We start from the raw sequence: 55,367 nt of genomic DNA on the forward strand, positions 1-55,367 counted from the left end.
TCGCAACGCGCTACGAGCGCCGAACACTCCACTTTACTGGCGTCATCTACCTCGCTGCGATCCTGATCTGGCTACGATGAATGTCGATCGGTCCTAGGGTTCGGGCGGAGGCGGACTGCCTAGCGACATGCCGGCTTCGCACCTCAACTTGGTGGAGGCTCATCTCTTGCTGCTACGTTTCGCCCTGACCTATTAGGGCGCGCAGACGTAGAAGATTCGCTCTCCCTTCTCGTCGACCAATTGCCAGGGCTCCAGCGGGATGCCCGCTGGCGAACCCGCCCATTTGCCAGGCATTTTCTGCGGCTTCGTGGGAGGGTTTGGCTGCAGTTCGATTTCGACGTACTTTGTGCCTTCATCAGGGAAGATTTGGCGTACATTTGACACAGGCCGCCATCTTCGACCTACACCATGCGCCAACAATCTCCTGTTTTGTACCTGCTGCTGGGCCGGTCTTCAAATTGCTCAAAATTTTATCGTCCCCGCCGGATACCAGACTGATTCGAAGATTGCTGTCGCGATTCCAGCTTTCGGCGAGTTGGCCAATGGGCTGGGCGGAAAAAATCTACGCCGTCTACCAACGCGACTGGGCGCTTCTGGCACTCGAGCCAGACTTTCAACGCTTCTTGTGAAGCTTGGCTTCTCTTTACGTTCGGATCAAACTTGACCTTTATGCCTTCTGTCGTGATATCGAAATCAACGCCGACCGTAGCTTCGGTCGGAAGCAGTGAATTGCAAGCGTTTGGTGCAGGTGGTGGAGGCATCATCCACCAAACCGCAAATGCAGCAGCAGGACCAGCAGAAAGACTATCTGCACCCTTGCCTTAATCATTCCCCGCACCTCGGTTTAAGCCGGTACGGTGACCAGCTGGTCTTGAACATGACCCAAGCGCTGTCCGTGAAAACCTCGATGCACCCCGGCAGGATTCGTCCTCTGAGCCCAGCCGGGAATCTTTCCACTTCGACAGACGGGGGCGGGTTTTGTCGCAGATTTTCGTCCGATGAGGCAGATGAGAGAAGAGCCGGATCAAAGGCTTGGGCCAGGCGCTCAGCAATCTCACCGGAGCGCAGCGCCTCGGCGAGGCTTCTAACTGTGTTGGTGAGTTCATCGGCATTCGGCTGTGCAGACAACGCGACCGTTAGATAAACGAGCAAAGTGTCAGCGAGACGCTGAGGATTCCCAGCCACCGCTTGCAGTGCATTTACCGCCTGGAGTTCTGGGTTGGGGAAACTGACAGCACTTACGCCCGTCTGCTCCACCAGTTGCGCAGCGCGGTTCTCGCGCCCAAAGAAAACGTTGAGTCTATTGTGCACGAACCGTTCGATTCTGACGCCGAGCAACTGCTATTCCCTTCGCCCCTTGCCGGCACATTCGGGCAATTGCACTGATTTGCACTGAACGACGGATAAGGCCATACGATCAGCGCAGCTGCCAGGAATATTGGCAGACGGACTAGTGTGCGTGCTATGTTTCCCTCCCCAAGGATTTTCAATTATATCTTGCGCCGCTAATAAACGCAATCTTAACAAGAGCTGCCGCTGGTGGTTCCGTCATTCAGACGCTCTTGGAGTCGCCGCCTCACTTGATACGGACCAAGTATCGACAGTGTTTTAATACGCCTTTCGATTACAGTTTGATTAGTATCTCTATTTTTCTGATCGTTATTATACTATTACTTTAGAATGAGTTATGCCGCCATTGAGCCGTTTCCCTCGCGTACGCGCGTATATGGAGTGACAAAATCCGACCGGTCGCGGCGGTCGGAGCCGCACAACGAGAGGCGGGCACAGCCGATGTTTCTTCGAAACTGGATCAATCTCGGTCGGAAGCACTGGAAAGAGCACCTGGCCAATATGTATCGAGAACTGAAGAAGGCCGTGATGCTGGAACAGGCACTCGCGGAAGCTGCGGAGCTGACGTATCAGGCGGCGGGTCGAATCGAGCAGCAGAGCGTGCAGCCAGCGTGGCAGCAGGTTAGGGAGATATACTTGCTCCTGCCACCCGAGGCTTCGCAGAAGACGGACGAGAGCAGGTAGGCCTAGGCGCCTTCATTTCGGCCCTGGATGGGTCGATCAACTGTGGCGAAATTACGCGCGATGTCGCTGCAGTCAACAGGCGGCAGCCTGGAAAGATCGGGTTGCAGCAGTTGGCCTGAGACATATCGAGCAGCGCCACCAGTTGGCTGCTTCCGGACGGCCTTCACATTTCAGTCAAATTGGAGGCAATGTCGGAGACAAATTCCTCGACTGAGCCGTACCCTGCTGCACGAATTTCAGCACCGTCGCCCTGCGTCAACGACCGCGTCAAGTTCATCCAGTTGGGCTCGGGAGCGACGAAGCGGGTGTTTTCTGCTCCGTAAACGCCGCGTTCCGGCACGGATACATGCGCAACAAACGTAGGGAAGGGCTTTGGGAGGGCCGGGCCCAGCCAATCAATCTGCTCCAGCGAGCAGACCCCGTTTGCTGAACCGCCTCAAAAACGCTGGTGAGGCAGCCACTATCCCGTCGGGCCAAAGCCGTGCCGACAATGTAAGCGCTCGCCTTCACAACGTCCAATCCTCGGCCTGCGCAGCAGCTGCCCCAATCTCATTGTGAGCCTGCGGTCAAGTGTTGATGAGCCGCGATCAAGCCGTTCCGTTCGCGCGCGTATATGGAGTGACAAAATTGCGGCGCTTCAGCTTCCAGCCAGGTGCACAAGGACTGTCGCCTTGTAGGTACTAGCGTACGCGTGCCTCAGGGTCTTCCTCAACGGGCGCGATCGATTTGCCGCCGATTTCTTTGAGGAACAAACCGAGAGCGCAATCCTTGTCGACGTCGACCTTCACATTTCCTGGGGCGCGCCAATTCTCCGGCTTACGGTTGCGCAACCAAATCTCGCACGCCTTCACGTCCGGCGGGTAGTGCTCCATTGTCTCGAAACGGTGGACCTGCCCGTCCACGACAATGATCTTCTCCGTGTCGATCGTGTAGCCGACTGCGCGTTTATAGAGGCTTTCCTCGACACGTTTGTCGGCCAAGTCCTTGCCCATATCCAAAGCTTGACGAAACTCGGGGTAATTCAGCTTCCACCGGTGAATCGTTCTGATGTTCGCGTCAAAGGCCTGGGCGATCTCGAGGTCAGTGGCGCCCAACTCGCTCAGCGTCTTCGCTACGGCGACATTTCGGCAATCCCAAAGCGCTGGCCGGCCAGTGCCGCGACCGCGGCCGAGGGCGTCGGCGAAATCAGGATGCTCCGACTTCCACGCTTCCAGCGTGCGAACCGTGATGCCCATGGCTTCTGCGATTTCGTCGTCGGTGGGGCGAGAGGCGGAGAGCAATCTGGCGAGGCGAACGAAATGCGGTTGCCACCCAACGAACTCCGACACCTGACTCTTTGCCGCTGGCGACCTCGCTGGCTTTCGCCCGGTGCCTGGCTTAGCTGTCGCTTTCTTCGCCATCAGGCTGCCTCCTCTTGTCCGGAATTGTAGGAGGCAAGTTCTGCCTCGCGCTTGCGGCGGTAGGCCAATTGCTCGGGGTCGCGCTGACCTTCGACCGTGCCACTTCGATCTTGGTCGTATCGAAGTCGGCCGCTGCAGGCGCCCAAACTTCGTCAATGGCCCACAGGTGCACTGCGCAGATCGGCCAGCTGCGGCTTCTCGTTAGGCTGTTGAAAGTGTCGTGAGTGATCCCCTCAGCGATCCTGACATAGCCCTGCTCCGCAAGTTCCTGCGCCCTTTCCCGCTGCCTGACGCGCGGATCTCGGTACTCATGCGGCACCGGCAGAGTGAAATTCGCCGACTTCGAGCGCTCGCGCATCAGTGCATACTCTTTACGCACCATGTTTGCGAGCTCCGGCGGCCGCGGGCAATACGTGACTGGCTCAGGCCATAAGCCTTTGACAACCTTCGTGACGACCGACTGAACCCCCTGAAGCGGCAAACCTTCCAGCGCTACGAGGTAGAGGGCGAGGAGACTCTCAGGGTCTGTACCGCGAGGCATGGGTAGCGCGATGAATAACGGGCGCAGCACTGCTTCCCGACTCATGTTCGATCGTTCTTTGCTCATCGAAAAAGCTTGCTTTTGCATTCTGCTGTTCCAGTCGTTCGTCAATCACGTCCAAAATCGATCGTTCACGCTTCGACGTCGGTGGTGATCGCGGTTGCCGCCTGTTTTCGAGCCATTCGGGTTTTACCGAGAGCCATCCGGCAACGAGCATCTCGTCGGCCGCAGCATTTGGATCAGGGCAACGGGAAAGGTCTTTGGCCAGCATTTGGGCCGCACGTGCTGTCAGCGGCTTTCGAAGGCGCTGGCGATGAACGAGCACTGGCTCCGCATGGTCTTCGTCGAGGACCGCCAGCAATTCGGCTCGGGGCGTCGGCTTTGCGGGCGCGCGCTCCTCCGAACGATGTGAGGAGGGATTGGTGTCTGGTGGACTGGTGTCTTTTGTGTTTTGTTTTTGTTTCGGCGCACCGGCGTGCGGCGTTTCAGAAGCTGTTTCAGCGTTCTGATATTTGGCATAGTTAGAGATAGTTACGCATGTCTTTCCTGTTTCGGATGATGTTTCGATCATGTTCTGACTGGAAAGGAGCTCCAGAAACCGATGGACGCGCCGTGTAGACGCCCATCGCCATGCGACTTGCATTTCCCGGATGGCGATGAAGACGCTCCCTGCCTTCACCGTGACGACGCTGGCGCCAACGCGATGCACAGTGTCCTTCCAGGCGGCTCTGGAAATGAGCCACAGCCACGCCTCCCGCTCTGTGAAAGGCTCGGCGGCGAACACTTCGTGATCGAAGATGGAAGTCTGAACTCGTATCCAGCGGCTCATCGCATGCCCCTCCAGTCCGGAAGGTCGCAGGGCTCGGCAAAACGGAGAGACACTTTCCATCGCATGACCCAGCGTGGCCGCAGCGTAGCAACCCGGTACCGGATGTGGCCAAACCCGCTCTTTACGCCAGCCCGCGCTTGGCTCTGACGACTCCCACAAGGATCGATAGACAGGAGCGCGACAGTCATCGGACGTCTCCCAACAAGCCACGTTCGAACGCGATGAGGTCGCTCATCCGCCAACGTGTCGTACCAGGAGACAGTTCTACGGGCTTGGGAAACTGGGGGCGTTCCTTTGCCCACCGCCAGACGGTTTGCACGCTAACGGCAAAACGGCCTGCCACGTCGCGTACTGTCAGATAGCGTTCAGCCTCTTCAGAGGCCGGATTCGACGTGGCTCCGGCCCGCTTTGAGGGCGAGCCCAACCTTGTTCCAGAGGCACGCCCTGCCTCCGGACGCGGGAATCTGTCGGACGCGTCCCGCAGAGGCGTCACCGATGCCGCGCATGCTGCATCGTCGTGTGGTTTCCTGTAGGGAATTTTTGGGAGAAGTGAGTCTGTGCTTTCGCGAGACATGAGTCTTCCTCTCTCCGCCTACCGGCGGGGTTGAGAGCAAGCACTCATGCGCAAGCTGATATGAGCCGATGCTGAAGCGCATCGAATGGGGTGAGCTAAGTCGATTCGGGGGGCTCTGGCAATATGGGACCTGCGCTATTTTGCGTAAGCGCCGCTGGGCCGGCCTCGGCTAGGACGGCTTGCTCTACGCGCTCAACACCGCGCTGTTCGCGATCGGCTACCGGTCCGCTTCGAGCCTGACGGGAGAACGACATCGCTCGATGGGCCAATTGCGAGGATTTGATGGTAGCTCGAGCAATCGCCGAACGCTCGTCACACCTTCATTCACAAACATTAACCGAGCTGTGAGGCGGGCAGCCCGCCGTGGCAAATTCGACTACCCTAGGCAAGATCGCCACGAGAAATGGAAGCATCCCTTCGCCTCCCCTATTCCTCAAGGGTGGCGAACGAGCACGCACTATTGTCCGCTCAAATGAGCAGACTGCCACGGCATTCTCGTGATGGGCTAAATGATGGACCGTTAATGGCCGCTGACCAATATTACGGAAAAAACAATGACATAAGAGACAGATTGGCGGAGAGGGGGGGATTCGAACCCCCGATGGGCTTGCACCCATGCCGCATTTCGAGTGCGGTGCATTCAACCACTCTGCCACCTCTCCGCAGGTCTGGTTGGCGCTTGGTCAGCGCGGTCGGGTTCATAGCGGCAGATTTGCGCCCTGGCAAGGGGCCGTGAAAAGAATATCTTGCTTGGCCTCGCGTTTCGCCTTGACAGTTAGGAGCGATTCCCGTAATCCGCGCAATGAAGTGGTGTGGTCTGTCCGCACCGCGAAGGGTAAGAGTTTGTGCCCACCCACTGGTGGACGTCAAGGGTTCCGAGACGCTCCGCTCAATGCAACGACTGACAAAAAGACGGCCTTGCCTTTTCAGGTAAAGAGCCGGACCGAACATGAAAGGATAAAGAATGTTCGCAGTCATCAAGACCGGCGGTAAGCAGTACCGCGTGGCAGCCAACGACGTCATCACCATCGAAAAGCTGGAAGGCGTTGCAGGCGACAAGATTGAATTCACCGAGATCCTGATGGTCGGCGCCGGCGCCGATGCCACCATCGGTGCTCCGTTTGTCGAAGGTGCCGTTGTCAGCGCCGAAGTTGTGGAACAGGGCCGCGCCAGGAAGGTCATCGCCTTCAAGAAGCGCCGCCGCCAGAACTCCAAGCGTTCGCGCGGCCATCGCCAGCATCAGACGACCGTCCGCATCCTGGACATCGCTGCTGCCGGCGGCAAGGCGAAGAAGGCTTCGAAGAAGACCGAAGCCGCCGCTGAAGCCGCAAACTGAGTTCCGGGATCGAAGGTTTAAAGGAGAACACCAATGGCACACAAAAAAGCTGGCGGTTCGTCGCGCAACGGTCGCGATTCTGAGTCCAAGCGCCTTGGCGTGAAGAAGTTCGGCGGCGAAGCCGTCATCGCGGGCAACATCATCGTGCGCCAGCGCGGCACGAAGTGGCATGCGGGCGCCAATGTCGGCCTCGGCAAGGATCATACGATTTTTGCGCTTACGGCAGGCAACGTTGACTTCCGTACGAAGGCCAATGGCCGCGTGTACGTGTCTGTAATGCCGAAAGCGGAAGCAGCGGAATAAGCCGGTAGCGCTCTAAAACAGCCGGCGTCTCATCGACCCGGCTGACGCACCTGCAAGGTTCAAAGCCAGACTTCAAAGGGGAGATGGGGCGATACCCAACTCCCCTTTTCGCATGTCTGGAGGAAGAACCATGCAAACCGAGCTCTTGAGGGAAGACCAATCCCGGTCTCCCGAACAAAGGCTGAGGCCTCAGCGGTCAAGGACCGATTGCCCGATATTGTTATCGCCCCGGCTCGTTTTGCGCGCGCCCCACGAAGACGATATCGACGCCCTTGCCCATCTTGCCAACAACGCCAATATCGCCACCATGGTCTCGCGCATGCCGCACCCATACACCACGGCGGATGCGGCCGATTTCGTGCGACGCGCAAAAGCCGGCACGATTGGCAAGTGCGTCTACGCGATCACCAAGGCGGACAATGGCGCATTCTTGGGTTGCTGCGGAATCGAGCCGCATCCTGACGGCAAGACGGCCGAACTCGGCTACTGGCTCGGCGAGCCCTACTGGAACCAGGGCTACGCCACGGAAGCCGCGCAAGCGCTGACCGACATGGCCTTCCGCACCCGCGACATCGACCAGATCGATGCGCGCTGCCGGGTCATGAACATTGCCTCGCGGCGGGTCATCCAGAAGTGCGGCTTCCAGTTCCAGGGCTCCGGCATGGTCGACAGCCTGGCGCTCGGCGGCATGATGTCCGTCGAATGGTATCGGCTCGACCGCAAGACCTGGGTTTCGCTGAGAAGCTGGGGAGGCATGCGATGAACGCGCTCGTTCCCGAACGGTCGCGGGTCATCGTCCGCCCCGATCCCGGCCCCTCACCGGTCATCGAAACCAAGCGGCTCAGGCTCCGCCCGCACCGCCTTGGCGATGCGGAGGCGATCGCCCAGTCGCTCGGCGACTTCCAGGTCGCGCGCATGCTGGCGCGCGTCCCGGCGCCCTATGACCAACAGGATGCGCTCGACTGGTTGAACCGCCAGGCGGCCAACGTCCTGCCCGACTGGACGCTCGCCGTCACCACCGGCGACGATGTTCATATCGGCTGCGTCGGCATCGAGCTGAGAAACGGTCAGTGGCATGTCGGCTACTGGCTGAACCGCTTCTACTGGGGCAAGGGCCTGGCGAGCGAGGCCGTCCATGCCGCAGTCGAGCGCTTCTTCCGGCGCATGCCGGACACCGTGCTTCATTCGGGCGTCTTTGCCGACAATCCGGGCTCGCTGAGAGTCCAGGAGAAGCTCGGCTTCAAGATCACCGGCTGCAGCCAGATCTACGCGCTCGCCCGCAACGCGATGGTCGCGCATATCGAGACGCGGCTCACGGCGGCCGAGTTGCGTCGGCCGAACTGATGAAAAAACCCGCGAAGTATGAGCTTCGCGGGTCTTAAAACTATTGGAGCTCAATTCCGACGGGCAGGTGATCGGAGCCCGTCGCATCATAATCGGTCCAGGCGTCCTTCAGGCGAGGGACCAGGCCGGCACTGAGGAAGCAATAGTCGAGATGCATGCGCCGCTGACGATCGTCCGGATGAATCCAGCTATAGCTTTCCGGCGTCAGTCGGCCGATCTGGGCAAGCGCGTCGACCGGATTGGCGATGCGCAGCGAGCGCCCGTAAAAGGCGTCGCGCGTCCCGACCATCGCATTGTATTCGGGCGATTCCGGCACCATGTTGAAATCGCCCATCACGACGAAATCCTCTGGATGCGGCGGTTCGGCGAAGCCGAAATCGGAGGCACCCGAAATCGCGCCGCCTTCGAGCGGATAGTTGACGAGCCTTTGTTTCAGAAACTCGATCTGGCTGATGCGTTCGCCCGGAAGCACATGGTCGAGGTGGACGGAATAGACGCGCAAGGGTCCGGTCGGCGTCGCAATCAGCGCTTCCGTCGCACCGCGCTGCAGGTTCATCGGGCTGACCGTCCGCGTCCGTGGCAAGACGATCAGCCGTGTCGAAAGGATCGGCCAGCGCGACAGGATCATGTTGCCGAACTGGAAACGGCGGTTGACCGCGCGGCCGTTCTCGATTGCCGAGCCGACATCGATCTCGCAGGGCGCATGAAAGACAGAAAAGTAGCCTGGCAGCAGGTCTTCGAAAATCGAAACGAGGTCGGCATTGCCGTTGCGATGGAAGTTGCGCGTCACTTCCTGCAGAGCGATGATGTCGGCCTCGCGGAGAGAAGCGGCGATGCGCTCGGGGTCGAAACGGCCGTCGAGACCGATGCCGTATTGAATATTGTAGCTTGTAAACCGCACGATAGTCTTTGACCTCCAGGGTAACCGCCTATATCGATGGCGGCAAAACTAATGCATGTCGCGCAAAAGTGTGCAGCGGTTTTGCGATAACGACATGCGTGAAACCAATGGGCTAAAGCCTGGCGCGTTTTCACGCGACAGCCTTTAGCCGATACAGAAAACAGATGGCAGCCAGATGAAATTTCTCGACGAAGCAAAGGTCTATATCCGGTCCGGGGACGGCGGCGCAGGCGCGGTCTCCTTCCGTCGCGAGAAATTCATCGAGTTCGGCGGCCCGGATGGTGGCGACGGCGGCCGCGGCGGCGACGTCTGGGTCGAGGCCGTCAACGGTCTCAACACGCTGATCGACTTCCGCTACCAGCAGCACTTCAAGGCGAAGACCGGCACGCACGGCATGGGCCGCAACCGCACCGGCGCCGGCGGCGCCGACGTGACGCTGAAGGTGCCGGTCGGCACGCAGATCTTCGAGGAAGATAACGAGACGCTGATCGTCGACATGGTGGCCGAAGGCCAGCGTTATCGGCTCGCCGCCGGCGGCAATGGCGGCTTCGGCAACGCCCATTTCAAATCCTCCACCAACCAGGCGCCGAACTGGGCCAATCCGGGCCTCGAAGGCGAGGAAAAGACGATCTGGCTCCGGCTGAAGCTGATCGCGGATGCCGGCCTCGTCGGCCTGCCGAATGCCGGCAAGTCGACCTTTCTTGCCGCCTGCACCCGGGCCCGGCCGAAGATCGCCAACTATCCCTTCACAACGCTGCACCCCAACCTCGGCGTCGCGACCGTCGATGGCCAGGAGTTCATCCTTGCCGACATCCCGGGCCTGATCGAGGGCGCCCATGAGGGCGTCGGCATCGGCGACCGTTTCCTCGGCCATGTCGAGCGCACGCGCGTGCTCTTGCATCTCGTCTCGGCGCAGGAAGAAGATGTCGCCAAGGCCTACAAGACGGTGAAGCACGAGCTCGAGGCCTATGACGGCGGGCTGGAGGACAAGCCCGAAATCGTCGCGCTGGCGCAGATCGATGTGCTTGACGAGGACGAATTGAAGACCAAGGCCAAGGCGCTCGCCAAGGCCTGCGGCTCGCCGCCGCTATTGATTTCGGCGGTCACCAGCAAGGGCATGACCGAGGCGCTGCGGGCGCTTCGCAGCGTCATCGCCGCTGCCAAGGCCGGAGAAGAGAGCGCATAAGATGACAAAGACCCGCAAGCCGCTGCAAAAGTACCGCCGGGTCGTCATCAAGATCGGGTCGGCGCTGTTGGTCGATCGCAAATCCGGGCTGAAGAAGGCCTGGCTCGACGCCATGTGCGCCGACATCGCCGGATTGAAGGCAAAGGGCGTCGAGGTACTCGTCGTCTCTTCGGGCGCGATTGCGCTTGGGCGGACGGTGCTCGATCTTCCGGCCGGGGCGCTGAAGCTCGAGGAAAGTCAGGCGGCAGCGGCCGTCGGACAGATCGCCCTGGCGCGCGCCTGGTCGGAAAGCCTCTCGACCGGTCAGATCATTGCGGGCCAGGTCTTGCTGACGCTCGGCGATACGGAAGAGCGCCGCCGTTACCTCAATGCCCGGGCAACGATCAGCCAGTTGCTGAAGCTTGGCGCCGTGCCGATCATCAACGAGAACGATACGGTCGCCACCACCGAGATCCGCTACGGCGACAACGATCGGCTGGCCGCCCGGGTGGCGACGATGGTCGGCGCCGACCTGCTCGTGCTGCTCTCCGATATCGACGGCCTGTACACCGCCCCGCCGCATCTCGACCCCGACGCGCGCTTTCTCGAGACGATCGCCGAAATCACGCCGGAGATCGAGGCGATGGCCGGGGGTGCTGCCTCCGAGCTTTCGCGCGGCGGCATGCGCACCAAGATCGATGCCGGCAAGATCGCGACCACTGCCGGCTGCGCGATGATCATCGCCTCGGGCAAGCCGGAGCATCCGCTCGCCGCGATCGAATCCGGCGCGCGCTCCTCCTGGTTCGCGCCAGCCGGCTCGCCGGTGACGGCGCGCAAGACCTGGATCGCCGGGCAGCTTCTGCCGGCCGGCACGCTTACAATCGACGCCGGCGCCGAGACGGCGCTCCGCTCCGGCAAGAGCCTGCTGCCGGCCGGTGTCCGGCAGGTGACGGGCAGCTTCAGCCGTGGCGACACGATCGCGATCCTCGGCTCGTCGGGCCGCGAAATCGCCCGCGGCCTTGCCGGCTACGATGCCGACGAGGCGCGCCAGATCGCCGGCAAGAAATCGGCGGAGATCGCCGCGATCCTCGGCTATGCCGGCCGCGCGGCGATGGTGCACCGCGACGATCTGGTGATGACAGGCCCTGCCGGCGCGCGCCTGGACGATGGAAGAGACGAGAGGAAAGGCGAGCTTCATGCCTGACGCGGTCAATAACGGCGAGGACGTCAACAGCGTCATGCTGGAAATCGGCCGTCGCGCCAAGGCGGCAAGCCGGCCGCTCGCTGTTGCGAGTGCCGAGCGCAAGCACGCGGCCCTGATCGCCATGGCGGACGCCATCATCGGCAGGACGGACGAAATCCTTTCGGCCAATGCGGTCGATCTCGAAAACGCCGAAAAAACCGGTGTCGCCAAGGCCTTCATCGATCGTCTCACGCTCAACCGGGACCGCATCCGCGACATGGCCGACAGCATCCGCGCCATCGCCGCCTTCAAGGATCCGATCGGCGATGTAATTGCCGAATGGGACCGCCCCAATGGTCTGCATATCGAGCGCGTCCGCACGCCGCTCGGCGTGATCGGCGTGATCTACGAAAGCCGGCCCAACGTCACCGCGGACGCCGGCGCGCTATGCCTCAAGGCGGGCAATGCGGTGATCCTGCGCGGCGGCTCCGACAGCTTTCATTCGTCGCGGGCGATCCATGCCTGCCTGGTCGAGGGGCTGAAGGCCGCGGGCCTTCCGGAGCATGCAATCCAAATGGTGCCGGTCGCCGACCGCGCCGCCGTCGGCGCCATGCTCACCGGCCTCAACGGCGCGATCGACGTGATCGTGCCGCGCGGGGGGAAAAGCCTCGTCGCCCGCGTTCAGAACGAGGCGCGGGTGCCAGTCTTCGCGCATCTCGAAGGCCTCTGCCACATCTATGTCGATGCCTCTGCCGATCTCGACATGGCGAGGAAGATCGTCGTCAACGCCAAGATGCGCCGCACCGGTATTTGCGGCGCCGCCGAAACGTTGCTTATCGACCGCAGAGCGGCCGACCGGCTGGCAAAGCCGCTGCTTCGGGCGCTCGTTGACGCAGGCTGCGAAGTCAGGGTTGCGAACGAACTGGAAGCGCTGCTGCCGGGTCTGAAGCCCGCGACCAATGAGGATTGGGCGACCGAATATCTCGACGCGATCATTTCGGCGAAGCTGGTCGACGGCATTTCCGGCGCCATCGACCACATCAACACCTGGTCGTCGGCTCATACGGAAGCGGTCATCGCGGAAGATCCGGCCGTCGTGGAACGCTTCTTCTCGGAGATCGATTCCGCCATCCTCCTGCATAACGCCTCGACGCAGTTTGCCGACGGCGGCGAGTTCGGCATGGGCGGCGAGATCGGCATCGCCACCGGCAAGATGCATGCACGCGGACCCGTCGGCGTCGAGCAACTGACCTCGTTCAAGTACCGCGTGCGCGGCACGGGACAGGTGCGGTCCTGACGTGATCCCGCCTCGAGTGAACGCGCGCTATCTGCGCATGCCGCATGTCGAAAGCGGGATGACCGTCGGCCTCTTCGGCGGGTCGTTCAACCCGCCCCATGGCGGCCATCTCCTCGTCGCCGAAACGGCGTTGCGCAAGCTCGGCCTCGACCAGCTCTGGTGGATGGTGACGCCCGGCAACCCGCTGAAGAACCACGACGATCTCGCGCCGCTGGCGGACCGCATCGCACTCAGCGAGAAGGTCGCCTCCAATCCCCGCATCAAGGTCACGGCCTTTGAGAAGGCGCTCGGCCAGAGCTACACGGCGCGTACGCTCGAAATCGTGCGCGCACGCAACCGCGACGTCCGCTTCGTCTGGGTCATGGGGGCGGACAATCTCAAGAATTTCCACCGTTGGCAGAACTGGCGCAAGATAGTCTCGACCTTCCCGATCGCCGTTATCGACAGGCCGGGCTCGACGCTTGCCTATCTTTCCTCGCGCATGGCACGGACCTTCGACTATGCCCGCATCGACGAGGACGATGCTCTGGCGCTGGCCTTCCGCCGCGCGCCCGCATGGACATTCATTCACGGACCACGCTCGCCGCTCAGTTCCACGGCGCTTCGCTCTACAACGCCGCGCGTCTCGCCAGACGTGCAGAAATCGCTGTAGCTCTTCGAGTTGCTGCTGTTCTGATGCTTAAATCGGCTTCAGTTTAAGGGAACAAACCGTAGTGAAATCTGCGTGAATTCCCATGATTCATTTCTCGCGTCTTGAAACCCTCATGGTTTGATGCCTACATTTACGAACGGTTCGATCCTGATCATCGAATCGGAAGTGCCTGTTCTGTTCTTTTGGAAAGGAAAGACCCTGACAACAGTACACGCCAAGGGTTATGCGGCAACCGCGTACCCGCGCAGCACGGAACCAAGCGACGAAGCCGCTGTCCGTGCGCTTAACCTGGTCCTCGAAAGCCTAGAGGACTCGAAGGCAGAAAATATCGTCACCATCAACATTGCCGGAAAATCGGCGCTGGGAGACTTCATGGTCGTCGTCTCCGGGCGGTCGAACAGGCATGTGATGGCGATTGCCGACCACCTGATCACGGACCTGAAGGACGAAGGGTTTGGCAATTCCCGCGTCGAAGGCCTTGAAGGTGGCGACTGGGTGCTGATCGACACCGGCGATGTGATCGTTCACATCTTCCGGCCGGAGATCCGGGAGTTCTACAACATCGAAAAGATGTGGGCGGCCCCGGAAATCGAGGACGGTACCCTGCACTGAGACGCGCCGCCCGAGCCTGACCCACTACAGCGCCGCGCGTCCAATCGGACGCGCAAAGGACGCTGTAGCACTTTGGATTGCTGCATAATTTTGTCCTTAAATCGATCCCGATTTAAGGAATCAGGCAGCAGCCTCAGGACGGAGCGCCGGTGTCGAATGGAAATGCGGCTGTCATCGCCCGGCCGGGCTGATGGCAGCAAGAGTGGTTTTGCCAGTCGTTTCGCAAGATCGGTCTGGCACCGGTGGGGATGATCGGGTCGTGCGTATCGGACTTTTCGCAGTCGGCCGCCTGAAGGCGGGGCCGGAAAAGGACCTCGCGGGCCGTTATCTCGACCGCTTCGCCAAGGCGGGACCCGCGGTGGGGCTGGAGTTCGCCCGCGTCGTGGAAGTGAATGAGAGCCGCGCCGGAAACGCGGAGACGCGCAAGCGCGAAGAGGCCGCCCAGCTTGAAAAAGCGCTGGCTGACGGCAGCCTGCTCGTGCTGCTCGATGAACGCGGAAAGGCAATCGATTCAGAGGCCTTCGCCTCGCTAATCGGCTCATTCCGGGACAGCGGAAAGCGCGATCTGATGATCGCGATCGGCGGCGCCGATGGCCTGGACCCGGCGCTGCACGCGCGCGCTGACGCGATTCTCTGTCTTGGCAAGATGACCTGGCCGCACCAGCTCGTGCGCATCCTGATTGCCGAACAGCTTTACCGTGCCGTGACGATCCTTTCGGGCCATCCCTATCACCGCGCTTGATGAAACGCTTGCTTTTCACGGGCGCGATAACACGATTATGTGTTGGTTGGCCTGGCCAAATCAGATTAGGGTTTTCTTACCTATTTTTTAGAGAGACACATCGGGCCGGATGACGCGCCGAGAAAAAAGTGCCGATTTGAGATGGGCGGCGCGTCGGATTGGACGCGGTGCCGCGGCGTTGGCTGTTCTCCTGGGCGTAATCGCCCCCGCTGCTGCCCAGGACGGAACCGTCGCGGCTCCCGCCGGCACGCCGTCGAACGAACAGGGATCGCCAGACCCCGCCGCCGATCTGGCGCTGCGGCGCGACAGCACGCGCAGCGAGCTCGACGCGCTTTCCAAGACCATTACCCTGTCGCGCGAGCGCGCCGAAGCGCTTGAGCAGACGATCGCCGAGATCGACAAGAGCAATGAGGGGCTCCGCGCTGCGATCGTCGACTCGGCAAGCAAACGGCGTGGGCTCGAGCAGCAAATTGCCGACGGCGAGAAGAAGCTCAACGATCTGCGCGTCAAAGAGGACGTGGTGCGGCGGTCGCTCCGTGCCCGACGCGGCATACTTGCCGAAGTGCTTGCCGCCCTGCAGCGCATGGGGCGAAATCCGCCGCCGGCCATCCTCGTCACGCCGGAGGACGCACTCGCCTCCGTTCGCAGCGCAATCCTCCTTGGCGCCGTCGTGCCGGAGATGCGCGAGCAGACCGACAGTCTCGTCGCCGATCTGAAAGCCCTCGCCGACATTCGCAGCGGCATCGGAAAACAGCGCGAGGAATTGACGGCGGCGATGACGGCCAATCTCGAGGAAGAGCGTCGCATGTCGATGCTGGTCACCGAGAAGGAAAAGCTGCGGCAGCAGAATGCGAACGAACTTGCGGTCGAGCAGCGCAAGGCCCGGGAACTGGCCTCGCAGGCAACCAACCTCGAAGGATTGATTTCGTCGCTCGAGACCGAGATCTCCTCGGTGCGGGACGCGGCCGCGGCCGCTCGCGCCCAAGAAGAGGAGCGCCGGCGGATGAGCGAGGCCGAGCGCGAACAGGCCCGCGAAATCGCCCGCAACGCGGTGCCCGACAAAAACCGCATTGCGCCCGCATACGTATTTTCGGAGTTGCGGGAGAGGCTTGCCTATCCCGTCGCGGGGTCAATCCTGCGGCAGTTTGGCGATGCAGACGGCACCGGGCACTCGCTGCAGGGCATCATGCTGGAAACCAATGCAGGCGCGCTGGTGACAACGCCGGCGGATGGGTGGATCGTCTACGCCGGAAATTTCCGCAGCTACGGGCAGATGATCATTCTCAATCCCGGCGATGGGTACCATATCGTTCTGTCGGGAATGGAAAATGTCAGTGTCCGGCCGGGACAGTTCGTCGTGGCTGGGGAGCCCTTGGCGACGATGGGTGCAAAAAGAGTGGCGAGTGCGGCGGCCTTGGCGCTGGAAACTGACAGGCCGACGCTTTACATTGAATTCCGAAAAGACGGAAAACCGGTCGATTCCCGACCGTGGTGGTCCGCAGCAGAGGTTGGAAAGGCGCGAAATGATACGTAGAGCTTCACTTGTTCTGGTCGGGGCGCTGATGGGTGCGACGGCGATGGGCGTCGTCTACTCGGCTACCATTCCGGCCGTGGCAGCCAATTCGTCGACGTACCGCGAACTGGCGATTTTCGGCGACGTTTTCGAGCGCGTGCGGGCGCAGTATGTGACGCCCCCGCAGGATGACAAACTGATCGAGAATGCCATCAACGGCATGCTCGCCTCTCTCGACCCGCATTCGAGCTACATGAACTCGACGGACGCCGAGGATATGCGCACCCAGACGCGCGGCGAATTCGGCGGCCTCGGCATCGAAGTGACGATGGAAGACGATCTCGTCAAGGTGACGAGCCCGATCGACGACACGCCCGCTGCGCGCGCCGGCGTGCTTGCCGGCGACTTCATCTCGAAGATCGACGGCCAGGACGTTCGCGGGCTGAAGCTCGAGGAAGCTGTCGACAAGATGCGCGGCGCCGTCGGCACGCCGATCAAGCTCACCATCCTGCGCAAGGGCGCCGAAAAGCCGATCGAGCTGACGATCGTGCGCGACGTGATCGCGGTCCGTGCCGTGAAATACCGCACCGAAGGCGACGTCGGCTATCTGCGCGTCATCTCCTTCACCGAGAAGACCTTCGACGACCTGAAGAAGGGTATCGAGAAGGTCAAGGCGGACGTTCCGGCGGACAAGCTGAAGGGCTACGTGCTTGACCTGCGCCTCAATCCGGGCGGTCTGCTCGACCAGGCGATCAATGTTTCTGACGCCTTCCTCGAGCGCGGCGAGGTCGTGTCGACCCGCGGCCGCAACCCGGACGAGACCCGCCGCTTCAATGCGACGCCGGGTGATCTCACCGATGGCAAGCCGGTCATCGTGCTCGTCAACGGCGGCTCGGCATCGGCATCGGAAATCGTTGCCGGTGCGCTCCAGGATCTGAAGCGCGCCACGGTCCTCGGCACGAGGTCGTTCGGCAAGGGTTCGGTCCAGACGATCATTCCGCTTGGCGATGCCGGCGCGCTGCGCCTGACGACGGCGCTCTACTACACGCCCTCCGGCAAATCGATCCAGGGCACCGGCATCTCGCCGGACGTCAAGGTCGAGCAGCCGCTGCCGCCGGAGCTTCTGGGCAAGGTGGAAGCGCAGGGCGAATCCGACCTGCGCGGCCACATCAAGGGCCAGAACGAGGACGATGAGGGTTCCGGCTCGGTGGCCTATGTCCCGCCGGAAGCCAAGGACGATATTCAGCTCAATTACGCGCTCGATCTCTTGCGCGGCAAGAAGACGGATCCGTCCTTCCCGGCCAATCCGGAGCAGGCCGAGCTCAAGAAGTAAGCCAAGCAAGATCGAGAAATTCGTCAACATGGGCGCCGGGCTGTTCAACCCGGCGCCTTTATATTATGCAACGGTAATAGCCAGCGAGAATCTGATGATTCTTCGTGAGCGGCATTCCATCACCGGTAATTTCCTTCAGGTCGACCGAGGCTCCGTTTGGGAACTGATCTCAATGCCCCACTTGGCCAGAACCGGAAGGTGAGGCCCGCGCGTCGGCGCGACTTCCGCAGTTCCCTCGGCTATACACTGATCAGCCTCGGTGCAGCCACCGTCGTCGGCCTTTCCGCCTGGAGCGCCCTATCGCCCGACGGGCTCACCCATGCGCCCGAGGCGCCGGAACTCGCCTCGAAAGGCACAGCATCGGCTGGAGAGACACCCGCAACGGCTGGCAAGGCTGATGCCGCAGGAAGGCGGAAAAGTCCTCTTCGCCCGGACGGCGCACTTTCCGGCGCCCATGTCGAAGAGATGCTGACCAACGACGGGGCGACGGTCACGAAATACACGCCGCGATCGCGCGAAAGCGACGGCCCGGCATTCATCAATGTCGGCGCCGTTCGCGGCCAGGATCCGCGGATGGCGGCGCTGCCGAACGAGGACCTGCTGGAGGACAGCCCGCAGGGCCGACTGCCGATCACCGGTCCTGATGGGCTTAGGCCGATGGATCAGTATGCGCGCCCATGGTCCGGCGCGCGAGGCACCCGCATTGCGCTTGTCTTGGGCGGGCTCGGCCTCAGCCAGACCGGAACGCAGCGGGCGATCCGAGACCTGCCGCCGGAGGTGACGTTTGCCTTTGCCGCCGCCGGCAACAGCTTGCAGCGCTGGATGCAGGACGCGCGACGCGACGGCCATGAGATCCTGCTGCAGATTCCGATGGAGCCATTCGACTATCCCGACAATGATCCGGGCCCGCACGCGCTCCGCGTTTCATTGAGCGCCACGAAGAACCTCGCCGAACTGCACCGGAGCATGGGCCAGATCACCAACTATACCGGCATCATGAACTATCTCGGCGGACGCTTCCTCTCCGACGCCGATGCGCTGGAGCCGGTGATGCGCGACCTCGGCAAGCGCGGCTTGCTCTTTCTCGACGACGGCACATCGGCGCAATCGCTCTCGGGCACTTTGGCCGGCGCCTTCGACGTTCCGCATGGTTTTGCCGATGTCATCGTCGACAGCGAACTCAGCCGCGGCGCGATCCTGCGCAAGCTCGACGAACTGGAGCGCGTCGCAAGGCGCAATGGCACGGCGATCGGCGTCGCCTCCGTCTTCGAGGAAAGCGTGGCGGCAATCTCCGAATGGATGCAGGAGGCCGGCGGACGCGGCATCGAATTCGTCGGCGTTTCGGCGCTCGTCAAGGATCCGCAACAAAAGTGAGATAAGCGGGGCGAAACAGGGAGCGATCTCCAATCGGGCCGCCGTATCGCTACGGCATTGCATCGGGTCATGCGGGCTGGCAACGCCTACAGCGCCGCGCGTCTTATCAGACGCGCCAAGGACGCTGTAGCCCTTTGAATTGCTGCATGTTTTTGTCTTTAAGTCGACGACGATTTAAGGAAACATGCAGTAGGGACGAGAGAAGGGAAATCAGTATGAGCAAGGACAAAAGCAAGGTCGTGAAGGCGGAAGACCTGCCCTACCGGCCCTGCGTCGGCGTCATGGTCCTGAACCGAGAAGGCCTCGTCTGGGCCGGGCATCGGATCGCCGTCGGCAATTCGGAATATGATGGCTCGCCGCAACAGTGGCAGATGCCACAGGGCGGGATCGACAAGGGCGAGGATCCGCTCAAGGCCGCTTACCGCGAACTCTACGAGGAAACCGGCATTCGCTCGGTTTCGCTGCTTGCCGAGGCGCCGAACTGGATCAACTACGATCTACCGCCGCAATTGATCGGGATCGGCCTCAAAGGCAAGTATCGCGGGCAGACACAGCGCTGGTATGCCTTCCGCTTCGAAGGCGAGGAAAGCGAAATCGCCATCAATCCGCCACCCGGCGGCCACGATCCGGAATTCGACGCGTGGGAGTGGAAGTCGATGCACGAATTGCCGCATCTGATCGTGCCCTTCAAGCGCAAGGTCTATGAAGAGGTCGTTGCGACCTTTTCCCGTCTGGTGCGCTAATGCATGTCGCCCAAAAGTGTGCAGCGGTTTTGGGACAACGACATGCATGAAAGCAAAGACCCAAGCGCGTCGCATGAGGCCGTTTGAACGCGACGCGCTTTAAAAGGTTCTCCGCCCGCATCTGCCCCCTGCCGCCACGTTCTCCTGCAAGCTGAGGAAGGACGATGCCGCGCCGCCCGCGGCTCACGTCACCTGCAGCGTCGCCCGTGTCATCAGGCGCGCACAGAACGCCGTAGCACTTCGAACTGCCGCACCGCCGGCGTCCCCTCGCCCCGGGCCAGGTCGCCCGATATTTGATTGACGAGCGAAAAAAAGCGCCGCGTTTGGCTGCGCGGCGCGGGCGATCCACTACGGCGCCGTGCGTCTTTTCAGACGCACAAAGGACGCTGTAGCATTTTGAATTGCTGCATGTTTTTGTCCTTAAACCGGTTACGGTTTGAAGAAACATGCAGTGGGCTGCGCTATTCGGCTTCGTCGGCCGAGGCAGCGTTGAGCTGACCGTACTTCTGCTCGCCGATCTTCTCGAGAAGATCGATCTGCGTCTCGAGGAAGTCGATATGGCCCTCTTCGTCTGCGAGCAGTTCCTCGAAGAGCTTCATGGAGACATAGTCTCCGGCGTCATGACAGATGTCGCGGGATTTCTTGTAGGCCGTGCGAGCATCGTATTCACCGGCAAGGTCGGCCTTGAGCACTTCCTTGACGTTCTGCCCGATCCGCAGCGGCGCGACCGTCTGCAGGTTGGGATGGCCTTCGAGGAAGATGATGCGTGCGATGAGCTTGTCGGCGTGGTGCATTTCCTCAATGGATTCGACACGCTCCTTCTTTGCCAGAAGCGTGTAGCCCCAGTCTTCGAGGAGGCGGTAATGCAGCCAGTACTGGTTGACGGCGCCGAGTTCGAGATAGAGCGCTTCGTTAAGCTGCTCGATGACCTTTTTGTCGCCTTTCAAGATCCGCCCTCCGGTTTTCCTCGTGGAATTGTTTTAGGCGGATCATGAAATCAAATATCTCGGCTTCCGTCGAGTCGCGACGGGCGTGATATTGCTCGGTGGTACGGATGATGATGTCGACGACATTCGGGAAGCAGCCGCAGCAACGGCCGCGTTTTTCCATCGCGTGATAGACCTTCGCCGGCACGATCAACTGCCAACAATCTTGGTCAAGCAGGCTGATGATCGTGTCTTCGATCTCTTTTTCGGTGATGAAATTGCAGCTGCAAACCAGCATCTCGTCTCGCCTATCAAACGCAACGCCCTGATTTCTCGCATAAAGCAAAAGAGGATATTTGCCGTCAAGAAAAAACTCCTCCCCGTAAAGTTGAGGGGTGTATTAGAGCCGTTCTAAACTTGACGAAAACCATCGCATTTTCATTACATTAGCCGATTCTAAGGAGACGTTTTTTCTTCCAGAGCTTGCAATTTTGGCTGGATCGCCTGCGACATTTTTACACAGGCGCGAGTGAAGCGTCGCAAATCTAGCCAACGGCGAGATCCCACCGGACCTCAGTGGAAGTTGCGTCCTTTCGGCATGACATCGGCCGCCTCGGTTGCCCCATCCCGGTGCTGGCCTGCACGGGCGGGCAGGGCCAGCCGCAATTGCTTGAGCGCCTTCTTTTCACCGGCGTCGGCCGTTGGCCGCAAAGCCTCGTCCGCACGGTCGTTGACGGCGAAACGCCGTGCTTCGTTGCGCAAGAGGCCGAGCATGGGCGTTATGTCCTCGATATGCTCGGCGACCACATGGATGACGCCGCTTTCGCTCTGCAAGCGGCCACGGACTTTCACAAGCCGCGCGCCCATGACCTGCGCCCGGTATTTCTTGAACATCTTTTCCCAGACGATGATGTTGGCGACGCCGGTCTCGTCCTCGATCGTCATGAAGATAACGCCCTTGGCCGACCCCGGGCGCTGGCGAACGAGCACAAGCCCGGCGACGGTGACCCTTCTTCCCGCGGCGGTCGCCGCCAGATCGCGACTGGTCAAAATGCCCATTCGCGAGAAATCCTCCCGCATGAAGGAAACAGGGTGGGCCTTCAGCGAAAGCGTCAGGTAGCGATAGTCGTTGATGACATGTTCTCCGGGGAGCATGTGAGGCAACGTGACCGCCGGCTCGGCTCTCAGATCCGTGGAACCCGCGCCATCGAAAAGCGGCAGGCGCTCGACTGCCGACGCCTCGTCCAGCGCCTTCACCGCCCAGAGGGCCGCACGCCGATCGAGGCCGATGGATCGGAAGGCATCGGCATCCGCAAGGCGTTCCAGAACGGACCGGGTAAGCCCCGAACGCATCCAGAGATCATGGACGGAGCGATATCCCTTGCCCCGACGCGCAACAAGCGCATCCATATCGGTTTGTCTCAACCCCTTGACCAGCCGGAAGCCCAGCCGGACAGCCTTCTCAGTCCGGATTACGCCTGTCATCTCGGCATGTCGAGGACTGATCGCTGCCTTTTTGAACATGCCCTCGCCTTCGAGCAGGGCGTCCCAGCTCGAAAAATTGATGTCGACAGGCAGCACCTTGACCCCATGTTCGCGGGCGTCGCGCACAAGCTGCGCCGGCGCATAGAAGCCCATCGGCTGCGAGTTCAGGATCGCCGCGCAGAAGACATCCGGATAATAGGCCTTGAACCAGGACGAGGCATAGACGAGGGATGCGAAGGAGGCCGCATGACTCTCGGGGAAGCCGTATTCGCCGAAACCCTTGATCTGGTTGAAGCAACGCTCGGCAAACTCCCTGTCGTAGCCGTTCTTGACCATGCCCTCGATCATCTTTCGCTCGAAGGTATGGATCGTGCCGGTCCGCTTGAAGGTCGCCATGGCGCGGCGGAGCTGATCGGCTTCACTGGGCGAAAAACCGGCGGCGGTGATCGCGATCTGCATCGCCTGCTCCTGGAACAGCGGCACGCCGAGCGTCCGGGCAAGGACCGGCCTCAACTCCGGTTTCGGAAAATCAAAAACGTTTTCACCTCTTCGCTGCGCCTCGCGTCGCTTCAAATAGGGGTGCACCATGTTGCCCTGGATCGGCCCCGGGCGGACGATCGCGACCTCGATCACCAGATCGTACATTTCGCGCGGCTGCAGGCGCGGCAGCATGCTCATCTGCGCCCGGCTTTCGATCTGGAAAACGCCGATCGTGTCGGCGCGGCAAATCATGTCGTAAACGGCCGGCTGATGATCCTGATAGATTTCCGCGAGCTTCTTCGGCTCGCCGTAATGCGCCTCCAGAAGCTTGAAGGCCTTGGCGAGGCAGCTCAGCATGCCGAGCGCCAGCACATCGACCTTCAGGATCTTCAGATGGTCGAGGTCGTCCTTGTCCCATTCGATCATGTAACGGTCGGGCATGGCGGTGTTCATGATCGGCACCACCTCGTCGAGCCGGTCGCGGGTGATCACGAAGCCGCCGACATGCTGCGACAGGTGTCGCGGAAAGTTCAAGAGCAAGCTGGCATAGCCAAGAACACGGCGGGTGAGCGGGTCCGAAGCATCGAGACCCGCAGCCTTTGCCTGGTCCTCGGTGAAGGCCGAAGAGCTCCAGCCCCAGATCGGGCTCACGAGCGCCGACTGGACATCTTCCGAAAGGCCGAAGGCCTTGGCGACCTCGCGCCCGGCCGAGCGCGAGCGATAGCTGATCACCGCAGCCGTCAGCCCGGCATGCTCCCTGCCGTAGGTTCTGTAGATGTGCTGGATGACCTCCTCGCGCCGCTCGTGCTCGAAATCGACATCGATATCTGGCGGCTCGTCACGGTCGCGCGACAGGAACCGGTCGAAAAGCAGGGTGAACTTCTGCGGATCGACATCGGTGATGCCGAGGCAGAAACAGACCGAGGAATTGGCCGCAGACCCACGGCCCTGGCAAAGGATTTTCTCACTGCGGGCAAACTTCACCAGCTTATGCACGGTCAGGAAATAGGGCTCGTATTTCTTGTCGTTGATGAGTTCGAGCTCATATTCGATCTGCCGCTCCACCTTTTCCGGCACACCGGCAGGATAGCGTTCGGCCGCGCCTTCGGCGACAAGCCGCTTCAAGGTTTCGGCCGGCGTTTCGCCTTCGGCGTTTTCATTCGGATACTGGTGGCTGAGTTCATCGAGATTGAAGGCGAGACGCTTGAAGACCTTGCGTGCATTGACGATCGCCTCGGGGTAATCGCTGAAAAGCCGCGCCATTTCCTTCGGGCCTTTCAGGTGCCTTTCGGCATTCTTCTGGAGAAGGAAGCCGGCGCTGGCGACCGTGACATGTTCCCGAATGGCGGTGACGACATCCGCGAGCGGCCTGTATTGCGGATCATGGTAAAGCGCGTCATTGGTGGCCAGAAGCCGCACGCCGGCCTTCCGGGCGAGAGCGGCAAGAACGGCGAAATCATGCCGGTCGAAGCCGTCGTAACGCGGCGTCATTCCGAGATAGAGCCTGTTGCCCGCATGCTGCAGCTTTTCCAGGATATTTCCAAGAAGGCCTGCGTCCGGTCGCCCCTCGCCCTGCATGACGATAAGGAGAAGATCCTCCTGCCACTCGAAAAGATCCGCGAGATAAAGCGTGCAGTCTCCTTTCTTCGAGCGCAGGTTTCCGGCGCTGAGCAGGCGACACAGATGCCCCCACCCCCTCCTGTTTCTTGGATAGGCGAGGATATCCGGCGTGCCGTCGGCAAAAACCAGACGCGCGCCCGGCCGGAAAGGATATCCCTCCACTTTTGCCTTGGCATGGGCCCGGACGACGCCCGCGACGCTGTTGCGATCGGCGATGCCGAGGCCGGCAAGCCCGACCTTCTTGGCAAAGACGATCATTTCCTCGGCGGGCGCCGCTCCTTCCAGAAAGGAGAAATTCGTGCGCGCGCCAAGCTCGTAGAAGGCAGGATCCGCGCTCATGCGAAAACTCCATGCATGAACCAGCGGGGCGAGGATGTCTCCCGTCCGTAAAGGCCCTCGCGGAACAGCCAGAAACGGCGGCCTTCCTGATCCTCGACCCGGAAGTAGTCGCGGGTCGGATGCCCCTCCCCATCGATCCACCATTCGGCGGCGATGCGCTCCGGTCCTTCGGCGCGGGCGACGCGATACTGGGTCTTGCGCCAGTTGAAGCTGCGCGGCGCGCCATCGGGTACTTCGGCCGTCGCTTCGACAAGTTCAGGATGCGTGAAAATCCGAAGCGGGCGATTCTTGGGGAAGACTTTTTCATCGCCTGGACGGGATCCGATGAGCGCCGCGACATCTTCCAAAGGAGCAAATCCGCCGGCGCGTTCCGGCAGATGGCTTTCGGCAAGGGTCGCAAGCATCAGGCAATCCGGCCCGAAGCGGGCGCATAGCTTGTCGGCGAAGGCGGCCAGCGGCTGGCTTTCATCGGGAACGCCGGAAAAATCCTCCTGGGCAGGATCGAGCCTTTCGCTTCTGAGGACGGATAGCCGGAGGATCTCGAAACCATATCCGGCATCGAGGTCATCATGAACCGCCTGCAACCGCTCGCGAAAGAGAGCCGCGATCCGATCGGCGTCGTTCAAGGGAACGGCCGCATGTGCCTGAATGCGAAACACCCGGCCATCGACGCGAATGAGGAGAAGTTCGAACAGACGCCCGCCTTCGCCATGCCGCTCCAGCGAGAGGCGGACATCACCGGAAAGATGCCGCGCCAGTTCAAGAATGTGCTCTTCGTCCTGGAGCGGCTCGGCAAGGCGGCGTTCGGCAGAAAAGCTTGGAACGGGAAGACGGGGCGAGAGAGGCTCGTCTACATGGCCCCTCGCCTGATCGAGCCGCAGGAGAAGAGAAGGACCGAAGCGGCGGGCCAGAGGCGCGCGCGGTGCTTGAAGAACATCACCAATCTCCTTCAGCCCGACCCGTTCGAGCAGGGCGACGGTTTCCGCCGGCAGGCGCAGGGCGGCGACCGGCAAGGGTGCGAGAACCCGTTCGGCATCCTCGGGCGCGATGACGGCGGCACTGCCGTAGCGGGCAACCGCCCAGGAGAGGCCCGCAGAGGAGGAGATCACCGCCCGCGCCTCGACGCCGAGCAGGAAGAGGCGCGAAAGCACGTCGTCGACCAGCGCCTTCTCGCCGCCGTGAAGATGGGCGCAGCCGGTGATGTCGAGGAACAGGCCATCCTTTCCGTCGAGCGCGACCAGCGGCGTATAGCGATCGCACCAGTCGGCAAGCCCCTCCAGAAAGGCCCGGTCCGCCGCCGGATCGTCGATGACCACATCGAGCGTCGGACACATGGCGCGGGCCTCCGCCGCCCCTTGGCCCCGCTTCAGGCCTATCCGTTCGGCAAGCGTGTCAAGCGCGACGAGCCGCATGGCATTGTCGATCTTGGCAGCGAACACGATAGGCGGATGATCAGGACGCCCTTGCGTAAGCCAGGAAGCGCCCCAGCGGATCCGCGCCAATCGATCGGCCGACAGATGCGGAAAATGGATCGACAGAATTCGCTGGTTGTCCGTCTGCCTGAGGAGCGACGGACTGCTCGATGGTGTAGAAGCGGCGGTCATGGGCATTCCATTCCAGAAAGATATCGGCAGAGGCGTAAGCCCTGCTTTTTTCGACAAGGACGTGAAAGGCTGGATGACTGATGCTGCCGCAAAGCATCGAGCCATCGGGGAGAGGTCGCTCGCCGGCAGATGCCGGTTTGATCTGAAGCCGGAAAAAGGCACTGCTCGCCTCCTCCTCGCCTGCCTGCCGGAAGAGAAGAAGAGGCACTCCGCCCGCCCGGGCCCTTACATGCAGGCGCCTGCTCTCGCTCAAGGCGAGACAGTCGGGATTGCCGCGGATTTCCAGAACGACGGTCGCGAAGACCGGTACCGAAAGAGCCGTTTCGGCAACCCAGAGCGCATCCTTGACCGTGCGTATTGAAACGAACAGGAAGCGCTCGATGTCGAGCCCATAGGATTTGAGGCCAGGCGCATAGGGAAGCCCGGCCTCGCGAGAGGCAAGGGCCTGGCTGATCCACAGGACCGGCGCCAGATGACCCTTCTCCTTCTTCCTCCGCTGACAGAGCACCGCAAGTGCCGTCACGAAACCGGCGGCTGCACCCGCATCGCGCGTTTCGGCATTGCGGATTTCCGTCATACCCTCGAGCGGCAGCCCGCCCTCGAGCACGTCATCGAGCGGCGGGACGCCAAGGGGCAGGATCTTGTTGCAGGACGCCTCCTCCCTTTTGCGCCGGAAACCGGCAGGATCGGCCGCCTTGGCTGCACGCACGATCCCGGGCAGCCGGCGATTTTCAATCTGTGCTATGGTTTCGCGGAGGGAAAGAACGGTTTCCCGCTGCACGGCTTTCTCGGCCATGACGGTCGGCTCCACCAGATGTTCATGTTATGTTCTTATGGATTCCAGAGCCTGCCGCAAGAGTCAACAACCAAGTTTGAGAATTTATTCCTCACTCGGTCTGTGCAGAATTCAACACTCGAAAAACAAAGGAGAAATCGTTATATGAGGGCAACAAGGAGTGCCCATGGCCCGCATTGACCAGACCGATGATTGGCGGGAACGCCACGCACCGACGCTCAGTACATTCGAACTGCTTGCGCTTGAAGCCTACAGCCATCTGCCGGAGGAATTCCGCAAGCTAACGACCGATCTCATGATCGAAGTCGCCGATTTTCCGAGCGACGACGTCTTCGAAGACATGGCGCTTGAAACGCCTTTCGACCTGCTTGGCCTGTTCGAAGGCCGCGGCATCGGCGAACGCTTCACTATGGAAACCGGCCAATTCCCGAACCGGATTACGCTCTATCGCCGCCCGATCCTCGACTACTGGGCGGAAAACGAGGAAACGCTGGGCGACATCATCACCCATGTGCTGATCCACGAGATCGGTCACCATTTCGGCCTTTCCGACGACGACATGGAGCGGATCGAGGCAAGCGTCGAACACGTGGGCGGCTAATCCGAGAAAGTCTGTAACCGGCTTTCCGTCCTTCACCAACCTTCAACGCAAGCCTCAGTCTTCGATCTTGCGCGCCTCCGACACGAGCATGATCGGAACGCCGTCGCGGATTGGATAGGCAAGACGGGCCTTTTCGGAAACCAGCTCCTGCGCTTCGGCATCGTAGCTCAACCGCCCCTTCGTCAGCGGGCAGACGAGCAATTCGAGGAGCTTCGGAGCGACCTTGCTGGCGTTGATATCCATCGCTTTGCCGTTACTGCAGGATGTTGTCGAGGTCGCCGAAATTGCGGGCAAGCACGATCTCGGTGATCGCGATCAGCGTTTCGGCGCGGGTCTTCAGGTCGGGCGCCTCCAAAAGCGCCTGCTTTTCCGCCGGGCCATAGGGCGACATCATCGCCATTGAATTGACGAGCGTGCGGTTGCTCGCCCGCTCCACGCTTTCCCAATCCGCCTCCAGCTTGTTGGCGTCGAGATAGGCCCGGAAAGCCGCCAGGAGTGCCTCCCGGTCGACGAGGTTCTCGTCATCCGGACTGTCGAGATCGGTTGCGAAGGGGCCGATGCGGAAGCGGCGGTAACCGCGACAGCCGGCCACCTCGGCGAAGAGCCGATAGCGGCAGACGCCCGTGAGCGAGGTGATGTAGCGTCCGTCGCCGGTCTCGGCAAAGGAGGTGATGCGGCCGATGCAGCCGACCTGGCAAAGCGCCGGCACGGGCGCCGAGTCGATGTCGTTGCGCCCCTCGGAGAAGGAGGGCTGGACGATGCCAATCAGCCGGTTTCCGGCAAGCGCGTCATCGAACATCGCAAGATAGCGCGGTTCGAAGATATTGAGCGGGAGCTGCGCGCCTGGAAGCAGGAGCGCGCCCGTCAGCGGAAATACCGGAAGAATCTCCGGCACGTCCTGAGGACCGAGGTAGCGCGCATTTCCGACATGCATTCTGATAGACCTTGCAGATACCGGCTTGCCGCACCTCATCGCCAGGCACGACCCCCCGATCAAGAAATGGTGCGTCCCTCGAAAATCTCAAGGGAAAAAGACGCGGATCCTGCTGCCGTCTTGCCGCTTAATGCATGTCGCCCGAAAGTGTGCAGCGGTTTCGGGACAACGACATGCATGCAAGCAACGACTTAAAGCGCGTCGCCTACAGCGCCGCACACCTTATCGGACGCGCAAGGGACGCTGCAGCACTTTGAATTGCTGCATGCCTTTGTCCTTAAATCGAGCTGGATTTAAGGAGACATGCAGTCGCTCCGACGCGCTTTACGAGAAAAGAATCGATGAAAGCTTGCGCCGCGCGGCGACCGTCGCCGGATCCTTCGGTCCCCAGACTTCAAAGAAGCCCAGGAGCTCGCGCCGGGCGCCGTCGTCCTCGAAGCTGCGATCGCGCTTCATGATCAACAGCAGGTGTTCGGCCGCCGCGTTCCGGTCGCCTTCGACATTGCGGATCTTGGCAAGCTTCAGCCGCGCCGCGTGGTCATCCGGATTGAGCGCCAGCTGATGCTCGAGGGCCGTCGGATCGCCGAGTTTGCGCGCCTCTTCGATCTGGTCGAGTTTCTTCGAGACGGCGCCGATGGCCGCGTCCTTCAAAAGCTCCTCCGGCAATTCCGATAGCGCCTGGCGCGCCTCGGCAATCTGTCCGAGCGCAATCATGCAGTCGACCATGCCGGCGACGGCGGTCGCATTGTCCGGCTCGGCCTGCAGGACGGCGCCGTAGAGGCCGGCGGCGTTTTCCGCCTCACCGGCATCGAGCAATGCCTTGGCATCGGTCAGTGCGGCTTCGATCTCGGCCTTGCCATCGCTCACGGCGGGCCCCGCGATCCGGTCGATGAACTGTTTGATCTGGCTTTCGGGAACGGCGCCCATGAAGCCGTCGACCGGACGCCCGCCGACGAAGGCGATGACGGCGGGGATCGACTGGATGCCGAGTTGTCCGGCGATCGAGGGATGGTCATCGATGTTCATCTTGACGAGCTTCACCCGGCCGGCGGCTTCCGTCACGACCTTTTCGATCACCGGGGTCAATTGCTTGCAGGGTCCGCACCAGGGCGCCCAGAAATCGACGAGAACCGGCTGCTCGCGTGAGGCCTCCAGCACGTCGCGGGAGAAGGTGGCGGTGGTCGTCTCCTTGATCAGATCGCCTGCGGCTGCGGCTTTCGGCGCCGGCTGGCCGCCGAACGAAGCCGAAGCCGTCATCTGGTTGCCGAAAGAACCTGCATAGGGATTGTCGCTACCGCTCATTCTTCTCTCCTCGCGGACTTGCCGTCCGACTTCATGCATCCGCGCCAAAGATCGTATGTCAGGTCGTCACTTTCAAGACAAGCGGCTCGTGCCCTGTCGCTTCCATGAAACGCAGCATGTCCTTCGACGCGATTGAGGTCGTCTGGTCGTTCGAAAGCGGATGGCAGTTGATCGTCTCGAATTCCATCAACGCTTCGTCGAGAATGAACTTCACATTGCCGCCCGTGTCGTTGATCGCGCCGAAGGCGGTCACCGCGCCGGGAATGACGCCCAGATATTCCATCAGCTTTTCCGGCTTGCCGAAGGAAACCTTGCTCGCCGCGTCGATGATCTGATGGACGGTCTTCAGATCCACCGTCGCGTGCTCTTCGACGGTCAGCAGGAAATAATTGTCCTTCTTATCCTTCACGAACAGGTTCTTTGTATGTCCACCGGGAATTTCGTCGCGCAGCGCCACCGATTCGGCGACCGTGAAGACAGGCGCATGGCGCTTCGTCGTGTGTTCGATCCCAAGGTCGTCGAGAAAACGGAACAGGTCCTCCGCGGTCTTCGGCTCAGCCTCGCTCATGCTCAAAATCCTTCCTGCCGTGGCGATTTCCGCCCTGCTTTACGGAGAACAGCCGCGCTCCGCAATCTCAGGCGCGGCGATTCCGATGGGCTGGAGCGGCATGCGGACAGAAACCGCTCGCATCCGTATCCCGCTGCACACTCCCGGCCGACATACATCAGTCGAAAACACCGGCATTTCCGGGCTTTTTGGATAGTCCCGAAAAAATTCTTCGCATTCGCGTCATTTCCCTGTTGCATTTGAAAAAGGCTTAGGCCATATAGCGCCCGTCGCCGCAAGACGGGGCGACACCCACGGTCCACCGACTACCCCCGGACCGCGGATGATGAGCGGGTGTAGCTCAGGGGTAGAGCACAACCTTGCCAAGGTTGGGGTCGGGCGTTCGAATCGCCTCACCCGCTCCAGTTTCCCAATCACTTCATTTCATTGTTGTTCTTGGCTTTTGTCGCTGGAACCATCTGATCTGGCAGCCGGCGGGCCGTTTGGTTCTCGCCGTTTCGGTCACTCCCCTCAGCTCTTCATAAACACGTAGTCCGTCTCCTGGCGCAGCATCTCGCCTGGCCTGAGCACCGCTTTCGGAAAACCTTCGTGGTTGATGGCGTCGGGCCAAATTTGCGTTTCGAGGCAGAAGCCGGCGAAGGGGCCGTAGTGGCGGCCTTCCAGTCCCGGCACCGGCACATCGAGCTTGAAGCCGGTATAGAGCTGGATCCCGGGCTCGGTCGTCAGCACTTCCAGCGAAATCCCGGAATTGATGCTGCGGAGCAGCGCCACGGAATGCTTGTCCATCCGCTCCGGCGAGAGGCAGAAATTGTGGTCGTAGGCGATCTTCTCGCCTTCCGTCTGCCGCCGCAGCGAGGTCATTTCCCTCAAATCGAAGGCCGTGCCGGCAACGGTACGGATTTCACCGGTCGGGACCTGCCGCTCGTCAGTCGGCAGATAGTGGTCGGCGGCGATCATGATATCGTGGCCGAACACGTCGTCGCTGCCGTCGAGATTGAAGTAGCTGTGCTGGCAGACATTGGCGAGCGTCGGCGCATCGGTTTCCGATTCATAAACGACGTTCAGCACGCCGCCGGGCTTCAGCGTGTAGGTGCAGGTGACCGTGCAGTTGCCGGGATAGCCGGCCCGCCCGTCGGGATCGGTGATCCTCAGCGTCACACGGTCCGCTGCGACGTCGACGATCGTCCAGTTGCGTTTGGCGATGTTGCCGCTGCCGCCATGAAGATGGGTCACACCCCTTTCGTTGAGCTCGAGCTGATAGCTCTTGCCGTCGAGCGTGAAGCGTCCGCCGCCGATACGGTTGGCGTTACGGCCGGGGGTAGCGCCGAAATAGGACGAATGCGCAGGATAGCTGTCGAAATCCTCGAAACCCAAAACCAGGGACGGCTGGTGCCCTTCGAGCCGCAGGTCCTGGATGACCGAACCCCAGGTCAACACCTTGGCTGTCAGCCCGCCGCCGCTAAGCGTAACGCGATGGACCGGCTCACCGGAAGGCAGGCGACCGAAGATTTCCATGTCCGTGCTCATCTAGTCCCCTTCCCTCTGCGAGTCGGCGTCAACCTGCGGCATTTCCGGCGGCACGGCAACTAGAAAGTCATACTTTTCCTCTGCGCACGTCCGGGCTGCCCCTCATCCGCTGTCGCGGCCTTCTCCCCGCTTGCCGGGAGAGCGGATATGCTCCGCCGTCCAAGTCCGCTTTTTGCTCGCAGGCGGGGTTAGAGTGAGGGCAGTACCGCCGCGGAAAAACGAGGCGTGGGCGTCAATTCACCGCGACAGTTCCTTCGTCGCAGCCTGCAGGCCGGCGAGCGTCAGCGGAAACATCCGGCCGCCAAAGAGTGCGCGAACCATGGCAATCGACTGAGTATGGCGCCAATGCTCCTCGGGAACCGGGTTCAGCCAGATCGAGCGCGGGAAATGCGCCGTGATCCGCTGCAGCCAAAGCGCGCCCGCCTCGTCGTTCCAGTGTTCGACCGAACCGCCCGGATGGCTGATCTCATAGGGGCTCATCGAGGCGTCGCCGACGAAGATCGCGCGGTAGTCGCCGCCGAAGGTGCGCACGAGTTCCGCCGTGCGGGTGACATCGGCGCGCCGGCGGCGATTGTCCTTCCACAGGCCCTCATAGACGCAATTGTGGAAGTAGAAATAATCCATGTGCCGGAATTCGCTGCGCACGGCCGAAAAGAGTTCTTCCACGACGCGGACATGGTCGTCCATCGATCCGCCGACGTCGAAGAACATCAGGAGCTTGACCGCATTGCGCCGCTCCGGCCGCGTCACCACGTCGAGATAGCCATGCTCAGCGGTGGAGCGGATCGTGCCGGAAAGGTCGAGCTCCTCGGCAGCGCCCTCACGCACCCAGCGCCTGAGCCGCTTCAGCGCCACCTTGATATTGCGCGTGCCGAGCTCGACGGTGTCGTCATAGTCCCTGAATTCGCGCCGGTCCCAGACCTTGGCCGCGCGCCGGTGACGCGAGCCCTCCTGGCCGATCCTCACCCCTTCCGGATTGTAGCCATAGGCGCCGAAGGGCGAGGTGCCGGCGGTGCCGATCCATTTCGAGCCGCCCTGGTGGCGGCCGGTCTGCTCGGCAAGCCGCTGGCGCAGCGTTTCCATCAGCTTGTCGAAGCCGCCGAGCGCCTCGACGAGCTTTTTCTCCTCTTCAGTCAGGTATTTCTCGGCAAGTTTCCTCAGCCATTCCTCGGGAATGACTGCTTCACCAAAGGCCTCCGATGGAGAGACCGCCTCCAGCCCGGCAAAACATTGCCGGAACACCCCGTCGAACCGGTCGATGTGGCGCTCGTCCTTCACCAGTGCCGCACGGGCGAGGAAATAGAACGCCTCGACGTCGAAGGTCGCGATCCCCGTCTCCATTCCCTCGATCAGCGACAGGAATTCCCGGAGCGTCACCGGGACCTTCGCGGCCTTCAGTTCGAGGAAGAAGGGGATGAACATCGAGGCTCAATGGTCTCCCGTGCCGATCTTTTCGAGGTCGTAGGGCGTCGTCTGGTACATCTCGTTGATCCAGTTGCCGAAGAAGAGATGCGCATGGCTGCGCCAGCGGTTCTGCGGCGGCAGGTCCGCGTCATTGTGCGGGAAATAGTCGTGCGGCAGCTTGATCGGCACGCCGGCGTCCACGTCGCGGAAATATTCGTCCGACAGGGAGGTCGAATCATACTCCACGTGGTTGAACATGTAGAGCCGGTTGCCTTTCTTTTCATGCACGAGGCAGATGCCCATTTCCTTCGATTCCATCAGGACTTCGAGCTCCGGCACGCGGTCGATGTCGGCGCGGCGCACCTCGGTCCAGCGTGAAACCGGGACGGCAAAATCGTCGGAAAAGCCGTTCAGATAGACCGAGGACGGTCTCAGGTTCTGGTGGCGGTAGACGCCGAACGCCTTTTCCTTGAGCGGGTATTTCGGAACGCCGTGGAAATGGTAGATCGCCGCCATCGCGCCCCAGCAGACGTTCAGCGTCGAATGCACGTTCGTCGCCGTCCAGTCGAAGATGCGCTTCAGCTCTTCCCAATAGGTGACGTCCTCGTATTCGAGCGTCTCGACCGGGGCGCCGGTGATGATGAAACCGTCGAACTTGCGGCCCTTCACTTCTTCCCAGGTCTCATAGAAGGCGAGCAGGTGATCCTCGGGGGTGTTCTTCGCCCGGTGCGCGCCAACCCTCACGAGCGACAGTTCGACCTGCAGCGGGGAGGCGCCGATCAGCCGCGCCATCTGGATCTCGGTCTTGATCTTGTTCGGCATGAGGTTCAGGAGCCCGATCTGAAGCGGGCGGATGTCCTGACGGATCGCCACGGTCTCGGTCATCACCCGCACACCCTCATGCACGAGGGTTTCGAAGGCGGGCAGCGTATCGGGTATCTTGATGGGCATCGGGTCCACTCGATCAATACAAAAAAACCGGCGGCGAGATGATCGCGACCGGTCCTTGGAAATCCATTTTTCCTCGGCCCTTTAGCGATTTCTTTAACGTGGCTGCAAGCCGGCCGGCCAAATCACCACGGTCCATTTGATAGCGCGCCGCGGGCCGCGCGGTCAACGAAAAACGATCTGGCCTCAGCCGTCGCGGCGCGCCATGAACGCGAGGCGCTCGAAGAGGTGGACGTCCTGCTCGTTCTTCAAGAGCGCCCCGTGCAGCTTCGGCAGCATCGATTTCGGGTCGGCGCGCAGATCCGCCGGATCGATCTCGTCGGCGACGAGCAGCCGGATCCAGTCGAGCGCCTCGGAGGTCGAGGGTTTCTTCTTCAGGCCCGGCACCTCGCGGATGCCGTAGAAGGCGGTGAGTGCTGCCGAAAGCAGCGTCTTGCGGATGCCCGGATAGTGCACCTCGACGATGCGGGCGAGCGTCTCGGCATCGGGAAAGCGGATATAATGGAAGAAGCAGCGACGCAAAAAGGCGTCCGGCAGTTCCTTCTCGTTGTTGGAGGTGATGATGACGATCGGCCGGTGCCGGGCGTGGATGGTTTCGCCGGTCTCGTAGACGTGGAATTCCATCCGGTCGAGTTCCTGCAGGAGGTCGTTCGGGAACTCGATGTCCGCCTTGTCGATCTCGTCGATCAGCAGCACGATTTTCCGCGGCGCCTCGAAAGCCTGCCAGAGCTTGCCCTTGCGAATGTAGTTCTTCACATCATTGACGCGGAGATCGCCAAGCTGGCTGTCGCGCAGCCGCGAGACGGCGTCGTATTCGTAAAGACCCTGCTGTGCCTTGGTCGTCGACTTGACGTTCCACTCGATGAGGTCGAGACCGAGGGCGGCAGCGATCTCGCGTGCAAGCTCGGTCTTGCCGGTGCCGGGCTCGCCCTTGACCAGAAGCGGACGCTCCAGCCGGATTGCCGCGTTGACGGCGATCATCAGGTCCTTGTCGGCGATATAGTCGGCCGTACCTTCGAACTGCATGGGCTTCTCTTCGATCTCTCTACGCCGAGTTGGAGAGGACAGGCTTCACCCGCGAAATGCCGTAACCTCGATCTCGATCAGCATTTCCGGGCGGATGAGATCGCAGACGATCATCGTCGCCGCCGGGCGGATCTCGCCGAACATTTCGCCGAAGATCGGAAAGACCCGGTCGGCAAAGCTGGCGTCGGTGACGTAGTAATGGTTGCGCACGACATCCGAAAGCGAGAACCCGGCCTGCCGCAAGGCGCCCTCGATCGTCTTCAGGGAATTGCGCGCCTGTTCCTCTACCGTCTCCGGCATGATCATGGTGGCGTAGTCGTAACCGGTCGTGCCGGAGACGAAGCACCAGTCCCCCTTGACGACGGCACGCGAATAGCCTGCCGTCTTTTCGAAAGGGGAACCGGAAGAGATGAGCTTGCGCGTCATGGGCGCCGGCACTCAGGCCCAGGGGCGCGATGCGGCGTTTTTCTGCTCGAAGCTGTCGATGGCGCTTGCCTTCTCTAGCGTCAGGCCGATGTCGTCGAGGCCGTTCAAGAGGCAATGGCGCTTGAAGGCGTCGACCTCGAATTTGACCGAACCGCCGTCGGGGCCGGTGATTTCCTGTGCTTCCAGATCGATCGAAAGCACGGCGTTCGAACCCCGGTTGGCGTCATCCATCAGCTTGTCGAGGTCGGCCTGGCTGACGACGATCGGCAGGATGCCGTTCTTGAAACAGTTGTTGTAGAAGATGTCGGCGAACGAGGTCGAAATGACGCAGCGGATGCCGAAATCGAGGAGCGCCCAAGGCGCATGCTCGCGCGAGGACCCGCAGCCGAAATTGTCGCCGGCAACGAGGATCTTGGCGTTCTGGTAGGCCGGCTTGTTGAGCACGAAGTCAGGGTTCGGCGTGCCGTCCTCGTTATAGCGGGCTTCGGCGAAAAGTCCCTTGCCAAGGCCGGTGCGCTTGATCGTCTTCAGGTAGTCCTTCGGAATGATCATGTCCGTGTCGATGTTGACGACGGGCAAGGGTGCAGCGACGCCGGTGAGCTTGACGAACTTTTCCATGACTTTGGCCTTCGATTGCAGCGGAAACGTTGGAAGAGCGTTTAGATCAGTTTCGCGCCGAAATGAAGGGAAATCTGCGCATCTGCAGCGCCGCGCGTCTTATCGGACGCCCAAAGGCCGCTGCGGCACTTTGAATTGCTGCATGTCACAGATCGATGATCGTACCGCGTCCGTCGTTCCAGATCCGCATTTCGCGTCTTTCTCCGCTCGGGTTCACCCGGGCGTGGGCATGTGCGGGCTTGCCATTGAGCCTTGCGGCGATGGCGCTGCCGACCGCAACAACGGCGGCGATGCCGGCCAGAGCCACGGCAAGCGAGGCGGTGAAGACGAGTGCTACCAGCGTGATGGCGATGGCGGCGACCGTCAGGAGAACAGAGCGAATGCTTTGCATGATCGTCAACCTTTCTAAGATGCGATGTGGGAGCTCAATACGCCTCTTGCAAGAGGGAGACCCTCAATCGCTCGTCTTGCCTAAGAACCGAAAGGCGGGCACAACGGTTCCATGACTGTGATCGACCATCATCCCGCTCGCCTGCGCCGCTCCGTGCTTAGCGTTCCGGCCGATAATGCCCGTGCCCTGGCGAAGGTGCGGCAGCTTGCCGCCGACGCCGTGATCTTCGACCTGGAGGATGCCGTCGCTCCCGAACACAAGGGCGACGCGCGCGAAGCGCTTGTCCGGCATCTTTCAAAGAACAGGCCCGACTGTGAAGTGATCATTCGCGTCAATGCGCTGGGATCCGGCTTCGGTCAGATGGATCTCACCGCCGCACTCGCCGCCAGTCCCGACGCCATCCTTTTGCCGAAGGTCGAGAGCCCTGCAGACATACAGGCGGCTGTCGATTGGCTGGCTGAAAACGATGCGCCTGAAAACATCAGGCTCTGGGCGATGATCGAGACACCGCGCGGCCTCATCAATGTCGCTGCAACCGCCGAGACCGGCCGTACCTTCGGCGGCAGGCTCGATTGCTTCGTCATCGGCCTGAACGATCTCAGGAAGGAGACGGGCGTTCTTGGCACTCCCGGCCGCGCCTATCTGGTGCCCTGGCTGATGCAGGTCCTGCTCGCCGCGCGCGGCAGCGGGCTCGATGTCATCGATGCCGTCTTCAACGACTTCCGCGACGCGGAGGGTTTTGAGGCCGAATGCCGCCAGGGGCGCGACATGGGCTATGACGGCAAGATGCTCATTCACCCGGCGCAGATCGGTCCGGCAAACGAGTGTTTCGGTGTCGAGCAGGCGGCGGTCGAGGAGGCACGCGCGATCATCGCGGCCTTCGACCTTCCGGAAAACGCCGGCAAGGGCGTGATCAATCTCCATGGCCGCATGATCGAGCGGCTGCATCTCGACCAAGCCCTTAAACTGGCCGCCAAGGCGGACATGATCGAAAGACGAAAGGCAAGACCTTGAAACTCTACCGCTTCCTCACCGGTCCCGACGACGCCTCCTTCTGTCACAAGGTGACGGCGGCTTTGAACAAGGGATGGATGCTGCATGGCCCGCCGACCTATGCCTTCAATGCCGATACCCAGCACATGCAGTGCGGTCAGGCGGTGGTGAAAGAGGTGGCAGGCAAGGACTATCACCCGGACATGAAGCTGTCGGAGCAATAGGGTCGAGCGATTGGGTTTGCCCCTCTCCCCGCAGGCGGGGCGAGGGGACGGGAGCTTGCCGCTTGCCCTCCTCCCGTGATCGCCGCAGGCAGGTGCCGCGAGGCTCCTTCGCCCGCTTGCGCGGAGAAGGTGCCAGCAGGCGGATAAGGGGCGCTGCAGGCGAAAAGCTCTTTCACACCTTCAGATCGGCTGGCCCGCAAGCAGACGCGGGTCGCCTTCCCCGGCCACCCCGGCCGCCTGGCGGATGAAGAAGTTCTTGAGTGACGGAATGCGATCGACGATGCCGAGGCCGACGTCGCGGGCGATCCTGATCGGCGTGATGTCGTTGGAAAACAGCCGGTTCAGGACATCCGTCGTCACCCCCATCCGGAAGGTGTCGAAACGCCGCCAGGTCTGGTAACGCTCGAGGACCGCGAGCGAGCCTATGTCGAGGCCGAGGCGGTCCGCCTCGACGATCGTTTCGGCGAGCGCCGCCACGTCCTTGAAGCCGAGATTGAGCCCCTGGCCCGAGATCGGGTGAATGCCGTGAGCGGCATCGCCCGCAAGCGCGAAGCGGGGTGCTACGAACTCCCGGGCAAGCGTCAGCCCGAGCGGGAAGGCCCTGCGGCCGCCGACAACCTTGAGGTGGCCGAGCTTGTGGCCGAAACGGCGCTCGAGCTCTTCCTCGAAGAGGAAATCGTCGCCCTTGACGAGGCGTTCGGCATCGAAGGTGCTTTCGGTCCAGACGAGTGAGGAACGGTTGTTCTTGAGCGGCAGCGTCGCAAACGGCCCAGCGGGCAGGAAATGCTCCTCGGCCGTGCCCTCGTGCGGGCGCTCGTGCTCGACCGTCGTGACAATGCCCGACTGGCCGTAATCGAACTCGACCACCTTGATGCCGGCCGCCTCGCGCAGCCTGGAGCGAACGCCATCACAGGCGACCAGGAGCCGCGCCTCCATCATTTCGCCGTCGGCAAGCGTGATCGCCACCGCATGCTCGCCGCTCGCGAAGCGCTCGACCATCGTCGACTGCCGGATGGAAACGCCAAGGTCCTTGCAGGCGGCGCGCAGTGCACCGACCATCGCCGTGTTCGGCACCATGTGGGCGAAAGGACGCCCCTCGCCGCCGTCGCCCTCGAAGGTGAGAAAGACCGGGCGCACGGGGTCGGCCGCCTTCGAATCGGTAATCACCATCCTGAGGATCGGTTCGGCCTCGGGCGCAATCGCATCCCAGACACCGAGAACCTCCAGCATCCGCTCGGCGGCCGAGGCGACGGCGGACGCCCGTTCATCCTTCTTCCAGGCGCCTTCCGGCGCGCCGTCGACGACCGTGATGTCGAGATGGGGCGCCGCCTTTTTCAGCGACACGGCAAGCGACAGACCGACATAGCCGCCTCCGGCAATCAACACATCGATCATCCGCTTCTCCCGTCGCACTCGAGCCCATCCTGCTTGAGCCCCATTCCACTTGAGCATTGTCCCATGGCTATATAGATCAATGCCATCGCTGTTCCTACACCGGAGACTGCCGAAATGTCGCGCCCCGCCGAAACCGCCACGCCCATGGATGCGCTCCTTGCGATACTCGACCTCGAAAAGCTGGAGGAGAACCTGTTTCGCGGCTTGAGCCCCCAGGTCGGCTGGCAACGGGTCTTCGGCGGACAGGTGATCGGCCAGGCGCTGGTGGCGGCGCAGCGCACCGTCGACGAGGGCCGCTATGTGCACTCGCTGCACGCCTATTTCATGCGGCCGGGCGATCCGTCGGTGCCGATCATCTACGAGGTCGATCGTATCCGCGACGGTTCGAGCTTTGCCACCCGGCGGGTCGTGGCAATCCAGCACGGCAAGGCCATCTTCTCCATGTCGGCTTCCTTCCAATATGACGAGGACGGTTTCGAGCATCAGTTCGAGATGCCGAAGGTGGCGATGCCCGAAACATTGCCCGGTGAGCAGGAACTCAAGGAAAAGTTCCTCGTCCATGCGCCCGAGGCAATCCGCAGGTACTGGGAACGTCCGCGCCCGATCGAGATCCGCCCGGTCGCGCTTGAGCACTATTTCTCGCGCGACAAGCTGCAGCCGACGCAGGATGTGTGGGTGAAGGTCGTCGGCACAGTGCCGGACGAGCGCCATCTGCAGGCAGCCGTGCTCGCTTATCTCTCGGACATGACCCTGCTCGATACCTCCCTCTACGCCCACGGCACCTCGGTCTTCGACCGCAACCTGCAGGTCGCCAGCCTCGATCACGCCATGTGGTTCCACCGCCCCTCGAAGATGGACGGCTGGCTGCTTTACACCCAGGACAGCCCGAGTGCGCATGGTGCCCGCGGCATGACCCGCGGCAGCCTGTTCGACCGCTCAGGGGTGCTGATTGCCTCCGTGGCGCAGGAAGGATTGATCCGCAAAAAGGCAACTGAATAACAATTGGGCAACTTTTATTTTCTGCACATTTTTTAGGCTGAAGTTCTGGTGATTTTTTAGCATTCCGTGGAACAATCTCCACGGAATGTATTTTTTTTGGTTTCTTTCAAAGACTTAAGCCATTCCATCGAATCTGGCACGCCCCTTGAATGTGTCTTTTCGGTTGCCCGGCGCTTCACGCGCTTAAGCAGCAAGGAGAGACGGCCTCCGGCGGAGGCGGAAAAGGATGGGAAACCAGATGAAAATTGTGATGGCCATTATCAAGCCGTTCAAGCTCGATGAGGTTCGTGAAGCCCTCACTCAAGTTGGCATCCAGGGGCTGACCGTAACCGAAGTGAAAGGCTACGGCCGCCAGAAGGGGCACACCGAAATTTACCGCGGCACCGAATACGCCGTGAGCTTCCTGCCGAAGCTCAAGGTGGAAATCGCCGTGCCGTCGGAGATCGTCGACAAGGCCGTCGACGCGATCGCCTCTGCCGCCAAGACCGGCCAGATCGGCGACGGCAAAATCTTTGTCTATGCGATCGACCACGCCATGCGCATCCGCACCGGCGAAACCGATTCAGAAGCGTTGTAAACCACGCCGTTCAGGGAGCATTTCTCACATGTCATCGTTCAAACTTTCCACTCCTCTCGGACGCCTGGGCGCAACCGCTGCCGCCCTGCTTGCGCCGGTCGTCGCCTTCGCCCAGGAGGCGGCCCCTGCCGCCGCTGAGGCCGTTGCGGCAACCCCTGTTCCGGACAAGGGCGACACCACCTGGATGCTGCTGTCGACCATTCTCGTGCTGCTGATGACCGTTCCGGGCCTGGCGCTCTTCTACGGCGGACTCGTGCGCGCCAAGAACATGCTCTCGGTGCTGATGCAGGTCCTGATGATCACCGCCGTCGTCATGATCATCTGGGTGACCTACGGCTATTCGCTGGCCTTCACCGATGGCGGCTCGCTCAACTCCTTCGTCGGCGGCTTCTCGAAGATCTTCCTTGCCGGCGTCGACACGACGACGCTCGCGGAAAGCTTCTCGAAGGGCGTGTTCATTCCCGAATACGTCTTCGTGGTGTTCCAGATGACATTCGCCTGCATCACGCCGGCGCTGATCGTCGGCGCTTTCGCTGAGCGCATCCGCTTCTCGGCCGTCATTCTGTTCGTCGTCCTCTGGGTCACCTTCGTCTACTTCCCGATCGCCCACATGGTCTGGTTCTGGGGTGGTCCGAGCGCCTATACGGCCCCGACCGGCCTGATCTTCTCCTTCGGCGCCATCGACTTTGCCGGCGGCACCGTTGTCCACATCAATGCCGGCATCGCGGGCCTCGTCGGCGCAATCCTTCTTGGCAAGCGCACGGGCTACAGGAAGGAGATCATGGCGCCACATTCGATGACGCTCACCATGGTCGGCGCCTCGCTGCTGTGGGTCGGCTGGTTCGGCTTCAACGCCGGCTCCAACCTGGAAGCCAACGCCTATGCGGCGCTTGCCATGATCAACACCTTCCTCGCAACGGCGGCCGCAATCATCTCCTGGGCCGTTGTTGAAACGCTCGTCCGCGGCAAGGCCTCCATGCTGGGTGGCGCATCGGGTGCCGTTGCCGGCCTCGTCGCCGTCACGCCGGCTGCCGGTTTCGCCGGCCCGATGGGCGCGATTGTGCTCGGCCTCGTCGTCTCGCCGGTCTGCTACTTCTTCGTCGACGTGGTGAAGAACAAGTTCAACTATGACGACAGCCTCGACGTGTTCGGCATCCACGGCGTCGGCGGCATCCTCGGCGCGATCGCAACCGGCGTCCTCGTCAACCCGGCGCTCGGCGGCGCAGGCATCGTCGACTATTCGACTGCCGACTTCGCCGCTGGCTATGCCGGCACGGCAACGCAGGTCTGGGCGCAGCTCAAGGGCGTGCTCGTCACCGTCCTCTGGTCCGGCATCGGTTCGGCCATCCTCTACAAGGTGGTCGACGCGATCGTCGGTCTGCGCGTCTCGGTCGAAGCGGAGCGTGAGGGTCTCGACCTCTCCTCGCACGGCGAAGCCGCCTACCACGCAAGCTAAGCAATCGCGGCGTCGGGAAACGCGGCGCCGCCTAAAGTCCCGTCGCGGTCCGTCTGGTTATTGCGGACCGCCTCTGGCCCGGATCCTCAAAGATCCGGGCCTTTTTTGTCCAAAGACACCGGTCGTCCCAACGCTTTGAACTTGCGCAATGCCGGACGGAACGCCGTTACCCACTCTTCCTGGAACCGCTCTATTTCGCCGGCACACGCTCATGGTTAATGTCGCATTAACCCTACTCCGCGTAGGTTGATTCCATGGCACGCAATGTGCCCGAAGCGTCCCGCTCGCACGCACACTCTTCGAACGTGGGCGAGATGCTCCGGAATCAAGCTACTGGAACGTCCCCATGGTCTACCCATGAACGCGCGACGCTCCGAAGGATCGACACGGGCAACAGGCAACATGAGCAGAAGCAATCCCGCAACGCTTGACAGCCGTTCCAACCGGTTCGTGCTGGCCACCTTCGTTTGGCGCCAGATCACCTCGCTGGCAGGCTTTGCCCTGTTCGGCGCGTTGGCGCTTGCCGTCGCCGCGCTGTCGACTTGGAACGTGTCCGATCCGAGCTTCTCCTACGCAACCTCGAACGAGCCGACCAACGTGCTCGGCCACGCCGGCGCTGCCTTCGCCGACATCTTCATGCAGTTCTTCGGGCTGGCGAGCGTCGTAGCATTGCTTCCCGCCGTCGCCTGGGCGCTTGTCCTCATCGGCGGCAAGCCGTTCGACAAGGCGTTCAAACGCCTCGGCTTCTGGTTCGTCGGCTCCGCACTCGCGGGCGCGGCGCTGAGCTGTGTTCCGGCGCCGATTACCTGGCCGCTTCCGAACGGTCTCGGCGGTGTTTTCGGCGACATGATCCTGCGCTTCCCTGCCCTTTTCACCGGGGCTTTCCCGACCGGCACCTTCGCGACCGTTCTCGCCTGCCTTTTCGCTGTCCCGGCTGCCTGGTGCCTGATCTATAGCGCCGGCCTCATCGGCGTCAGCGAGGAGCAGGAAGAAGAGCCGGCGACAGAGGTCGCGCCGAGCAAGGCCCGCACCATCGGTGAGGAACTTGAGGACGAGGACGCCGAAGGCCCCTTTACGCTGTTCATGGGCTCGCTTGCCCACATGCGCTTCACGCTGGAGGCCCGCCTGCGCCGCGCCTTCGGGATGAGCGGCACGCGAAGCACCAAACGCCGGTATGACGAACCCTATGACTTCAATAATGACGAGTTCGGCACGTTGAACGAACCCGTGCGGCCGAAGCCGCTGGCCGATCGTGTCGAGCCTTCCCTCGACCGCGCCGAACGCCGCGTCGTCGCGCCGCCGCCGATCATGGCCGGCGACGACGACGATCCGCCCTTCGATCTCGACGAGCCGCGCCGCCCGGCGGGCATCCTGCCGGACGACGACGAAGATGATATTGCCGGCGATTGGGCACCAAGAGCCGCTCCGCCGAAGGCGGGGCTCGCCAAGTCCGGATCGCGCGTCGCGTCGCCGGCGCCGCGCCCCAAATCGGGCCAGCGCGTCGAACGCGAGGCGCAGCGCTCGTTTGTCGAGGACGACGGCGACTTCACGCTGCCGCCGATGCACTTCCTCGCCGAGCCGAAGAACATTGCCCGCGATCCCTCGCTTTCGTCCGATGCGCTCGAACAGAACGCCCGCATGCTCGAAGGCGTGCTCGAGGACTTCGGTGTCAAGGGCGAGATCATCCATGTCCGCCCCGGCCCCGTGGTCACGCTTTACGAACTGGAGCCGGCGCCGGGCATCAAATCCTCCCGCGTCATCGGCCTTGCCGACGACATCGCCCGTTCGATGAGCGCGATCGCTGCCCGCGTCGCGGTCGTGCCAGGCCGCAACGCCATCGGCATCGAACTGCCGAACCAGCGGCGTGAGACGGTCTATCTGCGCGAACTGATCGGCTCGCGCGACTTCGAGACGACCAAGACGAGGCTCGCCATGGCGCTCGGCAAGACGATCGGCGGCGAGCCGGTCATCGCCGATCTCGCCAAGATGCCGCATCTGCTCGTCGCCGGGACCACCGGTTCGGGCAAGTCGGTGGCGATCAACACCATGATCCTGTCGCTGCTCTATCGGCTCAGGCCCGACCAGTGCCGCCTCATCATGATCGACCCGAAGATGCTGGAACTCTCCGTCTATGACGGCATCCCGCACCTGCTCTCGCCGGTCGTGACCGACCCGAAGAAAGCCGTCGTCGCGCTGAAATGGACCGTGCGCGAGATGGAAGAGCGCTACAAGAAGATGTCGAAGATCGGTGTGCGCAACATCGACGGCTTCAACACCCGCGTCGAGCAGGCGCTGGCCAAGGGCGAAGCGATCACCCGTACGGTTCAGACCGGGTTCGACCGCCAGACGGGCGAAGCGATGTACGAGACGGAGGAATTCGACCTCACGCCGCTGCCCTATATCGTCGTAATCATCGACGAGATGGCGGACCTGATGATGGTCGCCGGCAAGGACATCGAAGGCGCCGTCCAGCGCCTCGCCCAGATGGCGCGTGCGGCCGGCATCCACGTCATCATGGCGACCCAGCGTCCGTCGGTCGACGTCATCACCGGCACGATCAAGGCCAACTTCCCGACGCGCATTTCCTTCCAGGTGACCTCGAAGATCGACAGCCGTACGATCCTCGGCGAGCAGGGCGCCGAACAACTGCTCGGCATGGGCGACATGCTCTACATGGCTGGCGGCGGGCGCATCCAGCGCGTGCACGGCCCCTTCGTTTCCGACACGGAAGTGGAGGAGGTGGTCGCTTATCTGAAGACCCAGGGCGTGCCGCAATATCTCGATGCGATCACCGAGGACGATGGCGAAGACGAGGACGGCGACGGACCGGCCGGCACCTCCAACCTCGCCGATTCCGACGATCCCTACGACCAGGCGGTGGCGATCGTGCTGCGCGACGGCAAGGCGTCGACCTCCTACGTGCAACGACGCCTCGGTATCGGCTATAATCGTGCCGCCTCGCTCATCGAACGGATGGAACAGGAAGGCATCATCGGACCGGCGAACCATGCCGGCAAGCGCGAGATCCTGGTGCCGACCGAGGCGGAAATCACCGGCCGGTAATCCGGCCCTCATCGCCGGCCGCCGTGACGGGCAGCCGGTAACGGTCATTTGAAACGACGCCCCCTGCGGCACCGGGCTGCGCCTTGAAGGCGCCCCACTTGCTCTTCAAATGATCCTGAAATGAAGGAGACTGCGATGACAGAGACAAAAACCGGCCAGGGCAGCGATCGGGCAATCTCGCGGCGCGTTTTCGTTTGCGGCCTGGCGGCTTTCGCGGGCATGGCCGGAACGACGCTCGATGCGCGGCACGCCTCCGCACAGGCCTCTGGCGTCGCCCAGAGGATCGCCGATCATTTTTCGTCGGTGAAGACGATGGCGGGCGAGTTCGTGCAGTTCGGGCCACGCGGCGAGCAGACAGGCGGCAAGTTCTACATCCGCCGCCCCGGACGCATCCGCTTCAATTACGAAGCCCCCTCGCCGATGCGGGTGATCGCCGACGGCAAGTCGGTCGTCATCGGCAACATGAAGCTGAAGACCTGGGATATCTACCCGCTTTCGAAGACGCCGCTCAATCTGCTGCTGAGCGAGAGGATCGACCTGACCGGCCGGATGGTGCGCGCCGTGCGGGAAGAGTCCGACCTCATCACCATCGTGCTTGGAGACCGCTCGATCTTCGGCGATTCGACCATCACGATGATGTTCGACCCGAAGACCTACGATCTCAGGCAATGGACGATCACCGATCCCCAGAAGAAGGATACCTCGGTGATGATCTTCAACGTCCGCACCGGAATGGATCTGGACGACAAGGTTTTCCGCATCCCCTACGACGAAGTGCGCAACAAGCGAGGCGGCTGAAGCGCGACGCCGCGGTCATCTCCGGTAGACGGAGCCGACCCAAGGCATAGGTCGCGGCTATTCAGTGCTTTACCGCAAATCATCCGCAACTGAACAAGCAGGCGGCAGTGTGGTCGCTGGGGCTGTTTCTTGCCTTGTCGATTGGCGCGCGACGCCTTAAAAACGCGGCCTGACCGCCGGGAGCATCCCTGCTCGATTGCCGGCGCACTCATCCTTTCTACAGCGCCGCGCGTCTTATCAGACGCGCAAAGGACGCTGTAGCACTTTGAATTAACGCATGTTTCCTTAAATCGGCAACGATCTAAGGAAACATGCAGTAGGGAACGCGGAATGAACCTTTCCATCGCCACATGGAACATCAACTCCATTCGCCTGCGCATGCCGCTGGTCGAGCACTTTCTGAAGACATGGCAACCCGACATCCTGTGCCTGCAGGAAACCAAGTGCCCGAACGACCAGTTTCCGTCGTCGCCGCTGAAAAGCCTCGGCTACAAATACATCGAGATGCACGGCCAGAAGGGTTATCACGGCGTGGCGACCGTTTCGCGCCTGCCGCTGCATGAGCTTTCCGATCGCCGCGACTATTGCGGCGTCGGCGACGCACGCCATCTCTCCGTAGTCTTCGGGGCCGCGGGCAAGACGATACGCCTGCACAATTTCTATGTGCCGGCCGGCGGCGACGAGCCGGACCGGGCGATCAATCCGAAGTTCGGCCACAAGCTCGACTTCGTCGACGAAATGAAGCTCCTGCACGCCGAGGCCGAGGCTGGTATCTCGTCCATCCTCGTCGGCGACCTCAACATCGCGCCGCTTGAGCACGACGTCTGGTCGCACAAGCAGCTCCTGAAGATCGTCAGCCACACTCCGATCGAGACCGAAGGCCTAACAGCCGTAATGACCGGCGGCGCCTGGGTCGATCTGATGCGCCAGCACGTGCCCCCGCCGGAAAAGCTTTACACCTGGTGGAGTTATCGCGCGAAGGATTGGCAGCTTGCCGACCGCGGCCGCCGGCTCGATCATATCTGGTCCTCGGCCGACATCGCGCCGAAACTCGCCCGCATCGACATCCTGCGCGAGGCACGCGGCTGGGAGCGCCCTTCAGACCACGTGCCGGTGATCGCGCATTTCGAGCTTTGAGATTCGGCTGCCCTCCCTGGTGGGAGGGGTCTTTCGAGAGGGCCGCTCCGTGACCCCTCAGGCAAACCGCCCGGCAAGCGCCTCGGCGCGCCGGATCATCGCCTGCAGATTCTCGCGGATGCGGGCTTCGACAAGCGCCGTCACCTCCGGATACTCTTCCAGCATCCGACGAAAGAGCGGGCGGTTGATGCGGATGACTTCGCTGTCATCGTCGGCGGTCGCCGTGAACTTGCGCTCGACCATCGAAATCAACGCCAGTTCGGAAAGAAGCGCGCCCCGCTCGACGGTCGCCACGTGCTGCTGCCGGCCCTCGCCGTCGGCCTTCGAAAGCGTGAAACTGCCGGCGGCAACGGCAAAGGCACAGTCGGCCGGTGCCCCTTCGCGAAAGAGTTCATGACCCTTCAGCACCCGGCGACGCTCTGCGCCGAAGGCAATCAGCCTCAGCTTGTCCTCGCTGATATCGGCAAAGAGCGCCACATTGGACAAAAGCGCGATGTCGTCGTTGAGTGCCAAGGCGGCGAAACTCCCAGCTCACATTTACAGCGCCGCGCATCTTTTAAGACGCGCAAAGGACGCTGTAGCACTTTGAATTGCTGCATGTTTTTATCCCTAACTCGGCTACGATTTAAGGAAACATGCAGTAAAGAGCGGAATGCGGAACGGAAAGCCGCTTCACACCTTTCCGCGATCCCGCTTAAGGAACGATCTTGTAGCCGCCGTTCTCTGTCACCAAAATCTCCGCATTGGAAGGGTCGCGCTCGATTTTCTGGCGGAGCCGGTAGACATGCGTCTCCAGCGTGTGCGTGGTGACGCCGGAATTGTAGCCCCAGACCTCCTCGAGCAGGACATCGCGCGTGACCACTTTCTGGTCGGCGCGATAGAGATAGCGGATGATCGCCGCTTCCTTCTCCGTCAGGCGGATCTTCTGGCCATTCTCCATCGTCAGCAGCTTCTGGCTCGGCTTGAAGGTGTAGGGACCAACGCTGAAGGTGGCGTCCTCGCTCTGCTCGTGCTGGCGAAGCTGGGCGCGGATGCGCGCGAGCAGCACGGCAAAGCGGAAGGGTTTGGTAACGTAGTCGTTAGCGCCCGCTTCGAGCCCGAGAATGGTATCCGAATCGGTATCGTGCCCGGTCAGCATGACGATCGGCGCCTTGAAGCCGCCCTTGCGCAGGAGCTTGACCGCTTCGCGGCCATCCATGTCAGGCAGGCCGACATCCATGATCAGGAGGTCGACCTGGTGCGCACGGGCGGCCTGAATGCCTTTGCCGGCGGTTGCCTCTTGCAGGAGGTCGAACTCTTCATAGAGAGAAAGCTGCTCTACCAGTGTCTCGCGCAGGTCATTGTCGTCATCGACAAGGAGAATGGTGCGTGTCGCCATAGGGACAATTCCTGTTTGCTTCCTGAATCAAAACTAGCTCAAATGCCGCTCTTGGCAAGCCGGCCGCCGTTGAACGCCGTCATAAATGCAACCATGCCTATGGTCGTCACCAAGTCACGGACAAGGCAAAATTTTGTGAGAATAATGCGCAAGAAAACGTCGGGAGTAAGATCGCCGAAATCCATGATCGTCGTCAGAATGGCGCCACGCGACCGCCGGCGCGCACTTGTCAGTTTCGATGGCAGAACGGAGCAGGCGGCAATCGGCCGAAGCGGCGTGACGGCGATCAAGCGCGAGGGCGACGGCGCGACACCGCGGGCATCGATGAAGCTGATCGGCGGTTACATGCGCCGCGACCGTATCTCGTTGCCGCCGACTCGCTTGCCGATGCGTGCCATCCGCCGCGACATGCTGTGGTGCGACGATCCCGCGCACGCCTCCTATAACCGCCCGGCCAAAGCCCCGCTCGCGGTGGGTCACGAGACGATGATGCGCGACGACGGCCTCTATGACGTATGCCTGGTCATGGACTGGAACATTTTCTGCAGGCGGCGCAACGCCGGCTCCGCAATCTTCTTTCACCTCATTCGCCCCGGCTACGAGCCGACGCAGGGCTGCGTCGCCGTCAGCCTGCCGGCAATGAAGCGGCTGATCCGGCATATGCACCGCGGAACGATCGTGAAGGTGGGGTAGGAAGCCGACGGCTGCATCACGTTCCGTCGTCCAGCATTCGCGGCGTCACGAACTGAACGAGCCGGCCCGTACCGGGCGCAATCTCCGACCATTGCTCGATAGTGAAATCCATGACGGCGAGCCCGGCCGTCGGAAACTTCTCGCGCAGGCGCGCCAACGCCACCTCGTCGCCGCCTCCAATGAGGAGGAGAGCAAGCTCCGCCATGCCCGGGTTGTGCCCGACGAGCATGAGCTTCTCGACCGACGGCTCCACCTTTCGGATCACATCGATCATCGCCTTGGCGCCGACCTCGTAGATGGCGACGGCGTCGCGGGCTTCAACCTTGTGCGGCAACGCCTCGGCCACAAGCTCCCAGGTCTCCTGCGCACGCCGGGCAGTCGACACGAGCGCGAGATCCGGGATCAGGTCCTGCCGTGCCATGAAGGCGCCGATTGCCGGCGCCGCCCTCCGGCCGCGGCCGGCAAGCGGGCGGCGATGGTCGGCAACCCCCTCCGGCCAGGCGGATTTGCCATGGCGCAGCAACAGAAGGCGGCGTGTCGGAGGTGTGGCGTCGTCAGGCATGGGAGCGTTCCTCATCCGTCGGCCGATGGTTCCATTCTCGCACCGTCGCGCGCAATAAAAAAGGCCGCCCCGGAGGGCGGCCTGAGATGCCGGAAAAGCTCGAACCGGCTTATTTCCACTCGCGGATGTCGACGAAGCGTCCGGATACCGCCGCCGCGGCGGCCATCGCCGGCGAAACCAGATGCGTGCGCCCCTTGAAGCCCTGACGGCCCTCGAAGTTGCGGTTCGACGTCGAGGCGCAACGCTCGCCCGGCTTCAGCCGGTCGTCGTTCATCGCCAGGCACATGGAGCAGCCGGGCTCGCGCCAGTCGAAGCCCGCTTCCTTGAAGATCTTGTCGAGGCCCTCGGCTTCCGCCTGCTCCTTGACGAGGCCGGAACCCGGCACGATCATCGCCGAAACGGTCGAGGCGACCTTGCGGCCCTCGACGACCTTGGCGACGGCGCGCAGATCCTCGATGCGGCCATTGGTGCAGGAGCCGATGAAGACCCGGTCGATGGCGATGTCGGTGATCTTCGTGCCCGGTTTCAGGCCCATATAGTCGAGCGCACGCCATTTTGAAGCGCGCTTGGTCTCGTCCTGGATTTCATCCGGGTTCGGAACGATGCCCTGCACCGAGACCACGTCTTCCGGCGACGAACCCCAGGAAACGATCGGCGGCAGATTGGCAGCGTCGAGCACGACGACGCGGTCGTAGTGGGCGCCTTCGTCCGTGTGCAACGTCTTCCAGTATTCGAGCGCCATGTCCCAGGCCTTGCCCTTCGGCGCGCGCGGCCGGTCCTTGATGTAGGCGAAGGTCGTCTCGTCCGGCGCGATCAGGCCGGCGCGAGCGCCGCCTTCGATCGTCATGTTGCAGATCGTCATGCGGCCTTCCATCGAGAGCGACCGGATGGCTTCGCCGGCGAATTCGATGACATGACCGGTGCCGCCGGCCGTGCCGATCTCGCCGATGATCGCGAGGATGATGTCCTTGGCGGTGACGCCCGGCGGCAACTGGCCGTCGACACGCACCAGCATGTTCTTCGCCTTCTTCTGGATCAGCGTCTGCGTTGCCAAAACATGTTCCACTTCCGAGGTGCCGATGCCGTGCGCAAGCGCGCCGAAGGCCCCGTGCGTCGAAGTGTGGCTGTCGCCACAGACGATCGTCATGCCCGGCAGCGTGAAGCCCTGTTCGGGGCCGACGATGTGGACGATGCCCTGGCGCTTGTCGTTCTCGGAATAGTATTCGACACCGAAGTCGGCAGCGTTCTTGGCGAGCGCCTCGACCTGGATGCGGCTCTCCTCGTTCTTGATGCCGAGGTGGCGATCGGGCGACGTCGGCACGTTATGGTCGACGACGGCAAGCGTCTTTTCCGGCGCGCGGACCTGGCGGCCGGCCATGCGCAGGCCCTCGAAGGCCTGCGGGCTCGTCACTTCGTGGACGAGGTGACGGTCGATGTAGAGAAGACAGGTGCCGTCGTCCTGGCTGTTGACCAGATGATCGTCCCAGATCTTGTCATAGAGGGTACGCGGTGCGCTCATGGCGATATTCCATTTGAATTTTCAGAGTATGGGAAAAGGCCGGCAGCAGTGCAGCCGGAAAACTGACCGAACGATCAGGATAGGCGGCTGGTGAGCGCGCCGGAGACCCGCGCGAAAAAGCGTGCCGGCAGACGCTTGTGGTCCTGCAGCACGACGATTTTCTGTTCGCGACATCCGAATTTGGATTCCATGGCCGTGCTCATATCAATTTTTCGGCTGTTCGGCAATCGAGGAGATGGTGGAGGCGAACCGGCACCCCTTCCCCGCAAATGCGAATCCTACCGCGCTTCCGCCCTTCTCAGCCGCCGCTCGAGCGCCCGCAGCGCCAGCGACAGGCCGATCGTCAGGATGAGATAGACATAGGCGACGATGGAATAGGTCTCGAAGAAGCGGAACGAGCCCGAGGCGTAGATCTTGCCCATCTGGGTGATATCGGCGACGCCGAGCACCGAGACCAGAGAGGAATCCTTGACCATCGCCACGAAATCGTTGCCGAGCGGCGGCAGGATGACGCGGATCGCCTGCGGGAAGACGACGAGGCGAAAGCGCTGGTAGCGCGAAAGCCCGAGCGCCTTCGCCGCCTCCACCTGCCCCTTGTCGACCGACTGGATGCCGGCGCGAAAGACCTCGGCGATGAAGGCCGAATAGCCGATCATCAGCGCAATGATCGCCCGCCACATCAGCGAGATGTCGCGAACCACCAGCGGCTCCACCCAGCCTGCCGAAATAAAGGGCGTGGCTACGAGATTCGCCACGACCACCAGCGCCGGGGCGCCGACGAAGGCGATGTAGAAGAGCAGCACGAGGATCGGCACGCCACGGATCACCTCGGTGTAGAAGCGTGCGGTCTGGCGGAGCGCAACGTGCTCGGAAAGCGCCATAAGCGCCACGCCGAGGCCGAGCACCGTCGCAAGCGCAAAGCCCACCAACGTCACGAAAATGGTAACGCCGATACCCTTGAGGACAACGCCGAAAACCTGGGAAAAGATGTCGTTGGTTGCGATGACCGCGGCGAGTGCTGCGGCAATCAAGAGAAGGGCGACCAGCCACCAGGGATAGTCGCCCTTCTCGGAAGTGTCGGATCTAACTGGCGCCATCATGATTCCGATAAGTTGGAGCGGGATTGTTTCACCCCGTCCCGGCGATCAGCCGCCCATCTTGTAATCGAGGAACCACTTCTTGTTCAGCGCATCGAAGGTGCCGTCCTCCTTCAGCGCCTTGATGGCGCCATTGACCGGAGCGACGAGATCGGAGCCCTTCGGGAAGATGAAGCCGAAATCCTCGGTGCCGAGCGGCTCGCCGATGACCTTGAGCTTGCCTTCGGACGAATCGACATAGCCCTTGGCGGCCACGCTGTCGGTCAGCACGAGGTCGACGTCGCCGGCCTTGAGCGCCTGTACGGTCGCGCCGAAGGTCTCGAACAGCTTGATGCGCGCATTCTGTTCGTTGCCGTCGAGGATTTCATAGACGGCCGTGTAGAAGGGCGACGTGCCGGGCTGGGCACCGATCAGCGCATCCTCAACGGCGGCGAAACTCTTGGCGTCCTTGAAGCGGGCTTCGTCGCCGCGCACCAGCATGAACTGCTGCGAGCGCATATAGGGATCGGAGAAGTCGACCTTTTCCTTGCGGTCGTCCTTGATCGTGATGCCGGTCATGCCGATCTGGTACTGGCCGTCGGACACCGCCTGGATCATCGCGTCCCAGCTGGTGTTCTGGTACTCGACCTTGAAGTTCAGCCGCTTGGCGATCTCGTTCATCGCATCATATTCCCAGCCGACGGCCTGGCCGGTCTTGGGATCGACGAACTGCAGCGGCGGATAGGCGTTCTCGGTGACGACGACAACCGTCTTGCCGCCGAGGTCCGGCAGGTCGCTCGCGACAGCAGGCGCAGAAAATGCGAATGGAACGGCAAGGGCTGCGGCGATGCCGGCAAGCACGTGGCGGCGGATTGTCATTTGCAGGAGCTCCCGAAAATTGTGGCGCCCGAAAATGTCATAAAATTTGCGGGGAAGACAAGCGGTTAGTGCCAAAAAGAAAGGCGGCTTGAAAGCCGCCTTCCTGACAATTCCGGGGAACTGAAATCTTATTCCGCAGCGTTTTCCGCTGCCTTTGCTTCTTCCGCTGCCTTTGCCTCGGCGGCTTCGGCTGCTGCCTTCTCGGCTGCGAGAGCCTGGGCGGCGGCGACCTTTTCAGCCTCGATGCGTGCCTTCTCGTCGGCAACGGCCTGGCGCTCGGCTTCGTTCAGCTTGCGGGCGCGGGTGCCGGTGTTCTCGACGATACGAGCCGACTTGCCGCGACGATCGCGCAGATAGTAGAGCTTGGCGCGACGCACCTTACCGCGGCGAACCACTTCGACGCTCTCGACGAGCGGGGAGTAAACCGGGAATACGCGCTCGACGCCTTCGCCGTAGGAAATCTTGCGAACGGTAAAGCTCTCGTTGAGGCCGCCGCCGGAACGGGCGATGCAGACGCCTTCATAGGCCTGGACGCGGGTACGGTTGCCTTCGACAACGCGGACGTTGACGCGGACGGTGTCGCCGGCGGAGAAAGCGGGAAGGGTGCGCTTTGCGGCGATCTTGGCGGCCTGTTCGGCTTCCAGCTGCTGGATGATGTTCATCGGTCTAACCTTTGCGTTCTTCTGAAACAGCCAGAGCGCTCTCGACCGGCCTGTCGGGTTTCCCTTCAAGCCTTGCCGTATTCATGGCAAGAGCGGATTCGCCATTCTTTGTTGATGGTCGACGGGCAAAGAACCCGAACCGGGGCGGCACATACACCAAACGAACCGCCTTGTCATCCCCGAAAGCCGATTTTCTGCTGCGTGTTTCCTTAAAATCCCAGCCGATCTACGGGCAGAACATGCAAATTCAGAGTGCTGCAGCGTGCTTTCCGCATCCGAAGACGCGCGGCGCTATAGGTGCCTCCGCCTCGCAAGGGGCATTTTATCAGAATTGGCTGAAATTACCGACATGGGAGACACGATCGACGGCGGGCTTGCGGTCGCTATCGTCAGCGGCTATCCCGGTGCCCACGCGGTTCGGGGATGGCCATGACGATTGTTCAAGCTCTTCTGCTTTTTGTTTCGGGATTCCTCTCCGGTGTCGTCAACGCCATCGCAGGCGGCGGCACCTTTCTGACCTTCGGCGCAATGACGCTTGGCGGTCTACCGCCGATCGTCGCCAACGCCACCTCGTCGATCATCCAGTTGCCCGGATACATCACCTCGGCGCTCGCCTATGCCAAGGAAATCCGCGCGGACCGGCGGAACGCAATCTTGCTCGGCGTCATTTCGGCGATCGGCGGACTGGCGGGTGCGCTGCTCCTGCTGTCACTCTCCAACCCGTCCTTCCGCGCGATGGTGCCTTGGCTGCTGATCTTGGCGACCGCGATTTTTGCGGCCGGTCCGCTGCTCAAGCCGAAAGTGCGCGGCGACGAACACCGGATCGGCCCGCTTGGCGTCGCCAGCCAGATGGCGACCTCCATCTATGGCGGCTTCTTCGGCGCCGGCATGGGCATCATGATGCTGGCGGTACTGGGGCTTGCGACCGGTGGCGGCTACCATCGGCTGAACGCGCTGAAGAATTTCATCTCGATCGTGATTGCCGCAATCGCCATCGCGGTCTTTGCCGCAGGCGGGGTCGTCTCCTGGCTGCACGCGGCCATCATGGTTCCGGGTGCGGCCCTTGGCGGCTATTCGGGCGTGTG

At 61.8% G+C, this 55,367-nt stretch carries 56 protein-coding genes, 2 tRNA genes and 1 riboswitch (1 of these 59 running past the window's edge); of the genes, 27 read left to right on the plus strand and 31 right to left on the minus strand.

From position 1 onward, the window contains the following. Nucleotides 1-825 precede the first annotated feature (825 nt). Nucleotides 826-1,338 carry a hypothetical protein gene (locus tag QN222_RS15145; protein ID WP_283964076.1) on the minus strand — a complete coding sequence of 171 codons (513 nt, stop codon included), beginning with the start codon at nucleotides 1,336-1,338 and terminating at the stop codon, nucleotides 826-828. A gap of 453 nt (nucleotides 1,339-1,791) precedes the next feature. Here QN222_RS15145 and QN222_RS15150 point away from each other — a divergent pair, with 453 nt between their 5' ends. Beyond that, a complete protein-coding gene (locus QN222_RS15150) occupies nucleotides 1,792-2,034 on the plus strand; it encodes a hypothetical protein (protein WP_283964075.1) in 243 nt (80 codons plus the stop codon). 680 nt (nucleotides 2,035-2,714) lie between these two features. Here the strand turns inward: QN222_RS15150 and QN222_RS15155 are convergent. From QN222_RS15155 to QN222_RS15170, 4 genes are all read right to left on the minus strand, one after another. Continuing rightward, the gene (locus tag QN222_RS15155) at nucleotides 2,715-3,434 is read right to left on the minus strand and encodes a hypothetical protein (protein WP_283964074.1); all 720 of its coding nucleotides are present in this window, start codon (nucleotides 3,432-3,434) and stop codon (nucleotides 2,715-2,717) included. Further along, nucleotides 3,412-3,816 carry a hypothetical protein gene (locus QN222_RS15160; protein WP_283964073.1) on the minus strand — a complete coding sequence of 135 codons (405 nt, stop codon included), beginning with the start codon at nucleotides 3,814-3,816 and terminating at the stop codon, nucleotides 3,412-3,414. The genes QN222_RS15155 and QN222_RS15160 overlap by 23 nt, the downstream gene beginning before the upstream one ends. A gap of 136 nt (nucleotides 3,817-3,952) precedes the next feature. Continuing rightward, nucleotides 3,953-4,804 (minus strand): hypothetical protein, encoded by an 852-nt coding sequence (locus QN222_RS15165; RefSeq protein ID WP_283964072.1) that lies wholly within the window; start codon nucleotides 4,802-4,804, stop codon nucleotides 3,953-3,955. A 1,146-nt stretch (nucleotides 4,805-5,950) separates the two neighbouring features. Beyond that, nucleotides 5,951-6,040: transfer RNA gene (locus tag QN222_RS15170), tRNA-Ser, on the minus strand. A 302-nt stretch (nucleotides 6,041-6,342) separates the two neighbouring features. Here QN222_RS15170 and rplU point away from each other — a divergent pair. From rplU to QN222_RS15190, 4 genes are all read left to right on the plus strand, one after another. After that, nucleotides 6,343-6,714, plus strand: a complete 372-nt coding sequence (rplU, locus tag QN222_RS15175) for a 50S ribosomal protein L21 (protein WP_283964071.1) — start codon at nucleotides 6,343-6,345, stop codon at nucleotides 6,712-6,714. Between the two features lie 33 nt (nucleotides 6,715-6,747). Next, entirely contained in the window at nucleotides 6,748-7,017 is a 270-nt protein-coding gene (gene rpmA / locus QN222_RS15180) for a 50S ribosomal protein L27 (RefSeq protein WP_012709652.1), read from the plus strand. A gap of 130 nt (nucleotides 7,018-7,147) precedes the next feature. Beyond that, nucleotides 7,148-7,780, plus strand: coding sequence for a GNAT family N-acetyltransferase (locus QN222_RS15185; RefSeq protein WP_173508771.1), 633 nt, complete (start codon nucleotides 7,148-7,150; stop codon nucleotides 7,778-7,780). Further along, on the plus strand, nucleotides 7,777-8,361 hold the full coding sequence (locus tag QN222_RS15190) for a GNAT family N-acetyltransferase (protein ID WP_283964070.1): 585 nt from the start codon (nucleotides 7,777-7,779) through the stop codon (nucleotides 8,359-8,361). The genes QN222_RS15185 and QN222_RS15190 overlap by 4 nt, the downstream gene beginning before the upstream one ends. Nucleotides 8,362-8,401: 40 nt before the next feature. Here the strand turns inward: QN222_RS15190 and QN222_RS15195 are convergent, their stop codons facing one another. Continuing rightward, complete coding sequence (locus QN222_RS15195; protein ID WP_283964069.1) at nucleotides 8,402-9,262, minus strand: endonuclease/exonuclease/phosphatase family protein; 861 nt, start codon at nucleotides 9,260-9,262, stop codon at nucleotides 8,402-8,404. Nucleotides 9,263-9,437: 175 nt separating this feature from the next. On the opposite strand from QN222_RS15195, the gene obgE reads away from it, so the two are divergent. From obgE to QN222_RS15245, 10 genes are all read left to right on the plus strand, one after another. Continuing rightward, on the plus strand, nucleotides 9,438-10,448 hold the full coding sequence (gene obgE, locus QN222_RS15200; RefSeq protein WP_283964068.1) for a GTPase ObgE: 1,011 nt from the start codon (nucleotides 9,438-9,440) through the stop codon (nucleotides 10,446-10,448). Between the two features lies 1 nt (nucleotide 10,449). Continuing rightward, nucleotides 10,450-11,631, plus strand: coding sequence for a glutamate 5-kinase (gene proB, locus QN222_RS15205; protein WP_283964067.1), 1,182 nt, complete (start codon nucleotides 10,450-10,452; stop codon nucleotides 11,629-11,631). Beyond that, nucleotides 11,624-12,907, plus strand: coding sequence for a glutamate-5-semialdehyde dehydrogenase (locus QN222_RS15210; RefSeq protein WP_283964066.1), 1,284 nt, complete (start codon nucleotides 11,624-11,626; stop codon nucleotides 12,905-12,907). The genes proB and QN222_RS15210 overlap by 8 nt, the downstream gene beginning before the upstream one ends. Before the next feature lie 16 nt (nucleotides 12,908-12,923). Then, nucleotides 12,924-13,559 carry a nicotinate-nucleotide adenylyltransferase gene (locus tag QN222_RS15215; protein ID WP_283964079.1) on the plus strand — a complete coding sequence of 212 codons (636 nt, stop codon included), beginning with the start codon at nucleotides 12,924-12,926 and terminating at the stop codon, nucleotides 13,557-13,559. A gap of 120 nt (nucleotides 13,560-13,679) precedes the next feature. Next, complete coding sequence (gene rsfS / locus QN222_RS15220; protein ID WP_283964065.1) at nucleotides 13,680-14,171, plus strand: ribosome silencing factor; 492 nt, start codon at nucleotides 13,680-13,682, stop codon at nucleotides 14,169-14,171. 259 nt (nucleotides 14,172-14,430) lie between these two features. Continuing rightward, a complete protein-coding gene (gene rlmH, locus QN222_RS15225) occupies nucleotides 14,431-14,913 on the plus strand; it encodes a 23S rRNA (pseudouridine(1915)-N(3))-methyltransferase RlmH (protein ID WP_283964064.1) in 483 nt (160 codons plus the stop codon). A 109-nt stretch (nucleotides 14,914-15,022) separates the two neighbouring features. Next, nucleotides 15,023-16,447 carry a murein hydrolase activator EnvC gene (locus QN222_RS15230; protein WP_283964063.1) on the plus strand — a complete coding sequence of 475 codons (1,425 nt, stop codon included), beginning with the start codon at nucleotides 15,023-15,025 and terminating at the stop codon, nucleotides 16,445-16,447. After that, complete coding sequence (locus QN222_RS15235) at nucleotides 16,437-17,759, plus strand: S41 family peptidase (protein WP_283964062.1); 1,323 nt, start codon at nucleotides 16,437-16,439, stop codon at nucleotides 17,757-17,759. Before QN222_RS15230 ends, QN222_RS15235 begins: the two co-directional genes overlap by 11 nt. A 156-nt stretch (nucleotides 17,760-17,915) precedes the next feature. Further along, nucleotides 17,916-19,133: a divergent polysaccharide deacetylase family protein gene (locus tag QN222_RS15240; protein ID WP_283964061.1), complete on the plus strand. Its 1,218-nt coding sequence runs from the start codon at nucleotides 17,916-17,918 to the stop codon at nucleotides 19,131-19,133. A gap of 215 nt (nucleotides 19,134-19,348) precedes the next feature. Continuing rightward, complete coding sequence (locus tag QN222_RS15245) at nucleotides 19,349-19,876, plus strand: RNA pyrophosphohydrolase (RefSeq protein ID WP_283964060.1); 528 nt, start codon at nucleotides 19,349-19,351, stop codon at nucleotides 19,874-19,876. A gap of 461 nt (nucleotides 19,877-20,337) precedes the next feature. Here QN222_RS15245 and bfr read toward each other — a convergent pair whose 3' ends face one another. The 5 genes from bfr to QN222_RS15270 all read right to left on the minus strand — a co-directional run bounded on the left by bfr (nucleotide 20,338) and on the right by QN222_RS15270 (nucleotide 27,126). Continuing rightward, nucleotides 20,338-20,823, minus strand: coding sequence for a bacterioferritin (gene bfr / locus QN222_RS15250; RefSeq protein WP_283964059.1), 486 nt, complete (start codon nucleotides 20,821-20,823; stop codon nucleotides 20,338-20,340). Beyond that, a complete protein-coding gene (locus tag QN222_RS15255; protein ID WP_283964078.1) occupies nucleotides 20,789-21,100 on the minus strand; it encodes a (2Fe-2S)-binding protein in 312 nt (103 codons plus the stop codon). The genes bfr and QN222_RS15255 overlap by 35 nt, the downstream gene beginning before the upstream one ends. A 275-nt stretch (nucleotides 21,101-21,375) precedes the next feature. Continuing rightward, the gene (locus QN222_RS15260; RefSeq protein WP_283964058.1) at nucleotides 21,376-24,726 is read right to left on the minus strand and encodes an error-prone DNA polymerase; all 3,351 of its coding nucleotides are present in this window, start codon (nucleotides 24,724-24,726) and stop codon (nucleotides 21,376-21,378) included. After that, nucleotides 24,723-26,228, minus strand: coding sequence for a DUF6504 family protein (locus QN222_RS15265; protein WP_283964077.1), 1,506 nt, complete (start codon nucleotides 26,226-26,228; stop codon nucleotides 24,723-24,725). Before QN222_RS15265 ends, QN222_RS15260 begins: the two co-directional genes overlap by 4 nt. After that, nucleotides 26,179-27,126 (minus strand): hypothetical protein, encoded by a 948-nt coding sequence (locus QN222_RS15270; protein WP_283964057.1) that lies wholly within the window; start codon nucleotides 27,124-27,126, stop codon nucleotides 26,179-26,181. The genes QN222_RS15265 and QN222_RS15270 overlap by 50 nt, the downstream gene beginning before the upstream one ends. Nucleotides 27,127-27,292: 166 nt before the next feature. Between QN222_RS15270 and QN222_RS15275 the strand changes: the two genes are divergently transcribed. Then, nucleotides 27,293-27,727, plus strand: coding sequence for a metallopeptidase family protein (locus QN222_RS15275; RefSeq protein WP_153436743.1), 435 nt, complete (start codon nucleotides 27,293-27,295; stop codon nucleotides 27,725-27,727). 54 nt (nucleotides 27,728-27,781) lie between these two features. Here the strand turns inward: QN222_RS15275 and QN222_RS15280 are convergent, their stop codons facing one another. The 4 genes from QN222_RS15280 to QN222_RS15295 form a co-directional block, all read right to left on the minus strand. Continuing rightward, nucleotides 27,782-27,970: a Trm112 family protein gene (locus QN222_RS15280; protein ID WP_283964056.1), complete on the minus strand. Its 189-nt coding sequence runs from the start codon at nucleotides 27,968-27,970 to the stop codon at nucleotides 27,782-27,784. A 10-nt stretch (nucleotides 27,971-27,980) separates the two neighbouring features. After that, nucleotides 27,981-28,661, minus strand: coding sequence for an LON peptidase substrate-binding domain-containing protein (locus QN222_RS15285; RefSeq protein ID WP_283964055.1), 681 nt, complete (start codon nucleotides 28,659-28,661; stop codon nucleotides 27,981-27,983). Nucleotides 28,662-28,985: 324 nt separating this feature from the next. Further along, a complete protein-coding gene (gene trxA / locus QN222_RS15290; RefSeq protein ID WP_283964054.1) occupies nucleotides 28,986-29,963 on the minus strand; it encodes a thioredoxin in 978 nt (325 codons plus the stop codon). Nucleotides 29,964-30,021: 58 nt separating this feature from the next. Further along, nucleotides 30,022-30,531, minus strand: coding sequence for a prolyl-tRNA synthetase associated domain-containing protein (locus tag QN222_RS15295; protein ID WP_283964053.1), 510 nt, complete (start codon nucleotides 30,529-30,531; stop codon nucleotides 30,022-30,024). A 329-nt stretch (nucleotides 30,532-30,860) separates the two neighbouring features. On the opposite strand from QN222_RS15295, the gene QN222_RS15300 reads away from it, so the two are divergent. After that, nucleotides 30,861-30,935 (plus strand) — tRNA-Gly (locus QN222_RS15300). 106 nt (nucleotides 30,936-31,041) lie between these two features. Here the strand turns inward: QN222_RS15300 and QN222_RS15305 are convergent. The 7 genes from QN222_RS15305 to QN222_RS15335 form a co-directional block, all read right to left on the minus strand. Then, on the minus strand, nucleotides 31,042-32,058 hold the full coding sequence (locus QN222_RS15305) for an aldose epimerase family protein (protein ID WP_284005493.1): 1,017 nt from the start codon (nucleotides 32,056-32,058) through the stop codon (nucleotides 31,042-31,044). 237 nt (nucleotides 32,059-32,295) lie between these two features. Further along, nucleotides 32,296-33,480, minus strand: a complete 1,185-nt coding sequence (locus QN222_RS15310; RefSeq protein ID WP_283964248.1) for a VWA domain-containing protein — start codon at nucleotides 33,478-33,480, stop codon at nucleotides 32,296-32,298. A gap of 6 nt (nucleotides 33,481-33,486) precedes the next feature. Next, nucleotides 33,487-34,413 carry a homoserine O-succinyltransferase gene (gene metA, locus QN222_RS15315; protein WP_283964247.1) on the minus strand — a complete coding sequence of 309 codons (927 nt, stop codon included), beginning with the start codon at nucleotides 34,411-34,413 and terminating at the stop codon, nucleotides 33,487-33,489. 61 nt (nucleotides 34,414-34,474) lie between these two features. Further along, a riboswitch (SAM riboswitch) is annotated at nucleotides 34,475-34,552 on the minus strand. A 44-nt stretch (nucleotides 34,553-34,596) separates the two neighbouring features. Further along, complete coding sequence (locus tag QN222_RS15320) at nucleotides 34,597-35,436, minus strand: MoxR family ATPase (RefSeq protein ID WP_283964246.1); 840 nt, start codon at nucleotides 35,434-35,436, stop codon at nucleotides 34,597-34,599. Between the two features lie 45 nt (nucleotides 35,437-35,481). Continuing rightward, complete coding sequence (locus QN222_RS15325) at nucleotides 35,482-35,862, minus strand: RidA family protein (RefSeq protein WP_283964245.1); 381 nt, start codon at nucleotides 35,860-35,862, stop codon at nucleotides 35,482-35,484. 12 nt (nucleotides 35,863-35,874) lie between these two features. Next, nucleotides 35,875-36,480, minus strand: a complete 606-nt coding sequence (gene leuD, locus QN222_RS15330) for a 3-isopropylmalate dehydratase small subunit (protein WP_283964244.1) — start codon at nucleotides 36,478-36,480, stop codon at nucleotides 35,875-35,877. A gap of 145 nt (nucleotides 36,481-36,625) precedes the next feature. Then, nucleotides 36,626-36,871, minus strand: coding sequence for a hypothetical protein (locus QN222_RS15335; RefSeq protein WP_283964243.1), 246 nt, complete (start codon nucleotides 36,869-36,871; stop codon nucleotides 36,626-36,628). A 111-nt stretch (nucleotides 36,872-36,982) separates the two neighbouring features. Here QN222_RS15335 and QN222_RS15340 point away from each other — a divergent pair, with 111 nt between their 5' ends. Both QN222_RS15340 and QN222_RS15345 read left to right on the plus strand, forming a co-directional pair. Beyond that, nucleotides 36,983-37,885: a CoA ester lyase gene (locus tag QN222_RS15340; RefSeq protein ID WP_283964242.1), complete on the plus strand. Its 903-nt coding sequence runs from the start codon at nucleotides 36,983-36,985 to the stop codon at nucleotides 37,883-37,885. Then, entirely contained in the window at nucleotides 37,882-38,088 is a 207-nt protein-coding gene (locus QN222_RS15345) for a DUF1737 domain-containing protein (RefSeq protein ID WP_180939397.1), read from the plus strand. Before QN222_RS15340 ends, QN222_RS15345 begins: the two co-directional genes overlap by 4 nt. 180 nt (nucleotides 38,089-38,268) lie before the next feature. On the opposite strand, the gene QN222_RS15350 is transcribed toward QN222_RS15345, so the two are convergent. Next, on the minus strand, nucleotides 38,269-39,483 hold the full coding sequence (locus tag QN222_RS15350; protein ID WP_283964241.1) for a ubiquinone biosynthesis hydroxylase: 1,215 nt from the start codon (nucleotides 39,481-39,483) through the stop codon (nucleotides 38,269-38,271). 114 nt (nucleotides 39,484-39,597) lie between these two features. Here QN222_RS15350 and tesB point away from each other — a divergent pair, with 114 nt between their 5' ends. The 6 genes from tesB (at nucleotide 39,598) to QN222_RS15380 (ending at nucleotide 47,513) form a co-directional block, all read left to right on the plus strand. Further along, nucleotides 39,598-40,482, plus strand: coding sequence for an acyl-CoA thioesterase II (gene tesB / locus QN222_RS15355; protein WP_283964240.1), 885 nt, complete (start codon nucleotides 39,598-39,600; stop codon nucleotides 40,480-40,482). A gap of 226 nt (nucleotides 40,483-40,708) precedes the next feature. Beyond that, the gene (locus QN222_RS15360; protein ID WP_283964239.1) at nucleotides 40,709-41,059 is read left to right on the plus strand and encodes a P-II family nitrogen regulator; all 351 of its coding nucleotides are present in this window, start codon (nucleotides 40,709-40,711) and stop codon (nucleotides 41,057-41,059) included. A gap of 28 nt (nucleotides 41,060-41,087) precedes the next feature. Then, nucleotides 41,088-42,515, plus strand: a complete 1,428-nt coding sequence (locus tag QN222_RS15365; protein WP_283964238.1) for an ammonium transporter — start codon at nucleotides 41,088-41,090, stop codon at nucleotides 42,513-42,515. A 402-nt stretch (nucleotides 42,516-42,917) separates the two neighbouring features. Next, the gene (locus tag QN222_RS15370; protein ID WP_283964237.1) at nucleotides 42,918-45,578 is read left to right on the plus strand and encodes a DNA translocase FtsK; all 2,661 of its coding nucleotides are present in this window, start codon (nucleotides 42,918-42,920) and stop codon (nucleotides 45,576-45,578) included. Nucleotides 45,579-45,713: 135 nt separating this feature from the next. After that, nucleotides 45,714-46,376: an outer membrane lipoprotein carrier protein LolA gene (locus QN222_RS15375; RefSeq protein ID WP_283964236.1), complete on the plus strand. Its 663-nt coding sequence runs from the start codon at nucleotides 45,714-45,716 to the stop codon at nucleotides 46,374-46,376. Nucleotides 46,377-46,706: 330 nt separating this feature from the next. Beyond that, entirely contained in the window at nucleotides 46,707-47,513 is an 807-nt protein-coding gene (locus QN222_RS15380; RefSeq protein ID WP_283964235.1) for an exodeoxyribonuclease III, read from the plus strand. A gap of 57 nt (nucleotides 47,514-47,570) precedes the next feature. Here QN222_RS15380 and QN222_RS15385 read toward each other — a convergent pair whose 3' ends face one another. The 3 genes from QN222_RS15385 to QN222_RS15395 all read right to left on the minus strand — a co-directional run bounded on the left by QN222_RS15385 (nucleotide 47,571) and on the right by QN222_RS15395 (nucleotide 49,076). After that, entirely contained in the window at nucleotides 47,571-48,026 is a 456-nt protein-coding gene (locus QN222_RS15385; protein WP_284005494.1) for a cyclic nucleotide-binding domain-containing protein, read from the minus strand. A 181-nt stretch (nucleotides 48,027-48,207) separates the two neighbouring features. Beyond that, the gene (locus QN222_RS15390) at nucleotides 48,208-48,891 is read right to left on the minus strand and encodes a response regulator transcription factor (RefSeq protein ID WP_136505392.1); all 684 of its coding nucleotides are present in this window, start codon (nucleotides 48,889-48,891) and stop codon (nucleotides 48,208-48,210) included. A gap of 38 nt (nucleotides 48,892-48,929) precedes the next feature. Continuing rightward, nucleotides 48,930-49,076 carry a hypothetical protein gene (locus QN222_RS15395; protein ID WP_283964250.1) on the minus strand — a complete coding sequence of 49 codons (147 nt, stop codon included), beginning with the start codon at nucleotides 49,074-49,076 and terminating at the stop codon, nucleotides 48,930-48,932. Here QN222_RS15395 and QN222_RS15400 point away from each other — a divergent pair. Beyond that, the gene (locus QN222_RS15400) at nucleotides 49,036-49,584 is read left to right on the plus strand and encodes a L,D-transpeptidase family protein (protein WP_283964234.1); all 549 of its coding nucleotides are present in this window, start codon (nucleotides 49,036-49,038) and stop codon (nucleotides 49,582-49,584) included. The genes QN222_RS15395 and QN222_RS15400 overlap by 41 nt on opposite strands. 16 nt (nucleotides 49,585-49,600) lie before the next feature. Here QN222_RS15400 and QN222_RS15405 read toward each other — a convergent pair whose 3' ends face one another. The 5 genes from QN222_RS15405 to rplS all read right to left on the minus strand — a co-directional run bounded on the left by QN222_RS15405 (nucleotide 49,601) and on the right by rplS (nucleotide 54,282). Continuing rightward, on the minus strand, nucleotides 49,601-50,146 hold the full coding sequence (locus tag QN222_RS15405; protein ID WP_283964233.1) for a histidine phosphatase family protein: 546 nt from the start codon (nucleotides 50,144-50,146) through the stop codon (nucleotides 49,601-49,603). A gap of 109 nt (nucleotides 50,147-50,255) precedes the next feature. After that, the gene (gene leuC / locus QN222_RS15410) at nucleotides 50,256-51,665 is read right to left on the minus strand and encodes a 3-isopropylmalate dehydratase large subunit (RefSeq protein WP_283964232.1); all 1,410 of its coding nucleotides are present in this window, start codon (nucleotides 51,663-51,665) and stop codon (nucleotides 50,256-50,258) included. Nucleotides 51,666-51,943: 278 nt separating this feature from the next. Next, nucleotides 51,944-52,762 (minus strand): amino acid ABC transporter permease, encoded by an 819-nt coding sequence (locus tag QN222_RS15415; protein ID WP_283964231.1) that lies wholly within the window; start codon nucleotides 52,760-52,762, stop codon nucleotides 51,944-51,946. 48 nt (nucleotides 52,763-52,810) lie between these two features. After that, nucleotides 52,811-53,620, minus strand: a complete 810-nt coding sequence (locus tag QN222_RS15420) for a basic amino acid ABC transporter substrate-binding protein (RefSeq protein WP_283964230.1) — start codon at nucleotides 53,618-53,620, stop codon at nucleotides 52,811-52,813. A gap of 128 nt (nucleotides 53,621-53,748) precedes the next feature. After that, nucleotides 53,749-54,282, minus strand: a complete 534-nt coding sequence (gene rplS, locus QN222_RS15425) for a 50S ribosomal protein L19 (RefSeq protein WP_180939411.1) — start codon at nucleotides 54,280-54,282, stop codon at nucleotides 53,749-53,751. 429 nt (nucleotides 54,283-54,711) lie between these two features. On the opposite strand from rplS, the gene QN222_RS15430 reads away from it, so the two are divergent. Beyond that, on the plus strand, nucleotides 54,712-55,367 hold the 5' portion of the coding sequence (locus tag QN222_RS15430) for a sulfite exporter TauE/SafE family protein (protein WP_283964229.1). The gene runs 91 nt beyond the window's last position; 656 of the gene's 747 nt are visible here — the first part of the coding sequence; the start codon lies at nucleotides 54,712-54,714; its stop codon lies off the right edge, out of view.

The organism is Sinorhizobium sp. 6-70, from assembly GCF_030124375.1.
GTDB lineage: Bacteria > Pseudomonadota > Alphaproteobacteria > Rhizobiales > Rhizobiaceae > Sinorhizobium.

What these genes read in the sequence shown, in the direction of transcription:
- QN222_RS15150 (WP_283964075.1), top strand. Translation starts at nt 1,792, where the DNA reads ATGTTTCTTCGAAACTGGATCAATCTCGGTCGGAAGCACTGGAAAGAG.
- QN222_RS15155 (WP_283964074.1), bottom strand. Translation starts at nt 3,434, where the DNA reads ATGGCGAAGAAAGCGACAGCTAAGCCAGGCACCGGGCGAAAGCCAGCG.
- QN222_RS15160 (WP_283964073.1), bottom strand. Translation starts at nt 3,816, where the DNA reads ATGGTGCGTAAAGAGTATGCACTGATGCGCGAGCGCTCGAAGTCGGCG.
- QN222_RS15165 (WP_283964072.1), bottom strand. Translation starts at nt 4,804, where the DNA reads ATGAGCCGCTGGATACGAGTTCAGACTTCCATCTTCGATCACGAAGTG.
- rplU (WP_283964071.1), top strand. Translation starts at nt 6,343, where the DNA reads ATGTTCGCAGTCATCAAGACCGGCGGTAAGCAGTACCGCGTGGCAGCC.
- rpmA (WP_012709652.1), top strand. Translation starts at nt 6,748, where the DNA reads ATGGCACACAAAAAAGCTGGCGGTTCGTCGCGCAACGGTCGCGATTCT.
- QN222_RS15185 (WP_173508771.1), top strand. Translation starts at nt 7,148, where the DNA reads ATGCAAACCGAGCTCTTGAGGGAAGACCAATCCCGGTCTCCCGAACAA.
- QN222_RS15190 (WP_283964070.1), top strand. Translation starts at nt 7,777, where the DNA reads ATGAACGCGCTCGTTCCCGAACGGTCGCGGGTCATCGTCCGCCCCGAT.
- obgE (WP_283964068.1), top strand. Translation starts at nt 9,438, where the DNA reads ATGAAATTTCTCGACGAAGCAAAGGTCTATATCCGGTCCGGGGACGGC.
- proB (WP_283964067.1), top strand. Translation starts at nt 10,450, where the DNA reads ATGACAAAGACCCGCAAGCCGCTGCAAAAGTACCGCCGGGTCGTCATC.
- QN222_RS15210 (WP_283964066.1), top strand. Translation starts at nt 11,624, where the DNA reads ATGCCTGACGCGGTCAATAACGGCGAGGACGTCAACAGCGTCATGCTG.
- rsfS (WP_283964065.1), top strand. Translation starts at nt 13,680, where the DNA reads ATGCCTACATTTACGAACGGTTCGATCCTGATCATCGAATCGGAAGTG.
- QN222_RS15230 (WP_283964063.1), top strand. Translation starts at nt 15,023, where the DNA reads ATGACGCGCCGAGAAAAAAGTGCCGATTTGAGATGGGCGGCGCGTCGG.
- QN222_RS15235 (WP_283964062.1), top strand. Translation starts at nt 16,437, where the DNA reads ATGATACGTAGAGCTTCACTTGTTCTGGTCGGGGCGCTGATGGGTGCG.
- QN222_RS15245 (WP_283964060.1), top strand. Translation starts at nt 19,349, where the DNA reads ATGAGCAAGGACAAAAGCAAGGTCGTGAAGGCGGAAGACCTGCCCTAC.
- QN222_RS15255 (WP_283964078.1), bottom strand. Translation starts at nt 21,100, where the DNA reads ATGCTGGTTTGCAGCTGCAATTTCATCACCGAAAAAGAGATCGAAGAC.
- QN222_RS15260 (WP_283964058.1), bottom strand. Translation starts at nt 24,726, where the DNA reads ATGAGCGCGGATCCTGCCTTCTACGAGCTTGGCGCGCGCACGAATTTC.
- QN222_RS15270 (WP_283964057.1), bottom strand. Translation starts at nt 27,126, where the DNA reads ATGGCCGAGAAAGCCGTGCAGCGGGAAACCGTTCTTTCCCTCCGCGAA.
- QN222_RS15275 (WP_153436743.1), top strand. Translation starts at nt 27,293, where the DNA reads ATGGCCCGCATTGACCAGACCGATGATTGGCGGGAACGCCACGCACCG.
- QN222_RS15280 (WP_283964056.1), bottom strand. Translation starts at nt 27,970, where the DNA reads ATGGATATCAACGCCAGCAAGGTCGCTCCGAAGCTCCTCGAATTGCTC.
- QN222_RS15285 (WP_283964055.1), bottom strand. Translation starts at nt 28,661, where the DNA reads ATGCATGTCGGAAATGCGCGCTACCTCGGTCCTCAGGACGTGCCGGAG.
- trxA (WP_283964054.1), bottom strand. Translation starts at nt 29,963, where the DNA reads ATGAGCGGTAGCGACAATCCCTATGCAGGTTCTTTCGGCAACCAGATG.
- QN222_RS15295 (WP_283964053.1), bottom strand. Translation starts at nt 30,531, where the DNA reads ATGAGCGAGGCTGAGCCGAAGACCGCGGAGGACCTGTTCCGTTTTCTC.
- QN222_RS15305 (WP_284005493.1), bottom strand. Translation starts at nt 32,058, where the DNA reads ATGAGCACGGACATGGAAATCTTCGGTCGCCTGCCTTCCGGTGAGCCG.
- QN222_RS15310 (WP_283964248.1), bottom strand. Translation starts at nt 33,480, where the DNA reads ATGTTCATCCCCTTCTTCCTCGAACTGAAGGCCGCGAAGGTCCCGGTG.
- metA (WP_283964247.1), bottom strand. Translation starts at nt 34,413, where the DNA reads ATGCCCATCAAGATACCCGATACGCTGCCCGCCTTCGAAACCCTCGTG.
- QN222_RS15320 (WP_283964246.1), bottom strand. Translation starts at nt 35,436, where the DNA reads ATGCAGTTCGAAGGTACGGCCGACTATATCGCCGACAAGGACCTGATG.
- QN222_RS15325 (WP_283964245.1), bottom strand. Translation starts at nt 35,862, where the DNA reads ATGACGCGCAAGCTCATCTCTTCCGGTTCCCCTTTCGAAAAGACGGCA.
- leuD (WP_283964244.1), bottom strand. Translation starts at nt 36,480, where the DNA reads ATGGAAAAGTTCGTCAAGCTCACCGGCGTCGCTGCACCCTTGCCCGTC.
- QN222_RS15335 (WP_283964243.1), bottom strand. Translation starts at nt 36,871, where the DNA reads ATGCAAAGCATTCGCTCTGTTCTCCTGACGGTCGCCGCCATCGCCATC.
- QN222_RS15340 (WP_283964242.1), top strand. Translation starts at nt 36,983, where the DNA reads ATGACTGTGATCGACCATCATCCCGCTCGCCTGCGCCGCTCCGTGCTT.
- QN222_RS15350 (WP_283964241.1), bottom strand. Translation starts at nt 39,483, where the DNA reads ATGATCGATGTGTTGATTGCCGGAGGCGGCTATGTCGGTCTGTCGCTT.
- tesB (WP_283964240.1), top strand. Translation starts at nt 39,598, where the DNA reads ATGTCGCGCCCCGCCGAAACCGCCACGCCCATGGATGCGCTCCTTGCG.
- QN222_RS15360 (WP_283964239.1), top strand. Translation starts at nt 40,709, where the DNA reads ATGGGAAACCAGATGAAAATTGTGATGGCCATTATCAAGCCGTTCAAG.
- QN222_RS15365 (WP_283964238.1), top strand. Translation starts at nt 41,088, where the DNA reads ATGTCATCGTTCAAACTTTCCACTCCTCTCGGACGCCTGGGCGCAACC.
- QN222_RS15370 (WP_283964237.1), top strand. Translation starts at nt 42,918, where the DNA reads ATGAGCAGAAGCAATCCCGCAACGCTTGACAGCCGTTCCAACCGGTTC.
- QN222_RS15375 (WP_283964236.1), top strand. Translation starts at nt 45,714, where the DNA reads ATGACAGAGACAAAAACCGGCCAGGGCAGCGATCGGGCAATCTCGCGG.
- QN222_RS15380 (WP_283964235.1), top strand. Translation starts at nt 46,707, where the DNA reads ATGAACCTTTCCATCGCCACATGGAACATCAACTCCATTCGCCTGCGC.
- QN222_RS15390 (WP_136505392.1), bottom strand. Translation starts at nt 48,891, where the DNA reads ATGGCGACACGCACCATTCTCCTTGTCGATGACGACAATGACCTGCGC.
- QN222_RS15400 (WP_283964234.1), top strand. Translation starts at nt 49,036, where the DNA reads ATGCGCAAGAAAACGTCGGGAGTAAGATCGCCGAAATCCATGATCGTC.
- QN222_RS15395 (WP_283964250.1), bottom strand. Translation starts at nt 49,076, where the DNA reads ATGGATTTCGGCGATCTTACTCCCGACGTTTTCTTGCGCATTATTCTC.
- QN222_RS15405 (WP_283964233.1), bottom strand. Translation starts at nt 50,146, where the DNA reads ATGCCTGACGACGCCACACCTCCGACACGCCGCCTTCTGTTGCTGCGC.
- leuC (WP_283964232.1), bottom strand. Translation starts at nt 51,665, where the DNA reads ATGAGCGCACCGCGTACCCTCTATGACAAGATCTGGGACGATCATCTG.
- QN222_RS15415 (WP_283964231.1), bottom strand. Translation starts at nt 52,762, where the DNA reads ATGGCGCCAGTTAGATCCGACACTTCCGAGAAGGGCGACTATCCCTGG.
- QN222_RS15420 (WP_283964230.1), bottom strand. Translation starts at nt 53,620, where the DNA reads ATGACAATCCGCCGCCACGTGCTTGCCGGCATCGCCGCAGCCCTTGCC.
- rplS (WP_180939411.1), bottom strand. Translation starts at nt 54,282, where the DNA reads ATGAACATCATCCAGCAGCTGGAAGCCGAACAGGCCGCCAAGATCGCC.